The sequence below is a fragment of the Mycobacterium sp. IDUB_19 genome, assembly GCF_055419445.1.
Window position 1 is genome coordinate 1 of the sequence record NZ_JBVAXR010000030.1, and the last position, 46107, is coordinate 46107.

The following is a 46107-nucleotide window of genomic DNA, read 5'->3' on the forward strand; positions in this document are numbered from 1 at the left end:
GCCGCGGGCGCCGAGGCGATCAGCGCGCCGGCAGCCAGCCCGGTAGCCAGTCCTCCGAGGATGAATTGCTTCATGCTCAAAGGAGATTACCGCTAGTTATGGCTATTTTGGGACTTACACTTCCGCAATGTTCTCGGAGACGCGCTATGCGATGAACGGCGACTTGCGCGTCGCCTATCGCGCAACGCGTGCGGGTGAGCGCGACATCGTTTTCGTGCCGAACTGGTTCACGAACTGCGAAGTCTTTCCGGAGCTGCCTGGTGTTCAGGGGTGGGCGGAGGCGATGACTTCGCTTGGTCGGTTGATCCTGTTCGATCAGCCGGGCAGTGGAGCGTCCGATCCAGTCGAGCCGGGCGCTCTGCCGACCTTGGAGCAATGGGCCGACAGCATCACTGCGGTGCTCGACGCTCTCGAGATCCCCGAAGCCGCCCTTGTCACATACGCCGGCGCACTCCCGACAGCGGCGCTGTTCGCGGCAACGCATCCGTCCCGCACCACCGCGCTTGTCTTGCTCGAAAGCACGATAGACGAGACAGACCGCACGCATTTGATGGACGACGTCGCCAACACCGCCGCGGTGATGTGGGGAACCGGCGAGTTGGAACATCTGCTCAATCCGGACATGCCGTGGAATGAGGAGATCCGGGCCGCGTGGGCGCGACACGAGCGCCTAGCGGCAAGCCCGCGGACCGTTGAACTCGTGTTGCCGCTCGTCTCCGAGGTGAGCGCGCTTGCCATTCTTCCAACTGTCCGCGTACCTACCCTTGTTGTGCATCACCGCGACGATCCGCTCCTTCCGCCAGAGAAGGGCAAGGAAGTCGCCGATCAAATAGAGGGCGCGAAATTCGTTGAGATTCCGGGACGCAACTTTTATCACGTCGTCGAACCGTGGCGGGATTCCTTTCAGGAGATCGCCAAGTTCCTCACCGGGGAGCAAGCGGAAATCGACGATGATCGGATGCTCGCCACCGTGCTGTTCACCGACATCGTGGACTCGACACGGCGCGCCGCAGAGATGGGTGACCGTGACTGGCGCGCGCTGCTCGACGCACACGACGCCGTCGTGCGGGCGCAGCTCGCGCGCTTTCGGGGCGGCGAGGTGAACACCTCTGGCGACGGCTTCCTCGCGATGTTCGACGGTCCGCAACGAGCTATCCGCTGCGCGATGGCGATCCGCGACGCGGTGCAAGCACTCGGCATCCGGGTGCGCGCCGGGTTGCACACCGGCGAGTGCGAGGTCCGCGGCGACGACATCGGCGGTATCGGCGTGCACATCGGGGCGCGGGTGAGCGCGCTGGCCGGGCCGAACGACGTGCTCGTGTCCAGCACACTGCGCGATCTGGTGATCGGATCAGGGCTGAAATTCGAGGACCGTGGCGCTCACGAGCTCAAGGGCGTGCCCGGCGAATGGCGCCTGTTCGCCGTCGCCGCTACGTACAACTGAAACCGAGGTCGTACGGTGGAGATGCGCTGCGGAGACTGTAGAGGCCCCAAGGATCTAGGACCTGAAGGAGAATCATGTCGCGCCATCGCGTCGTCATCATCGGAAGCGGGTTCGGCGGGCTGAATGCGGCCAAGGCGCTCAAGCGCGCCGATGTCGACGTCACCCTCATCTCGAAGACGACCACCCATCTGTTCCAGCCGCTGCTGTATCAGGTGGCCACCGGCATCTTGTCCGAAGGCGAGATCGCGCCCGCCACCCGACTGGTCCTGCGCAAACAGAAGAACGTCCAGGTCCTGCTGGGCGAGGTCGACGATATCGACCTCAAGGCCAACACGGTGACGGCGAAGTTGATGGGCATGGAGACCGTGACCCCGTTCGACAGCCTGATCGTGGCCGCCGGGGCCCAGCAGTCCTACTTCGGCAACGACGAGTTCGCGACCTACGCACCCGGCATGAAAACCATCGACGACGCGCTCGAGCTGCGTGGCCGGATCCTCAGCGCGTTCGAGGCCGCCGAAGTCACCGACGATCCCACCGAGCGGCAACGCCGCCTGACCTTCGTCGTGGTCGGCGCGGGACCCACCGGCGTCGAGGTGGCCGGGCAGATCGTCGAACTGGCCCACCGCACCCTGAAGGGCGCGTTTCGGACCATCCAGCCCCATGAGTGCCAGGTGATCCTGCTCGACGCGGCGCCCGCGGTGTTGCCGCCGATGGGCGAGAAGCTGGGGCTCAAGGCGCAGCAGCGGCTGGAAAGAATGGGTGTCAAAGTCCAGCTCAACGCGATGGTCAGTGCCGTGGACTACATGGGCCTCACCGTCAAGGAGAAGGACGGCACCGAGCGCCGCATCGAATGCGCGTGCAAGGTGTGGGCGGCCGGTGTCCAGGCCAGCGCGCTGGGCAAGATCATCGCCGAGCAGTCCGACGGCACCGAAATCGACCGCGCCGGTCGGGTAGTCGTGGAGCCCGACCTGACCGTCAAGGGGCACCCGAACGTGTTCGTGATCGGTGACCTGATGTCCGCGCCCGGTGTCCCAGGGATGGCCCAGGGCGCGATTCAGGGCGCGCACTACGCCACGACGTTGATCAAACACATGATCAAAGGCACCGACGATCCGGCAAACCGCAAGCCCTTCAATTACTTTGACAAGGGCAGCATGTCGACGATCTCCCGGTTCAGCGCCGTCGCCCAGGTCGGCAAGCTGGAGTTCGGCGGCTTCATCGCCTGGCTGGCGTGGCTGGTGCTGCACCTGTTTTATCTGGTCGGCTTCAAGAACCGGTTCACCACACTGGTCGCCTGGACCATTACCTTCCTTGGTGACGGCCGGAGCCAGATGGCGATCACCAACCAGATGATGTACGCCCGGGTAGTCACGAACTGGATGGAAGCGCAAACGCAAGAATCGGTGACCGCAACCGAACAAAGAGCCGAGCAGAGAGCCGGTTAGTTCAGCGCCTGGTCGATATCGGCGATCAGATCGTCGGTGTTCTCCAGCCCGACCGAGATCCGCACCACGCCGTCACCGAGCCCGATCGCGGCGCGACCCTCCGGCCCCATTGCCCGGTGCGTCGTCGTCGCCGGGTGTGTGACGAGCGATTTGGCGTCGCCGAGGTTGTTCGAGATGTCGATCAGCTGCAGCTTGTCCAGCACCTCGAAGGCCCGCTCTTTGGCGGCACCGGCGGGCGCGTCCAGCTCGAAGGTGAGCACCGTCCCGCCGCCGGACATCTGACGCTTGGCCAAGTCGTATTGCGGGTGTGACGACAGAAAGGGGTAACGCACCCAACGCACTGCCGGGTGCTCTTCCAAGAAACCCGCGATTCGGTTCGCCGCGGAGTTGCTGTACTCCACTCGAACCGCCATTGTCTCAAGCCCTTTCAGTAACACCCAGGCGTTGAACGCGCTCAGGGCCGGGCCGGTGTGGCGCATCAACTTCTGCACCGGCCCGTCGATGTACTCCTGGTCGCCCAGGATGGCACCACCCAGCACCCGGCCCTGGCCGTCGATGTGCTTGGTGCCGGAGTACACCACCACGTCGACGCCGAGCGGAAAGCCTTGCTGCAGCAGGGGTGTGGCAAAGACGTTGTCCAGCACCACTTTTGCACCTGCGGCATGAGCCAACTCGGTCACCGCGGCGATATCCACCAGCGACTGCATCGGATTCGACGGCGTCTCGAAGAACACCGCCTGCGTGGGCACCGACAGCGCCTGCTCCCACTGGGCGAGGTCGTCGCCGTCGACGAAGACGGTCTCGATGCCCCAGCGCGGCAGGATCTCGTTGCAGACCACGAAACACGATCCGAACAGGCTGCGCGCGGCCACCAACCGATCCCCGGCCCCCAGCAGCGCGCCCAGCGAGGTGAAGACCGCGGCCATGCCGCTGGCCGTGGCGAATGCCGCCGGCGCGCCCTCGATCAGCCGCAGCCGTTCCTCGAACATGGACACCGTGGGGTTGCCGTAGCGCGAGTACACGAAGCGGTCCAGCTCGCCGGAGAACGACTGCTCCGCCGCGGCCGCCGACGGGTAGACGTAGCCGGAGGTCAAAAAGATGCCCTCGGCGGTCTCCTCGAACTCGGACCGCAGCAGTCCGCCGCGCACCCCAATGGTGGCTTGGCCGACGCCGTCGGGCAGTGCCTTCGGAGTGCGGACCGACGGCTTGTCGGTCACTGCTGCTTCCAGGGCAATCCCACTGCCCGCCAACCGTTTTCACCCCGGTGGCCGAGCGCGTCGAGTTGCCCCTCGAAACCGTCCAGCACGTTGTAGGACGGCGCGATGCCCGCCTCGGTCGCGATCTCGGCGGCACCGATGGAGCGGTTGCCCGAGCGACACAGGAAGACCACCGGGCCCGACTCCGCGGGGATCTGGTCTTTCAGCTCGGCCAGAAAGTTCGCGTTGTGCTGCCCGGCCGATGTGTTCCACTCGATGAAGACCGCATTTCGGCCAAGACTGGACAAATCGGGCACCCCGACGAACCGCCATTCGGCGTCGGTGCGCACGTCGACCAGGACTGCCTGGGGGTTGTCGCTGAGCAACTTCCATGCCTCAAGCGGCGTGATATCTCCTGCGTAGCTCATTCGCGTGAGTCTCGCATATTCAGTTCCTCCCCTGCGAACCCGACAGCTGGCGGCCCCGCGACACCGCGGCGGCCACCTCGCGCGCCCGGTCCCGCGCGGCCGCGACGTCTGGTGCGGTGGCCAGGGCGACCCCACGCCGCGGGCCCGGTCCTGGATCGAACACGCGAAGGTCGCTTTCGCCGACGGCCAACGCCGCCGTCAGCGCCTCGGCGGTGGGCGCCGGGTGAATCGTGCGGGCGGCGGCCGGTGAAATCATCAGGGCGTCCACCGGCAAACCGAGAATTGCCCGGGCCTGCAGTTCGACCGCCGAAAGCCGCTGGCTGCGCAGGGTCACCCAGGCGCTCTGCGGCAGCACGGAGCTGACGTCGGCGAAGTACACCTCGTCGCCGTTGATCATCAATTCGACGGCGAAGATGCCGCGGCCGCCGAGCGCTTTGACGATGCGCGCGGCGATCGACTTGGCGGCGTCGAGCGCGGCCGGGCTCATCTTCTGGGGCTGCCAGGATTCCAGCACGTCGGGTTCCGCGCGACGATGCCCGATGGGCGAGCAGAACTCGATCACCAGCCCGTTCGGGCCCTCGCTGCGGATTGCGAGCAGGGTGACGTAAAACTCGACCTCGACCACCGTTTCGGCCAACACCCGCTGCTGCTCGGCCTGCCCGACCGCGCGCCGCCATGCGGGCTCGACGTCGTCGGGCCCGGAAACCACCGAACGCCCCGTCGTCCCGTCCAGCGACTCCACCAACAGCGGATATCCGCCGTGCGCGGCCACCGCCTGGAGTTCGCCGACCGATCCGACGAACCAGAACGGCGCGGTGGGCAGGCCCAGCTGGTCGGCGGCCAGCCGGCGCAGGCCCTCCCGGTCGTTGGTCAGCCGGATAGTGCGGGCGTTGGGCACCAGTTCGACGGCGTCGTCCTCCGAGCGGGCGGCCAGCGCCTCGAGGGCGGCAACGGAGACCGAACCGGTGGCGGTCACCACGAAGTCCGGTTGTAGCCGATCGATCGCCCCCGACAAATTGTCGGTCGTCGTGTCGGTGTGCTCATCGACCCGGGCGCCGAGGCGCCGCAAGGCTATCGCCAGCTCCCGGCTGAGCTCGCCGGAACCCAGCAACATCACCCGGGGCCCGTGGGAGGTCTCGCGCTGTCCTTCGCTCACGCCGTCAGTCACCAGCTAAGGATAGGTGCGCCGCGAGCGCGGCCGAGCGCTGATTACGGCTGACCGGGCAATAACCGCACCATAAGGCCGGTGCCTTCGGCCAGAACCGCGTCGTCGCCGTCGACCAATTCGGCGGAGACGAACGCTTTGCGCCCCTCGGTGCTGGTGACCCGTCCACGCACCAGCAACGGAACGTCGATCGGGGTGACCTTGCGGTAGTCGACATGCAGGAACGCCGTGCGACTGATCGGGCGCCCCGCGGCGTGCGAGATCATCCCGAACATGTGATCAAACAGCAGCGGCAGCACACCGCCGTGCACCGCGTGATTACCGCCGACGTGAAACCGGGTGAAATGGCCCGTCATTTCGACACCGTCGGGTTGGTAGCGGGTCAGCGTCCATGGCGGCAGCAGCAAGCTGCCCATGCCGGGCAAATCGGGCGTGCGGCCCGCCGGCGCCGCACCCTCGTCGGCCTGGAACGGCCCCAGCAAGTCCACCAGTGCGGCGGCCCGATCGGCCGCGTCGTCCCAGACGTCGTCGGCCGGGTCGGCGGACACGGCAAGGTCCTGCAGCCGGCGCATGGCTGCGACGAAGCGCCCGAATCCCGGGCCCGGCGTGGCCGGGCCGTATTCCGGGAAGCCGCCGTGGTGTTCGTATTCGGGGTCGAGCTCTTTGGGATCTGGATCGGTCACCGGCGAGCCGCCAGGACGTCGCGGCGCACGATGGTCTGATCCCGTCCCGGCCCCACGCCGATGCACGAAACATATGCTCCGGCAAGCTCTTCCAGACGCAACACGTAATCACGCGCTTTGGCGGGCAAGTCGTCGAATTCGCGCGCCGTGGAGATGTCCTCCCACCAGCCGGGCAGCTCTTCGTAGATCGGCTCGGCCCGGTGCAGCTCGCTTTGCGTCATCGGCATGTCGTTGGTGCGCTCGCCGTCGATGCGATAACCGACGCAAATCGGGACTGTTTCCAGGCTGGACAGCACGTCGAGTTTGGTCAGGAAGTAATCGGTGATGCCGTTGACCCGGGTGGCGTAGCGGGCGATGACGGCGTCGAACCAGCCGCAGCGGCGCCGCCGCCCGGTCGTCACACCGAATTCGCCGCCGGTCTTGGATAGGTATTCGCCGTTCTCGTCGAACAACTCCGTCGGGAACGGACCCGAGCCCACCCGGGTGGTGTAGGCCTTGAGGATTCCGAGCACGGTGGTGATCCGGGTGGGGCCGATGCCGGACCCGACGGCCGCGCCGCCCGCGGTCGGATTCGACGACGTCACATAGGGATACGTGCCGTGGTCGACGTCCAGCAGCGTGCCCTGCGAGCCCTCCAGCAGCACCGTTTCGCCGGTTTCGAGCGCGGTGTTGAGTAGTCGCCGGGTGTCGCGGATGCGGTGACGAAAGCCCTCGGCCTGTTGCAGCAGGGCGTCGACCACCTGTTGCGGATCCAGCGCCTTGCGGTTGTAAATCTTGACCAGGATCTGGTTCTTGAGTTCCAGTGCGCCCTCGACCTTGTGGGTCAGCAGCTCGGGGTCGAGCACGTCGGCGACCCGGATGCCCTGGCGGGCGATCTTGTCCTGGTAGCACGGCCCGATGCCGCGGCCGGTGGTGCCGATCTTCTTGTTGCCCATGTAGCGCTCGGTGACCTTGTCGATGGCCACGTGGTAGGGCAGCAGCAGATGCGCGTCGGCGGAGATCAGCAGCTTGGTGGTGTCGACACCGCGATCCTCGAGGCCCTTCAACTCGTCCAGCAGGACGCCGGGATCGATCACCACGCCGTTGCCGATGACGTTGGTGACGCCGGGCGTCAGTACTCCCGACGGGATCAGGTGGAGTGCGAAATTCTCCCCGGTCGGCAAGACGACGGTGTGCCCGGCGTTGTTGCCGCCCTGGTAACGCACCACCCACTGCACGCGTCCACCGAGCAGGTCAGTGGCCTTACCTTTGCCCTCGTCACCCCATTGGGCGCCGATGAGGACGATTGCCGGCATGGCATGCTCCCGCCTGGTCTCGCCTGCTTATTGTGGTCCAGCCGGGGACCAACCATATCCCAGCAGTTCGCGAGGAGCCCATGAATATCGCCGCGGACACGGCCAGCGTGGCGGTGTTGCGGTTCGGCGCGCGCCGACTGCCTGGTCCGCTGGACGGCCTGCCGACACATAACGCCGAAAGTGCCGCCGACGTCGCCGCCATCGACGCCGCGATCGGGCCCTACCAACGGCTGGTCGTCCTCGGCGCCGACGCCGAGCTGGCCGCCGTGCTGAGCAGGCTGCTGCGCGCCGAGCGACTCGACGTCGAAGTGGCCTACGTGCCAGGCCGCCGCACCCGGGCGACGCGGATCTATCGCTTACCGGCGGGACGACGGGCGGCCCGGCGTGCCCGGTGCGGCACACCGCAGCGGGTCACCCTGGTGCGCGACGAGACCGGCTCGGTGATCGTGGGCCGGGCCGGCTGGCTGCCACCGCAGGACCGACAACGGATTCACGGCGAGGCCATCGTCGACGACACCCAGCTGTTCGACGGCGACGTCACCGGCGCCTACATCGAGCCGACGCTGGCCGTACCGGGCCTGCGGGCCTCGCTGCACCGTCGCTGGCGCCGGTGGGTTGCCGGCCGCGCCGTCCAGCTGGGCACCACCGGCGTCGTGGTGATCCGGGACGGCGTCACCGCGCCCCGCCCCGCCCGGCGCTCGACGTTCTACCGCCACGTCGAGGGTTGGCTGGCGGTCCGGTAGTTTCGACCGGTGGACTCCAGGTGGCACAAATCGGTGCGACCCAGCCCAATCTTCTTGGCACTGGTCGGATTGACGGCCGTCGGAGGCGTGGTGGCCTGGCTGGCCGGGACGACGGTGCGGCCGATGGCGTACGCCGGGGTGTTCATCTTCGTGATCGCCGGCTGGCTGGTTTCGTTGTGCCTGCACGAATTCGGCCATGCGGCGACCGCCTGGCGCTTCGGCGACCACGACGAGGCGGTGCGCGGCTACCTGACCCTGGATCCGCGGCGCTACGCCCATCCCGGGCTCTCGCTGCTGCTGCCGATGGTGTTCATCGCGCTGGGCGGGATCGGCCTGCCCGGCGCCGCGGTCTATGTGCGTACCTGGTTCATGACGCCGACGCGACGAACCCTGGTCAGCCTGGCCGGCCCGGCGGCCAACCTGCTGCTGGCGGTGCTGCTGCTGACGCTGACCCGGCTGTTCTTCGACCCGGAGCACTGGGTGCTCTGGGCCGGTGTGGCGTTTCTGGGTTTCCTGGAGATCATGGCGGTGGTGCTGAACCTGCTGCCCATCCCCGGCCTGGACGGTTACGACGCCCTGGAGCCGCATTTGAGCGCCGAGACGCAGCGCGCCGTGGCGCCGGCCAAGCAGTACGGCGTGTTCATTCTGCTGTTCCTGCTTTTGGCGCCGGCGATCAACCAGTGGCTGTTCGCGGTCGTGGACTGGTTCTTCGACTTCTCCGGGGTGCCGCACCTGCTGGCCAGCGCCGGCAACTCGCTGACCCGCTTCTGGAGCCAATGGTTCTGACCCTTGCCATATATGCGTCTCCATGCATATATTGATCGACTATGGGCGCCGGACACAGTCACACCCCCGCCGAGGCCGACGCGTCTCGGATGATCCCCCGCATGGTCATGGCCGCGTCGATCTTGGCGACGTTCTTCGCAATCGAGCTGACCACCTCGCTGCTGATCAATTCCCTTGCGCTGCTGGCCGATGCCGGGCACATGCTGACCGACGTCGTCGCGGTGTTCATGGGGCTGGCGGCCGTGATGCTGGCCAAACGCGGCAGCACCTCCCCGGACCGCACCTACGGCTGGCACCGTGCCGAGGTCTTCACCGCGGTGGCCAACGCGGTGTTGCTGGTCGGTGTGGCGCTGTTCATCCTCTACGAAGCGATCGAACGCCTCGGCACGGGCGAGGTGGTACCCGGCGTCCCGATGATCGTGGTGGCGCTGGCGGGGCTGGTCGCCAACTTCGTGGTCGCGATGCTGCTGCGTTCACACTCCGAGGGCAGCCTGGCCGTCAAGGGCGCCTACATGGAGGTCATCGCCGACACCGTCGGCAGCCTGGGCGTGCTGATCGCCGGGATCGTGACGGTCACGACGCACTGGCCCTACGCCGACGTCGTGGTCGCCATACTGGTGGCCATCTGGGTGCTGCCCCGCGCGTTCTCGCTGGCCCGCGCGGCGCTGCGGATCCTGTCCGAGGCGTCACCCGCCCACATCGACGTCGAGGAGCTGCGGTCGGCGCTGGGCGCCGTCGCCGGCGTGACCGAAGTACACGATCTGCATGTGTGGACGCTGTCGCCGGGCAAGGACATGTGCACCGTGCACCTGATCAGCTCCCGCGAGTCGACTGGTGTGCTCAGTGACGCGCGTGAGGTGCTGCACGTCCGCGGCCTCGAGCACGCCACCGTGCAGGTCGAGAGCCGCGACAGCGACTGCTCGGAGAACTGCTAGAGCCCGAGCGCTTTGCGTGCCGCGGGGTCGCAGTCGTCGAGCAGGTCCAGGCAGCGGTTCAGCTCGTCGGTCTCGCCGATCGTGTCGGCGGCTTTGGCCAGCGCCGCCACACAGCGCAGGAAGCCACGGTTGGGCTCGTGCGCATAGGGCACCGGGCCGAAGCCCTTCCAGCCGTTACGACGCAGCTGGTCCAGGCCGCGGTGGTAGCCGGTCCGGGCGTACGCGTAGGCCGTGATGGCCCGGTCGTCGGCCAGCGCCTCCTCGGCGAGGGCCGCCCAGGCCACCGACGCCGACGGATGCGCCGCGGCGACGATGCCCGGATTCTCGTTGGCCAGCAGTTCGGCTTCGGCGTCGATGTCGCCGGGCAGCAGGATCGGATCAGGTCCCAGGAGATCACCCATTGGTGTCATAAGTTCTATTCTGCCGTCCCCCCGCGGGTCGCTAAGCTCCAACTCATGCCTAACCCACCCGAGCCCGACCGCGAACACGGTGTCGACCCTGCCGGCGACGCGGAATCGGAGCGGGTCGACGAGGCAACCGAGGCCTACCCGCTGGTCCCTCCCGATCCCGAGACCGAGACCGTGGTGATCAACCCCGATCCGGACAACCAGCTCGAGGGCGCCCCGGAAGTACAGCAACCCGAACGTCGCTTCACCGCGCCCGGTTTCGACTCGAAAGAAACGGCGATCATCGCCACCACCCCGGAGCCCGCGACGGAGGTGTTCTCGACGTCACCGGGGCAGCCCGGCCCGCCGGGACAACCGCCAATGCCTCCGAAACCTGCTGTCCCACAAGCTATTCCGGGTCGCGACGGATCCAAGCCGCGGCTAGGCGCCAGGAATGTCAACTGGGGCTGGGTGCTGGCGATCACCGTGATCGTGTTGGCCCTCGCCGCGATCGCCATCCTGGGCACCGTGCTGCTGACCCGCGGAAAGCACTCCCACGTCTCGCAGGAAGACATGGTCCGCCAGACCATCCACTCTTTCGACAACGCGGTGCAGCGGGGCGACCTGACCCAGCTGCGCGGCATCACCTGCGGAACCACCCGTGACGGTTACGTCGATTACGACGAGCACTCGTGGACCGAGACCTACCAACGGGTTTCGGCGGCCAAGCAGTATCCGGTGATCGCCAGCATCGACCAGATCGTCGTCAACGGCCAGCACGCCGAGGCCAACATCACCACGTTCATGGCCTACGACCCGCAGGTCCGCTCGACACGCAGCCTCGACCTGCAGTACCGCGACGATCAGTGGAAGATCTGCCAGTCCCCCAGCGGCTAAGGCGTCGTCTCGTGCCGAGCGCCCGGCCAGCCGCACTTTCGGCGCCGAGTGCCCGGCTGGCCGGGCACTCGCGGCGAAATCGGCTGGGCGCTAGGCGCCGATTGACTTTCCGGCACAGTGCAGGTCGTTGCAGGCCTCGATCACGCGCTCGGTCATCGACGCTTCGGCCTTCTTGAGGTAGCTGCGCGGGTCGTAGACCTTCTTGTTGCCCACCTCGCCGTCGATCTTGAGCACGCCGTCGTAGTTGGCGAACATGTGGCCGGCCAACGGCCGGGTGAACGCGTACTGAGTGTCGGTGTCGACGTTCATCTTCACCACGCCGTAACGCAGCGCCTCCTCGATCTCCGACTTGAGTGAACCCGAGCCGCCGTGGAAGACGAAGTCGAAGGGCTTGGAACCGTCCGGCAGTCCGAGCTTGGCGGCCGCCACCTTCTGGCCCTCGTCGAGGATGTCGGGACGCAGCTTGACGTTGCCGGGCTTGTAGACGCCGTGCACGTTGCCGAACGTGGCAGCCAGCAGGTACTGGCCATGCTCGCCGTGGCCCAGCGCGTCGATCGTCTTCTCGAAGTCGTCCGGGGTGGTGTAGAGCTTGTCGTCGATCGCGCCCTCGACGCCGTCCTCCTCGCCGCCCACCACGCCGATCTCGACCTCGAGGATGATCTTGGCCGCCGCGGCCGCCTTGAGCAGCTCCTTGGCGATGGCGAGGTTCTCGTCGATCGGAACAGCCGAGCCGTCCCACATGTGCGACTGGAACAGCGGGTTCTTGCCGGCCGCCACCCGCTCGGCAGAGATAGCCAGCAGCGGGCGCACGTAGGTGTCCAGCTTGTCCTTGGGGCAGTGGTCGGTGTGCAGCGCGACGTTGATCGGGTACTTGGCCGCAATGCTGTGGGTGAACTTGGCCAGCGCGACCGCGCCACTGACCATGTCCTTGACGCCGAGGCCGGAGGCGAACTCCGCACCGCCGGTGGAGAACTGGATGATGCCGTCGCTGCCGGCATCGGCGAAACCCTTGATGGCGGCGTTGACGGTCTCCGACGAGGTGCAGTTGATGGCCGGGAAGGCGTACGCGTTCTCCTTGGCGCGTCCCAGCATGTCGGCGTAGACCTCGGGGGTGGCGATCGGCATGAATTCCTCCTGAAGACTTCAGTTGCCTCAGTATCGCAACCCGACGTTGGCGGCGGGCACCCACCTCGGGGCCGGTATGGTTGACGCACCATGAGCACCGCCGTGATGGCCCTGCCCGACATCGTCGACCCGATGTTCTGGATCGGACCCGAGGGGCTGTTCGCCTCCGCGGTGCTGCCGACCATCCTGGTCATCGTCTTTGTCGAGACCGGCCTGCTGTTTCCGCTGCTGCCCGGCGAATCGCTGCTGTTCACCGGCGGCCTGCTGGCCGCGCATGGAACCCTCGATATCTGGGTGCTGGCCCCCGCAGTCGCGCTGGTCGCGGTGCTCGGCGACCAGACCGGCTATTTCATCGGCCGCCGGATCGGGCCGGCGCTGTTCAAGAAGGAAGATTCCCGATTCTTCAAGCAGCATTACGTGAGCGAATCGCACGCCTTCTTCGAGAAGTACGGACCCGCGGCCATCATCTTGGCCCGCTTCATGCCGTTCGTGCGGACGTTCACGCCGGTGGTCGCCGGGGTGTCCTACATGCGCTATCCGGTGTTCCTGGGATTCGACATCGTCGGCGGCGTGCTGTGGGGCGGCGGCGTGACGGTGGCCGGCTACTTCCTGGGCAACGTGCCCTTCGTGCACCAGAACCTGGAAAAGATCATCCTGGTGATCCTGTTCGTCTCGCTGCTGCCGGCACTGATCGCCGCCAGCCGGAGTTACCTGGCGCGACGGCGCGACGCCAAGGGCGGTTCAGGCGACGACGAAATCGCAACCGGTCTTGGCACGGACGTCGGCGACCGTCACCCCGGGGTGTAGTTCGGTCAGGGTGAGTCCGCGTTCCGGGTCGACGTCGAAGACGCACAGGTCGGTGATGATCATGTCCACCACACCTTTTCCGGTGAGGGGCAGCGTGCATTGCTTGAGGATTTTCGGGCTGCCGTCCTTGGCGGTGTGATCCATCACGACGATCACCCGCTTGACGCCTGACACCAGATCCATCGCACCGCCCGGGCCCTTGACCATCCTGCCCGGGACCATCCAGTTGGCCAGGTCACCGTTCTCGGCTACCTCCAGGCCGCCGAGGATGGACAGGTCGATGTGGCCGCCGCGGATCATCGCGAAGGAGTCGGCGCTGCTGAAGAAGCTGGAGCCGCCGATCGTGGTGATGGTCTGTTTGCCGGCGTTGATGAGGTCGGGATCCACCTGATCCTCAACCGGATATGCCCCGATTCCGAGCAGGCCGTTCTCCGATTGCAGCGTCACGCTGATGTCGTCGGGGATGTAGTTGGCCACCAGCGTCGGAATGCCGATGCCGAGGTTCACGTAGTAGCCGTCGCGCAATTCCCGGGCGGCGCGCTTGGCCATGATCTCGCGGATGGGGCTGTCGTTCTTGGCCGCGGCGCCGCCGCTCGTGGTGCGGAATTCGATCCGCTTCTCGTAGCCCGGTCCCTGGATGATGCGGTCGACATAGATCCCGGGGGTGTGGATCTGATCGGGATCCAGCTCACCAACCTCGACCAGTTCCTCCACCTCGGCAACGGTCACCTGGCCGCAGGTGGCGATCATCGGGTTGAAGTTGCGCGCCGTCTTGCGGTAGACCAGGTTGCCTGCCTTGTCGCCCTTCCATGCCTTGACGATCGCGACGTCGGCGTGGATGCCCTCCTCCAGCACATATTCGGTGCCGTCAAACACTCGCATGTCCTTGCCTTCGGCGAGTTGGGTGCCGAAGGCGGTGCGCGTGTAGAAGCCCGGAATCCCCGCGCCGCCGGCGCGTAACTTCTCGGCCAGTGTGCCTTGCGGAGTGAGCACCAGGTCCAGCTCGCCGGCCAGCACCTGGCGCTCGAATTCCTTGTTCTCTCCTACGTAGGAGGCGACGACTTTCTTGACCTGCCGACCCTTGAGCAACAGGCCCATGCCGAAATCATCGACACCGGCGTTGTTTCCGACGATGGTCAGGTCTTTGACGCCGCTGTCCACCAGGGCCTGAATCAGATTCTCCGGAATGCCACACAGCCCGAATCCGCCAGCAGCAATGGTGATTCCGTCCTTCAGCAGGTCTCGCAGAGCCGACTCGGCGTCGGGGCGGACTTTACTCACTGCGTGCTCCTGTCCTGGTGCGACGATTCGGCGGTGACGTTACAGGCGGCCTCCATCAGCATCCACCCCGACAGCTGCACCGACAGATCCCGCTCGGAAGTTTCCGAAGCGTTCACCGCGCCCTCGACGAACTGCGCCTGCGCGCCGCCCGTCGTCGGCAGTTCCGCGTCGCGGTCCCAAAACGCACCGAACAACGGCAGCCCGTCCACCGTCTGCCGGTAGTCCCACGCCGATTTCGCGCTGGACAGCACGATCGTGCGCGCGGTGTCACGGGCCACCGCGTCGTCGGCGGAATCACCCGGCAGCGTGGTGGCGACCAGCGCGAGGTAGCGGGCGGTGATGCCGGCGAACAGCCCGCCATCGCCGCCGCCGGAACCCTTCAGCACGCCCGACGGCGCCATGTGCTCGTTCACGGCGGCGACCAGGCGGTGCACCCGCGCCGCGTGTCGCCCCCGAGCCTCCGCGCCGGTGCGCGCGGCCAGCTCGGTTTCCAGCCCGAGCACCACGCCCTGGCAGTAGGTGTACTGCGCGCGGACCAGCGAACCGGCCTTGATGCCGTCGAACACCAGGTGCGTCTCCGGGTCGATCAGGGTTTGGTCGATCCAATCGCCCATCTGCTCGGCACGCTTGAGCCGATCCCCATACCGGGCCAAAAAGATTCCGGCCGGGCCGTTGGCCGGGGCGTTGAAGAACTGGTCTTGCTTGCGCCACGGGATGCCGCCGCCGTCTTCGGGCACCCACGCCTTGATGAACTGGTCGGCAAGCTTGGGCAGGGCGCGGCTGCGTTCGACACCGGCTATCCGGGCGGCGCGTTCCAGCGCGATGGCCAGCCACGCCATGTCGTCGTAATAGCTGTTGGTCCAGCGAAAGTTGTTGCGCAGCCGGTGCGAGCGGACCTGGCGGTTGATCTCGGTGTGCCGGTGTGGCTGTGGGTCGCGCAGCTGCGCGTCGACCAGGCAATCCAGCAGATGCGCCTGCCACCAGTAGTGCCAGGTGCCGAACAGCCGGGCCCGTCGCGTCGCCGGCCAGGCCACCACTCCCAGCTGCGTTCCCGGCAATGCCCACAGCCGTTTCAGGTGTCGTTGCGCGACAGCGGCTTCGGAGCTGGCCGCCCGGTTGGCCCATAGCTGATCCATACCTGTCGATCCTGCCTCATACTGAAATATGCGCTACCGGCAAACCATTTCGGGAACCACCCATTCGTTCGCGGGCCTGGTCGACGTGATGGCGAAGGCAACACCGCTGCGCTCGGGTGACCAGCTCGCCGGTTGTGCCGCCGGCTCCGACGCCGAACGGGCCGCCGCCGCGTGGGTGCTGGCCGACATACCGCTGACGACATTTCTTGACGACGTGGTCGTCCCGTATGAGACCGACGAGGTCACCCGGCTCATCATCGACAGCCACGACCGCGAGGCGTTCGGCCCGATCGCGCACTTGACGGTCGGTGGCTTGCGCGACTGGCTGCTGGATACCGCAGCCCGCGACGACAGCGCGGCGCGCATCGCCGCCATCTCCCCCGGGCTCATCCCGGAAATGGCTGCCGCGGTGTCAAAGATCATGCGCAACCAGGACTTGATCCTGGTTGCCGCCGCCGCGACGGCCACTGCGGCCTTCCGAACCACGATCGGATTGCCCGGCACGCTGGCCACCCGGCTGCAGCCCAACCACCCCACCGATGACCCACGCGGGATCGCCGCGGCGATGCTCGACGGCCTGCTGATGGGCTGCGGCGACGCGGTGATCGGCATCAACCCGGCGACCGACTCGCCGCACGCGGCGTCGGACCTGCTGCACCTGCTCGACGACATTCGGCAGCGGTTCGCCATCCCCGTGCAGTCGTGCGTGCTGTGCCACGTCACGACCACGATGGAACTGATCGAGCGGGGCGCGCCCGTCGACCTGGTTTTCCAGTCGATCGCGGGCACCGAGGGCGCCAATGCCAGCTTCGGCACCTCGATCGCGATGTTGATGGAGGCCAACGAGGCGGCCCGATCGCTGCACCGCGGCACGCTCGGCGACAACGTCATGTACCTGGAGACGGGGCAGGGTTCGGCGCTGTCGGCCGGGGCCCACCTCGGCGTGGGAAACAAGCCGGTCGACCAGCAGACGCTGGAGGCGCGCTCCTACGCGGTGGCCCGGGCGCTGCAGCCGCTATTGATCGACACCGTGGTCGGATTCATTGGGCCCGAATACCTCTACGACGGCAAGCAGATCATCCGCGCCGGGCTCGAAGACAACTTCTGCGGGAAACTGCTAGGCCTGCCGATGGGCGTGGACGTCTGCTACACCAACCACGCCGAGGCGGACCAGGACGACATGGACACGCTGCTGACCCTGCTGGGAGTCGCGGGTACCGCGTTCGTGATCGCCGTTCCCGGCGCCGACGACATCATGCTCGGCTACCAAAGCCTGTCGTTTCACGACGTGCTGTACGTGCGAAAAGCTTTGGGGCTGCGGCCCGCACCCGAATTCGAAGCCTGGCTGGCCAGTCTGGGGATGGCCGACGCCGACGGCAGGATCCTTCCCGTCGACCTCGCAACGTCGCCGCTGCGCGCGCTGGCGGCCGGTTGATGGACACCTCGAAACTGCCTGCGGACAACGACATTTGGGCGCCGCTGCGGGCCACCACGCAGGCGCGCATCGGGCTCGGGCGCGCGGGAAACTCGCTGCCGACCCGGCGGGTGCTCGAGTTCCAGGCCGCACACGCTGCGGCGCGCGACGCCGTCCACGACCCACTCGACGTCGACGGACTCATCGAGCAGCTACACCGCATCGGCATCGACGAGCCGCTGCGGGTGCACAGCCGGGCGACCTCGCGCAGCGAATACCTGCGACGGCCCGACCTAGGCCGCAGCCCTGCCGACCTGTCGGGCTTGCCGAAGACCAAGGCGGACATCGGCTTTGTCCTCGCCGACGGGCTGTCGCCCCGTGCGCTGACCGACCACGGCGCCGGTATGGTCGACGCGTTGGTCCGCGAATTCGACGGCCGCTACCGGATAGCTCCGCTTGTCATCGCCACCCAGGCGCGCGTGGCGCTCGGGGATCACATCGGCCAAGCCCTCGGCGTCGCAACGGTATTGGTGCTCATTGGTGAACGCCCGGGGCTCTCGGTCGCCGACAGTCTGGGCATCTATTTGACGCATCGACCCGCGCCGGGGCTCACCGACGCCGACCGCAACTGCATCTCGAACATCCATCCGCCCGACGGCCTCGACTACCCGACGGCCGCGAGTATCGCCGCCGCGCTCGTCGCCGGGGCCCGCAAACTCGGCCGTTCGGGTGTCGCCCTCAAAGACGCCACGCGAGGGCCGCGGCAACTCGGTTGAGTGTGCACTCACGGCGCGAAATTCGCCGAAATCCCGCCATCAGCGCACACTCGACGCCAAGGATGCACACTCGCCGCGAGTCACAGACGCGAGTCGCCGCCCGCCGTTGGGCGTTCGATTACCAGGCGCGGCGGAGGTCCCCGTGCTGCCGGATCCAGGCATGCATCGCGATCCCGGCGGCGACGCCGGCGTTGATGCTGCGGGTCGAGCCGAACTGCGCGATCGACACCGTGATCGCCGCGCCCGATCGGGTGTCGTCGGTGATGCCCGGTCCTTCCTGACCGAACACCAACAGGCATTCGCGCGGCAGCGCGGTTTCCTCCAGGCGTGCCGCCCCCGGCACGTTGTCCACCGCGACCACGGTCAACCGGGCGGTCGTCGCGAATTCCATCAGTTCGGCGGTGCTGTCGTGATGGCACAACCGTTGATACCGATCGGTCACCATGGCGCCGCGGCGATTCCAGCGGCGCCGCCCGACGATGTGCACGGTGTCCACCGCGAAGGCGTTGGCGGTGCGCACCACCGAACCGATATTGGCGTCGTGGCCGAAGTTCTCGATCGCGATGTGCAGCGGGTGCCGGCGATGGTCGATGTCGGCGATGATCGCTTCCCGGGTCCAGTACCGGTAGGCGTCCACGACATTGCGAGTATCGCCGTCGCGCAACAGAATTGGGTCATACCGCGGGTCGTCGGGCAGATCGCCCGCCCAGGGTCCTACACCGGCGGCCGGTACTGCCCATTCGGTAGGCCCGGGTTCGCTCATCGCTGCGTCCACACACCCGCATGCGTGCCGACGATCGCCACCGTCGCATAGAGCAAGGCCTGGCTGATTTCGCCCTGCGTGCACAAGGATGCGGAGACGCGCACCGCGTCCAGCGAGGCGTCGGGCAGGATCAGCACCGACGACCCGTACGCCGCGCAGGCGGGGTTGAGGCCGCCGCCGGGAAGACTCGGCGCCGCGAGCAGCATCATCGGGCCGCCGCGTCGGGCGGAGTCGTCGCGGTACCGGGCCGCGATGGTTTCGGCCTCCAGCCCGAGCAGCATGTAGCCGTTGCCCGTGAAGGCACCCGGATCACCGAGCTCCGCTTGGGTTACCGGCTTCCCGTCGGCGTGCCAGGCCGACAAGCTGGTGGTCTTCACCACCAGCCCGGTGTCGTTGACGTTGGTCGGCATCAGCCCCACCGGAAACGCGGCCGGGTAGGCCGCGGAGGTATCGGCGATCCGGTCCCGCGTCGAGTAGCTGTACACGCCCCGGACCTGACTGCGGTCCTTCAGCGGGCCCAGGCACACGGTGCCGGTCAGCCGGTCGGGTGGCGCCGACAGCGGCGATCCGATATCGCGCACCGTGGCCATCGCGGTGTCGCAGCTGCCCAATCCGGCGGACTCCATCGGGTGGGCGAGCGCGCCGTAGAGCCCGAAGCGAATGTCCTCGGGTTTGGCATGCGGCGCCTTGGGGTCCGTCGGTGAGGCGTCGACGTTGATCAACACGTAGTCGCCGTCCCAGCGCAGGTTCGACACCGACATGTTCCAGCCCAGCAGCGCCAGCGATTCACCCAGCCGCGCGCCCTGAGCGCCGTAGGGCGCAACGGCATGATTGGACCCCGAGCAGCCCACCAGGCAGGTCGCCAAGCAGGCTGCTATCGCAAGGAAAGTGCGCACAGCGGTAACGGCCCTAGCCCAGCCCCAGATCGGCCAGGCCCAGCACACTGCGGTACAGCAGTCCCTCGGCCTGGATAGCCTCCGCGGCGCCGGTGGCGCGGTCCACCACGGTGGCCACGCCAACCACTTCGGCACCCGCGTCCTGGACGGCGTGCACCGCCGTCAGCGCCGAGCCGCCGGTGGTGCTGGTGTCCTCGACCACCAGCACCCGTTGGCCGGAAACCTCGGATCCCTCGATAAGACGTTGCAGGCCATGGGTTTTCGCGGACTTGCGGACTACAAAGGCGTCGATCGGGCGGCCGGGCGCATGCATGACGGCGGTCGCGACCGGATCGGCGCCCAGGGTCAGGCCGCCGACGACCGCGTAATCCCAGTCTGCGGTGAGTTCACGCATCAGCGTGCCGATCAGTGCCGAAGCGCGGTGGTGCAGGGTGGCACGGCGCAGGTCGACGTAGTAGTCGGCCTCCTTGCCCGAGGACAGCGTGACGCGGCCGTGTACCACCGACAGCCGCCGCACCAACTCGGCCAGTTCCGCACGGTCAGTTTCGGCCACGGCCTGGTGCACCCTTTATTCGTCTACCGTTGCAGCACAACAGGTTCAGTGATGGAAATTGCTGGCCTGCTGGCCGTTGCGCCCCGTCGACGACGGGGGGCGCCGGATGGCTTCGGTACGGCCTTCGTCGCGGTGGGCCGACTCCGGGGCACGACGGTTGGCGTCTCCCAGCAGCCCGGACACGTCCTGGGCCGAGCGCCGGGGCGGCAACTCCGCCCGGCCGGCCGGGGCCAACGGACGGCTCGGCGCCGCGTTGCGCGGTCCCGCCGGCTCGTCGCTGTCGGCGGGCATCGGCGGCAGCACCCGCAACAGGTCGTTGAACTGGCGCACCGTGCGCAGACCCTCGTCCCACTGGGTGCGCGTGCTGGAGACCGGCATGGCGACCAGCGTCCAGTTCTGCTCGTTCCACATGATCTCGGCGCTGTCCGGCGCGGTGTGCGCGAAGGTGACCATCCGACGGTCGCAGGCCCGACGGGCCGCGTCCAGGTTGGTCGAGTACACCATCCGCGGGCCGATCGCGCCCAGCAGCCAGATGTCGCTCTCGCGCGGCTCTTTAAGTCCTTTGAGTCGCAGGTCGACGACCACGTTGGTGCCCACCTTGCGGTGCAGCGCGATCACCGTGGCGACTTCCTCGAGATCGAAGATGTACACCGCCTCGCCGCGGATCTGCCCCAGCACGACGTTGTGGGCGGAAACATCGCCCACCGTCGACATCACGCCGCGCTTCCAACGCTTGAGAATGTCGGTCGATTCGCGCTCATAGTCGAATCCGTGCGAACGAGCCCAGGATTTACGCCGTCTGCTGCGCCCCCGGCGTCGATCGACGTCGACATACAGCAACACCACCGCGCCGACGAAGCACAGCGCGGAGAGCGTGAACCATAGGGGGACCATCCGAACTAGCGTATCTGCTATCGCACCCGAACCGAGAATGCGACCTGGTCACAACCCAATTAAGGTTTGCTGGGACCGCGTAGGGTGCCCCCATGGTCTACGAGGGCTACCAGCTGATTCGCGTCGCCGCGGCCAACGGTGTTTGCCGGGCGACGATCGACAACCCCCCGATCAACCTGCTCGATGTACCGCTGCTGAACGAGATCGACCGGCTGGCGCGCGAGGTCGCGGCCGACGACGAGGTACGCGTGCTGATCGTCGACTCGGCCGACCCGGAAATCTTCATTGCCCATGCCGACGTGGGGCTGATTCTGGACCTGCCCGCCGACGATGTCGCGCTGCACGACGAGCTGACGCCGTTTCACTCCACGATGGAGCTGTTCCGCACCCTGCCGAAGGCGACGATCGCCGTCATCGAGGGCGTCTGCCGCGGCGGCGGTTGCGAGTTCGCGATGGCGTTCGACATGCGGTTCGCCGCGCTCGACACCACGGTGCTGGGGCATCCGGAGTTGGCGGTGGGGATCATCCCCGGCGGCGGCGGCACGCAGCGGCTGCCCAGGCTGATCGGCCGGGCGCGAGCCCTGGAAGTCATCCTCGGCTGCATGGACGTCGACGCAGCGACGGCGGAAGCCTGGGGATATGTGAACCGCGCGCTGCCCGCCGACAAGCTACGGCGATTTGTCGACAAGCTCGCTACCCGCATCGCGTCGTCGCACGCGGCGGCGGTCGCGAACGCGAAGCGCGCGGTCGACGCCGCCGCCTCAGTCGATGTGGCGACCGGCCTGCGCATCGAGGATCAGCTCTTTCGCGAAACCCTCGCCCAGCCGGCCGCCCGCCAACTGCTCAGGGCAGTGATCGACGCCGGCGCCCAGACCCGAGATTTCGAGCTGGGCGACCGGCGCCGCTAGGACTAGCCCAGGCCGTCGCCCGGCGCCGCGGGACTAGGCCAGGATCAGGCCGTCGCCGGCCGGGTTGATGTTCACCGGAACGGTGTCGCCGTCGTGCACCTCGCCGGCCAGCAACAGCTTGGCCAACTGGTCACCGATGGCCTGCTGGACCAACCGCCGCAACGGCCGGGCGCCGTACACCGGATCGAATCCGTGCTGCGCGAGCCACTCCTTGGCCGGCAGCGACACCTCCAGCTGTAGCCGCCGCTGCGCCAGCCGCTTCTGCAGCTGGGCCAGCTGGATGTCGACGATCGAGACCAGCTCACCGGGCTCGAGGCCGTGAAAGACGATCACGTCGTCGAGCCGGTTGATGAACTCCGGCTTGAACGCTGCGCGCACCGCCGCCATCACCTGCTCCTCGTTGCCGCCCGACCCGAGGTTGGACGTCAGGATCAGGATCGTGTTGCGGAAGTCGACCGTGCGGCCCTGCCCGTCGGTGAGCCGGCCCTCGTCGAGCACCTGCAGCAGCACGTCGAACACGTCCGGGTGCGCCTTTTCGATCTCGTCGAACAGGATCACCGTGTACGGCCGGCGCCGCACCGCCTCCGTCAGCTGACCGCCCTGGTCGTAGCCGATGTAGCCGGGAGGCGCGCCGACGAGCCGGGCGACCGAGTGCTTCTCGCCGTACTCGCTCATGTCGATGCGGACCATCGCGCGTTCGTCGTCGAAGAGGAACTCCGCCAGCGCCTTGGCCAGCTCGGTCTTGCCGACACCGGTCGGCCCGAGGAACATGAACGAGCCGGTCGGCCGGTTGGGGTCGGCGACCCCGGCGCGGCTGCGGCGTACCGCGTCAGACACGGCGGTCACCGCTTTCCGTTGCCCGATGACGCGCCTGCCCAGCTCGTCTTCCATGCGCAGCAGCTTGGCGGTCTCGCCTTCGAGCATCCGCCCGGCGGGGATGCCCGTCCACGCGGACACCACGTCGGCGATGTCGTCGGGACCGACCTCTTCCTTGAGCATCACGTTGTCGCGGGCCTCGGCATGCGGCAATGCCGCGTCGAGCTTCTTCTCCACCTCGGGAATCCGCCCGTACCGCAGCTCGGCCGCCTTGGCCAGGTCGCCGTCGCGCTCGGCGCGCTCGGACTCCCCGCGCAGCGTGTCCAGCTGCTCCTTGAGCTCGCGGACGACGTCGATGGCGCTCTTCTCGTTCTGCCAGCGGGTGGTCAGCTCGGCCAGCTTCTCCTTCTGGTCGGCCAGCTCCGAGCGCAGCTTCTCCAGCCGCTCCTTGGATGCCTCGTCCTCTTCCTTGGCCAGCGCCATCTCTTCGATCTCGAGGCGTCGCACCAGCCGCTCGACCTCGTCGATCTCGACGGGCCGGGAGTCGATCTCCATCTTCAGCCGGCTGGCGGCCTCGTCGACCAGGTCGATGGCCTTGTCCGGCAGGAAGCGCGCGGTGATGTAGCGGTCGGAGAGCGTGGCGGCGGCCACCAGCGCGGAGTCGGTGATGCGCACACCGTGGTGCACCTCGTAGCGGTCCTTCAGGCCACGCAGGATGCCGACGGTGTCCTCCACCGACGGTTCGCCGACCAGCACCTGCTGGAAGCGGCGCTCCAGCGCGGCGTCCTTCTCGATGTACTTGCGGTACTCATCGAGCGTGGTGGCGCCGACCAGCCGCAGCTCGCCGCGGGCCAGCATCGGCTTGATCATGTTGCCGGCGTCCATCGCGCCCTCGCCGGTCGCGCCGGCGCCGACGATGGTGTGCAGCTCGTCGATGAACGTGATGATCTGCCCGGCGGAGTTCTTGATGTCGTCGAGCACGGCCTTGAGCCGCTCCTCGAACTCACCGCGGTACTTCGCACCGGCCACCATCGATCCCATGTCCAGGCTGACGACGGTCTTGTCGCGCAGGCTCTCCGGCACGTCGCCGGCCACGATGCGCTGGGCCAGGCCCTCGACGATCGCGGTCTTACCGACGCCGGGCTCGCCGATCAACACCGGATTGTTCTTGGTGCGACGGGAGAGCACTTGCACGACGCGGCGAATCTCGTTGTCCCGCCCGATAACCGGGTCGAGTTTGCCTTCGCGGGCCCGCTCGGTCAGGTCGGTGGAGTACTTCTCCAGCGCCTGATAGGTGGCCTCGGGGTCGGCACTGGTGACCCGGGCGCTGCCACGGACCTTGACGAACGCCTCGCGCAACGCCTGCGGGGACGCGCCGTGTCCGGTGAGCAATTTGGCGACGTCGGAGTCGCCGGTGGCCAGGCCCACCATCAGGTGTTCGGTGGAGACGTATTCGTCGTCCATCTCGGTGGCCAGCTGCTGGGCGGCGGTGATGGCGGCCAGCGATTCGCGGGACAGCTGCGGCTGCGAGCTGGAGCCGCTGGCCTGGGGCAACCGGTCAAGCAGGTGCTCCGCCTCCGTGCGGATGGTCGCGGGCTCGACGCCGACAGCCTCCAGCAGCGGCGCGGCGATCCCGTCGTTCTGCGTGAGCAGCGCCAACAGTAGATGAGCAGGCCTGATCTCGGGGTTACCGGCAGCGCTGGCCGCCTGTAACGCTGACGTCAGAGCCGCTTGCGTCTTGGTAGTCGGGTTAAAAGAGTCCACGACACCTCCGTTCGGGTATGTCTAAAAAATGCTTGTCTGGTTGTTCAACGTCGTCAAGGTTGAGTCTGTTCCGCTCAATTTTAGATTTTTTACGCCCGATCCAACAGAGGTCTTAAGTCCATGAAACAGGCGGCAAACGACCTGGCGCCGTCGCCCCGCCCGGTTCCTGCGGCTTTCTGGCTGGCCGAGCTGCTGCCGTTTCGCTGGTGGTACGTCTGGACGCTGTTCATGGTCGCGGTCGCACCGATCGCGCTGTGGATCCACCTGCCCATGGCCTTCGCCGTGGCGGCGGTGCTCACTTTGGCCGGGATCTATGCCGCGCAACTGTGGGCCGCGCGCATCCGGATCGGCTTACTCAAATGGGGCCGCGTCGCCAGGGTCACGAGTACCGAAATACTGCTGCGTGCAACGTATTACAGCGGAAACACCTGGTACAACGTCCACCTTCCGATGGCGCACGGTTGGACCGTCACACGGCAGCGCTGGAGCGGGCCCAAGACCACGACCAAGGTGTCCTACACGCTCGACGGGCACCCGGGCGAGCGCGTGGTGCGCGGGCGGGAATACGTCGACGGCGTGATCCTGGCCGACGAGCGCAATCCGGCGCGGGCCCGCTGCGTCACCGCTTTTGCCTACGACCTGGACCGCGACGAGACCGGCAACTGGGTCGGCACGCTACGGCCGAGACTGCGGGTGGGGATGGCCTGCTGGTCGATCATCGTGATCGGCTGGCTGGCCCTGGCCGGTTTGGCGGCCACCGGATTCCGCACCAATCTCGCGGGCGACAGCCCGTGGGCGCATGTCCCCGACGCCGGCACGTTGCAGGTCAGCGGTACCGGCACGACGAAAACCGTCCTCTGCCACGGCGGCTACCTCTCGGTGAGCGGGGCGAATAACACGATCACCATCACGGGCCACTGCACCAGCGTCAGCGTCGCCGGCCAGGGGAATCGAGTCACGATCGACAGCACGGATGCGATCAGCACCTCGGGCAAGGGCAACGTCGTCATCTACCACTGGGGCTCGCCGAATGTCGCCAACGCCGGAACGTCGAACACCGTCGGGCAGGGCTGACAAGGACGCTGTCCGCCTGGGCGAGCTTAGAATCGGGCCCCGTGGGCTTAGAGGACTCCGATGCGTTGCGGGTGCTGCGTGACGCCCTCGCTCCGGACGACTCGGGCGCCGGCGGCGAACTGGTCCACCGCTTCTACACCCACTGGTTCGCCCTCGACGTCTCGGTGCGTGACCTGTTTCCGCCCGAAATGGATGCTCAGCGAGCCGCTTTCGGCCATGCACTGCACTGGGTTTACGGCGAACTGGTGGAGCAGCGCGCTGCCGAGCCGGTGGCCTTTCTTGCTCAGCTCGGTCGGGATCACCGCGAATACGGTGTGCTGCCAACGCATTACGAGTCGTTGCGGCACGCGTTGCAGACGACGCTGCGCGCACACCTGGGCGATGCCTGGACCGACGCGGTCGCCCAGGCAGCTAACCAGTCGCTGAATCTGATCACCGGGGTGATGAGCGGCGCCGCCGACGCCGAGGAGGGACCCGCCTGGTGGGACGGCACCGTCGTCGAGCACCAGCGGGTATCCCGCGACCTCGCGGTCGTTCGGCTGCGACTGGACAGCCCGATGCACTACCACCCCGGTCAGTACGTCAACGCGCAAATACCGCAATGCCCGCGACGCTGGCGATTTCTCAGCCCCGCCATTCCGGCCGACCCGGACGGCGGGATCGAGTTTCACGTCCGCCAGGTTCCCGGCGGTCTGGTCAGCTCCGCGATCGTCAACGAAAGCCGACCCGGCGACCGGTGGCGGTTATCCAGCCCGCACGGGGGCCTGCAGGTCGACCGCGGCGGCGGCGACATCCTGATGGTGGCCGGCAGCACCGGCCTGGCACCGCTGCGGGCCCTGATCATGGACATGTCCCGCTACGCGGAGAACCCACGAGTGCACCTGTTCTTCGGCGCGCGCTACCGCTGCGAGCTCTACGACCTGCCGACGCTGTGGCAGGTCGCCGCGCACAATCCGTGGCTGTCGGTCTCCCCGGTGTCGGAGTACAACAGCGACCCGGCCTGGGCCACCGATTACCCGGACGTCACGCCGCCGCGTGGCCTGCACGTACACCAGATCGGTCAGCTCCCGGAGGTGGTGACGAAATACGGTGGTTGGGGCGACCGGCAGATCCTGGTCTGCGGCGGGCCGGCCATGGTCCGCGCCACCAAGGCCGCGCTGATCGCCAAAGGCGCCTCGCCGGACCGCATTCAGCACGACCCCCTGTCACGCTAGGCTGACCGCGTGCACGTGGTGACCCTGCGCGATCCGTCGTCGTCGTTGGCCGCGCAGTTCGTTCCGGACGGGGGCATGATCGGCACCTCGCTGACCGACTCGAAAGTCGAATTACTTGGTCAGCGGCGCGGACTTGACGCCTACCTCGAAGCCGGCAAGACGATGGGCATCCCGATCCTGTATCCCTGGGCAAATCGGCTGGGCAGCAACACTTATACGGCCGAGGGCGTGACGGTCGAGCTGACGCCGGGTGAAGACGGGGTGCGCGCCGACCCCAACGGGCTGCCCATCCACGGCACCCTGGCCGCCTATCCGGGCTGGCGGGTGGTGGCCGAGTCGGCCAACGAGCTGACCGCCGAAGTGGACTTCGGCGCCGAGGAGTGGCTGCTGGCCAGCTTCCCGTATCCCCATCTGCTGACGGTGTCCGTGCGGCTTGCTGAACGGACACTGACGGTGCGCACTACCGTCACCGCGACCGGCGACACCGCGGTCCCGCTGTGTTTCGGGTTCCATCCGTATCTGAGCGTGCCGGACACGGCGCGGGGCGAGTGGATCATCGAGACACCACGGCTACGGCATTTGCGCCTCGACGACCGCGGCCTGCCCACCGGCGAAGTTTCGGAGCAGGCCGCGAAGAAGGAACCCCTGGGCGACAACACCTTTGACGATGCCTACGACCAGGTAGCCGATGGCGCGGTGTTCGCGGTGTCCGGCGGCGGACGCCGCCTGGAAGTGCACTTCGAGCAGGGGTATCCGGCGGCCCAGATCTTTGCGCCACCCGGCGAGGATGTGGTGTGCTTCGAGCCGATGACGGCTCCGACAAATGCGCTAAGCCGCGGCGGCTACCGCAGCGCACGCCCGGGTGAGCCGGCGGTCGCGGTGTTCTCGATTCGCGCCTAGCGACCCTTACGCGGCTGCCACACCACCAGCGCCGTGCTCTTCGGTACCACCGCGACATCGCGGCGCTGGTTGGCGCGCAACACTGCTATCTCGTCGGCCATTTCCTTCAGCCGCGATTGCAGCGCCTCGACCTGGTTGGTCAGCTCAATGATCCGCTTGATGCCGGCGAGGTTGACTCCCTCGTCCTGCGACAGTCGCTGCACCTCGCGCAGCAAATCCACGTCGTGCTGTGAATAACGCCGCCCGCCACCGGAAGTGCGGCGCGGGATGACCAGCCCGAGGCGATCGTAGGTGCGCAAGGTCTGCGCGTGCATGCCGGCCAGTTCGGCCGCCACCGAGATCAAAAACGTCCGAGCTTCTTCTCGCTTGGGGTTTTTCGCCATCAGCGATTACCCGCCCATCCTGCCCGGGGGTTGAAACCACTGGACTGCTCGGCCTCCGCATACGCCTCCAGCGCCTCCTGCGCGGCGCCCTCCAAGTTCGGCGGCACAGCGACTTTCACGGTGACCAGCAAGTCTCCGCTGCCACCGCTGCGCTTGGGCACGCCGCGTCCACGCACCCGCAGGATGCGGCCGTCGGCGGTACCTTTGGGCACCCGCACGCCGACCTTTCCGTCCAGCGTGGGCACTGAAAGCGTTGAGCCCAAAGCTAATTCGCTGAAGCTGACCGGAACCGTCACGGTAAGGTCGTCGCCTTCGCGGGCGAATACCTTGTCCGGCCGCACATGCACCGTCACGTAGAGGTCGCCCGACGGCGCGCCTCGCAACCCGGCCTCGCCCTGCCCGGGCAGCCGGATCCGCTGTCCGTCTTCAACCCCGGGAGGGATCCGCACATTGATGGTGCGGGTGCGGGTGGTGACGCCGGTGCCTTTGCACTCGTCGCAGGGGTGCTCGATGATCGAGCCGCTGCCCCGGCAGTCGGTGCAGGGCTCTGAGAACCCGAACGCGCCCTGGTTGCTGCTGACCACGCCCGCGCCATTACAGGTGGCACACACCTTCGGGCTGGTGCCCGGACGTGCGCCGCTGCCATGGCAATTGGTGCATGGCGCAGGGCTGGTCAACCGCAGCGGCATCGCGACGCCTTGGGCGGCCTCGACGAAATCCAGCTCGGTCTCGGTTTCCAGATCGTTGCCGCGCCGGGGCCGGCTGGGACGAGCGCCCGCGCCGCGTCCGAACAAGCCGCCGAAGAGGTCACCGATGTTGGTGCCCCCGCTGCGGCCCGCGGCGTCGAACAAATCGTTGAGATTGAACTCGGCGCCGTCGCCGCCTACGTTGAAGCCGCCGAAGCCGCCGGTGTCGAACCTTCGACCACCGGGGCCACCGCCGGCGAAGAGCCGACGGGTTTCGTCGTACTCCTTGCGCTTAGCGGCATCCGACAACACGTTGTGTGCTTCCGACACCGCTTTGAACCGTTCACCGGCCGCCGGGTTGTCGGGATTCGCATCCGGGTGCAAATCACGCGCCAACTTTCGATAGGCGCGCTTTATCTCTTCGGGGCTGGCGTCGGGGGAGACGCCAAGCTCCTTATAGAAGTCTTTTTCGACCCATTCACGCTGGGCCATGTCGCGTCACCCCCTCTCACCTTTCGCTATTTCCGTTGTCCTGATTCTGTGCCTTATTCACCGGAGGTGTCGGCGTTATCATCCGTGTCGACCGGTTCGGTTTGGGCCGTGCTTGCGCCCTGGTCCGTGGGGACGGCATCTGCGCTGTCGCCCGCGACCGTGTCGACGACGCCAACCAGGGCGTGGCGCAGAACCTGATCGCCCAGTTTGTAGCCCTGCCGCATTACGGTGCCGATCACCGGCCGGGAGCCGTCACCCTCGTGCTGCACCGCTTCGTGCAGGACGGGGTCGAAGTCTTCGCCCTCCGCGCCGAACGACGTCAGACCGAGCCCGGTCAAGGCGTTCATCAGCGTGTCGGCAACCGACTTCAGCGGGCCGGCTTCCAGATCGCCGTGTTTGCGCGCGCGATCGAGATCGTCCAGCACGCCCAGCAATTGGCTGACGACACCGGCTTTGGCCCGGTCCGCCGCCGCCTGCTGGTCGCGCAGCGCCCGCTTGCGGTAATTGGCGAAATCGGCCTGCACCCGTTGCAGATCACCCAGCAATTCGGCGGCCTTGCCGGCCTCCTCGGGAGTTTCACCTGCGAACGCCGACGCACTCCCTCCCGGCTCGGAGCCGGGAGGGGTGTGCCGTACTTCGCCGGTCTCGGGATCAATCCGCCGCTTGTCGGTGACCGTCACCGGTTCCTGAGTGCCGTCGGTCTTTTGGTTTCCGTCGGTCACTTGGACTCCCGGTCGTCGTCGTCAACCACCTCCGCGTCCACGACATCGTCAGCCGAGCCGGCCTGCGGGCCGCCAGCGGCGTCACCGCCGGCCGCTTGAGTCGCCTCGTAGATCGCCTGACCCAGCGCCTGGGACTCCTCGCCCAGCTTTTCCATCGCCGACTTGATCGCGGCGATATCGGTGCCACCCAGCGCGGACTTGGCTTCCGCCACCGCGGCATCGACCTTGTTCAAGGTGTCTTCGGGAACCTTGGAACCGCCCTCGGCTTCGCGCTGTTCCTTGACGAACTTCTCCGTCTGGTAGACCAGCGTCTCGGCCTGGTTACGGACGTCGGCTTCTTCGCGACGCGTGCGATCTTCATCGGCGTGCGCTTCGGCGTCCTTGATCATCCGGTCGATCTCCTCCTTGGAAAGGCCGGAGCCCTCCTGGATTTTGATCGTGTTCTCCTTGCCGGTGCCCTTGTCCTTGGCCGTGACGTGCACGATGCCGTTGGCGTCGATGTCGAAGGTGACCTCGACCTGGGGCACGCCGCGCGGGGCCGGCGGCAGGCCGGTCAGCTCGAAGGAGCCGAGCAGCTTGTTGTGCGAAGCGATTTCGCGCTCACCCTGGTAGACCTGGATCTGTACCGACGGCTGGTTGTCGTCGGCCGTGGTGAAGGTCTCCGACCGCTTGGTCGGGATTGTGGTGTTGCGCTCGATGAGCTTCGTCATCACGCCGCCCTTGGTCTCGATACCGAGACTCAGTGGTGTGACATCAAGCAGCAGAACGTCTTTCACCTCGCCCTTGAGGACGCCGGCCTGAAGAGCCGCCCCCACCGCTACAACTTCATCGGGGTTGACGCCCTTGTTGGGCTCCTGGCCACCGGTCATCTCCTTGACCAGCTCGGTCACGGCGGGCATGCGGGTGGAACCACCCACCAGCACGACGTGGTCGATGTCGGAGACCGGAATACCGGCGTCCTTGATCACCGACTGGAACGGAGCACGGGTGCGGTCCAGCAGATCCTGAGTGATCTTCTGGAATTCGGCGCGGGTCAGCTGCTCGTCGAGGAACAGCGGGTTCTTGTCCGCGTCGACGGTGATGTAGGGCAGGTTGATCGAGGTGCTCTGGCTGGAGCTGAGCTCGATCTTGGCCTTCTCGGCGGCCTCACGCAGCCGCTGCATCGCCATCTTGTCCTTGGTCAGGTCAATCCCGCTGGTGCCCTTGAACTTTTCCACCAGCCAGTCGACCACGCGCTGGTCCCAGTCGTCGCCGCCCAGGTGGTTGTCACCACTGGTGGCGCGGACCTCGACCACGCCCTCGCCGATCTCGAGCAGCGAGACGTCGAAGGTGCCGCCACCGAGGTCGAAGACCAGGATGGTCTGTTCCTTCTCGCCCTTGTCCAGCCCATAGGCCAGCGCCGCCGCGGTCGGCTCGTTGACGATGCGCAGCACGTTGAGGCCGGCGATCTGGCCGGCTTCCTTGGTCGCCTGACGCTGAGCGTCGTTGAAGTAGGCGGGCACCGTGATCACCGCGTCGGTGATGTCCTCACCGAGGTAGCTTTCCGCGTCGCGCTTCAGCTTCTGCAGAACGCGGGCGCTGATCTCCTGCGCGGTGTACTTCTTGTCGTCGATCTCGACGGACCAGTCGGTGCCCATGTGCCGCTTCACCGAGCGGATGGTGCGATCGACGTTGGTCACCGCCTGGTTCTTGGCGGGCTGCCCGACGAGCACTTCGCCGTTGCGAGCGAACGCGACGACGGACGGAGTCGTGCGCGAGCCCTCGGAGTTCGCGACAACGACGGGGTCGCCACCCTCAAGAACTGCGACGACAGAGTTGGTGGTCCCGAGGTCGATACCGACCGCACGAGCCATAGTGATTCCTCCTGAATATGTAGAGCGTCTTTTGGTGCCACTATGCTGAGTGAACCCCGCTCAAGCCTGCCCCTGGGGGAATCGGCTTGTCAACCCATTATTGAGTCTGGGTCACTCAACTTGTCGATCAGTCTAACGATTGGTGTCGGGAGCTTGTTCCCGGGGGCCTTAGAATTTTTCCTGACGGCTTTGGTTGGCCCGTCTAACAGGCGAGACGGCGCGAATCTCCAACTCGCCGTGTCGTGAAAATGACGTTCTTGTTAATTAGGCATGCGTAGGACAACTAAGCAGTACCGTCAGCACTGTCTTGTACATCTGTCCCAGTCCTCCACGAGAAGGGCGAAGCGTCATGACTGCTCCGCGGGTCGTCGTTGCGCGCCGCGCAACCCCACAGTGTTGGTCCCACCTGCGATGAAGGCGGGTCGCTCGGCATCGCGATTCGCGTGGTGGAGTGAGTGGGCCGCGCCGTTGTGGATCGGTTGCAACTTCACCGCCTGGACCCGCTTGCTGATCCGCAACCGCTTCGCCGTGCACTGGAGCCGCTGGCATTACGCGGTGCTCTACACAGCTCTCAGCGTCGTCAACTCTTTCCTGGGGATCTGGCAGAGGATCGTGTTCGGCAAGCGAGTCGCCAACACCGCGATCGGCGATGCACCGATCTTCATCGTCGGGCACTGGCGTACCGGCACGACCATGCTGCACGAGATGTTGGTCCTCGACGATCGCCACACCGGTCCGACGACCTACGAATGCATTGCGCCGCACCACTTTCTGCTGACCCAGCGGTTTGCCCGATTCGCGGAAATCCTGACGTCGAAGCATCGCGCGATGGACAACATGGATTTGAGCATGGCGCATCCACAGGAAGACGAATTCGCATGGTGCATGTTGGGTCTGCCCTCCCCCTACCTGACCATCGCGTTCCCGAACCGCCCGACCCAGGACGAGCAGTATCTGGACATGGACAAGCTGACCGCGCGAGAACTGGACACGTGGAAAAAGACCCTCTTCCGTTTTGTTCAGCAGGTGTACTTCCGTCGCCGCAAGGCCGTGATCCTGAAAAGTCCGACGCATAGTTTCCGGATCAAGGTGTTGCTGGACATATTTCCGCAGGCGAAGTTCATCCACATCGTCCGCGATCCGTACGTCGTATATCCCTCGACCGTCAACCTTTTCAAGGCGTTCTCCCTTGTCCACGGCCTGCAGCGGCCGACGTTCCAGGGATTGAACGAAAACGTGCTGTCCACCTACGTCGATCTGTATCGAAAGCTGGACGAAGGCCGCGAACTCGTTGACCCATCAAGGTTTTACGAATTGCGCTACGAGGATCTGATCGCCGATCCCGAGGGACACCTGCGCGAAATGTACGAACACCTGGACCTGGGCGACTTCGAGCGGTACGCGCCGCGGCTTCGGCGGTACCTTGCCGACAAGGCGGCCTACCGGACGAACACGTACGAAATCACGACCGAACAGCGCGCGATCGTCACGGAGCGCTGGGCCGAGGTCATCGATCGTTACGGCTACGGGGCGGTGGCCGAGGGTGCGACATTCGAATGCGAGAAGGCAGCCGTCGCAGGGTAATTCAGCGGGCCGCGATCTCGTCGATCAACGCGAGCACAGCGCGGGTGGCCGCGCTGGTCGACCGGGCCGCGGACGTGGTGACGAACAAACGCCATTCCAGGTCGTAGTCGCTCACGCGGAGCGTGGCCAGGCCGAAATCGTCGATCTCGTCGAGGATGGTCCAGCTCAGGAAGCCGATCCCCAGACCGTTCCGGATGTAGGTCGCCGCCGTGCCGAGGTCGGCGACCTCCACGGCGACAGTCCGTTCGACGCCGGCGGCGGTGAATGCGTTGTCGATCACGGTTCTGGTGCCGTATCCCGGTGGGCTGTCGACGAACGACATTCCCGCCAGCTCGGCCAATGACACCGAATCACGTTGGGCGAGTGGATGATCAGCGGGGACAACCAGGAGCAGCGGGACGGCGGCAACGAGCCGGGCGTTCAGGTCGGCCGGCGGCGGCCCGGTAAAGACCAGAAAGGCGACGTCGAGGTCACCGTCGCGAAGCTGGCGGGCCAGTCCTGCCGATCCGGCGCTGGCGGCGCGCAAGTGCACCGTCACCCCGGGATGACGGGTATGCAGTTCGGCCAGCACCGCGGGCATGTCGATCACGCTGATGGACGTCAGAATTCCCACCGCGACGGTGCCGCGAACGGAACCTCGGGTGGCGTTGACAGCGTCCTTGGCCGCGCGGGCGGCGTCCAGGGTTTCGCGGGCGCGGGGTCGCAGCTCCTCTCCCGCCGGCGTCAGCTCCACTCCCGCCGAACCCCGAACGAATAGCTCCGCGCCGAGTTCGCGTTCCAGGGCCTTGATCGTCGCCGACACACCCGATTGGACGACATGCAATTTCTTCGCGGCCTCGGTGAAGCTCCGGTTGTCCGAAACGGCCAGAAAGTACTCGAGATGCCGAAGCTCCATCCAGCCATTATCACTGACTGTGCTGAGAGCCATCAGAACATGTCGTTGGCCCTGATGCAGCGGGCAAACGTAGCGTCGACTTCGTCGAGCGTGCCTTACCGCCCGTCGGCCATCCCATCCCCAACCTTGCTGGACGTGCCAATGACTCTGCAAGCTCCCGACCTCACCAGAACCCGAACGCGTTGGTCGTCGCCCTCCACCGACGACCAATTCGTCGTCGAGAACCCCGCCACCGGCCGAACCATCACCGTGGTCCAGGGAGCCGGGCCCAACGAGGTAGACCAGGCGGTACGCAAAGCCCATGCCGCACACCTGCGTTGGAAGCAGCGGCCGGCCCGGGAGCGCGGTGCCTACCTGCGTGAGATCGCCAAAATCATCCGCGCGCACGCGGACGAACTCGCGATCCTCGAGTCACGGGAAATGGGCAAGCCGATCGTCCAGGCACGCCAGTTCGACCTCGAAGCGGCGATCTCCATCTTCGAATACTTCGGCAGCATCGTGGAGTCCATCCCGAACAAGTCACGCGATCACGACACGGTCCTCGACGTCACCACGCTCGAGCCGTACGGGGTGATCGCCGCCATCGTGCCGTTCAACTGGCCACCCATCCACACCGCCGGAAAGATCGCTCCAGCACTCGCTGTCGGCAACGCCGTCGTGCTGAAGCCACCGGAGCAGACGCCCTCGGTGGTGCTGCGCATGGTGGAACTGATCCAGTCGGTGCTTCCTGACCGCGTGGTGCACGCCGTGCCCGGCAGGGGCGAGGTGGGTGCCGCCCTCGCCGGACACCGGCTGGTGGGCAAGGTCTCTTTCACCGGATCGCCGAGAACGGGTTCGGCAGTGATGCGAAATGCCGCCTGCAACCTCACCCCGACGCTGATGGAGCTGGGCGGAAAGAACCCGTTGATCGTGTTCGACGACGCCAACGAGCACGAGGCGCTGCTGGCCGCCATCGACGGCGGCTTCTTCAACCAAGGTGAAGCGTGCACCGCGTCCTCGCGGATCCTGGTGCAGGACACGATCTATAACCAGTTCGCCGCGAAGCTGTGCAAGGCGGTGACCCGGCTGCGGGTGGGCGACGGCGCCGACCCTACGACCGACGTCGGTCCATTGGTCACCCGCGCGCAGCAAAAACAGGTGCTGGACTACCTCAGGCTCGGCGTTTCCGAGGGCGCGCGCATCGCCGCCCAGGCGCCGCTGCCCGAGGATCCTCGTCTGGCCGACGGCTTCTACGTATCACCGACCGTGCTGACCGACGTGACTCCGCGAATGCGGATCGCGCGAGAAGAGATCTTCGGTCCGGTGGTCACCCTGATCCCGTTCGCCGACGAAGCTGAGGCGGTGCGGATCGCCAACAGCACGCCGTTCGGATTGGTTGCGGCGGTGTTCACCCAGGACGGCGATCGCGCGCTGCGGGTGAGCCGGCAGATCCGGGCGGGCGCTGTGTTCGTCAACAACTACGTCCGGATCGCGATCGGCACCGGATTCGGCGGGGTCGGCCACAGCGGATTCGGGCGCGAACATGCCGAGGAGACGCTGACCGAATACGGGTACACCAAAACGATCCGGTGGGCAGCCAAGCGCGACGAGCTGCCCTACTGGACCGCAGCCAGCCGGGTGCTGGAGACCTAAGGACAACCACGTGCGAACCATCGCACTCGAAGAGCATTACGCCACAGCGGGATTCCTGCGCGGGCCGGGCAGCTGGCTCGCGTCGCGGGCGGGCATGATCGACCCCATTTCCGACCTCGGCGACGGCCGCATTGCGGCGATGGACGAGGCGGGGGTCGATCTGGCGGTGCTGTCGCTGGCCGCGCCCGGCGTCGAGCAGTTGGACGGCCCGAAAGCCGTGGAGATGGCCCGCGAATGCAACGACGAACTCGCGACGGCGGTCGGTCGGTATCCCGATCGGCTGGCGGGCTTCGCGACCGTGCCGATCAGTGCGCCCGACGCGGCTGCCGACGAGCTGGAGCGGGCGATGCGCACGCTCGGCTTCCTTGGCGCGGTGATCAACGGGCACAGTCAAGGCCGCTACCTGGACGACCCCTTCTTCGAGCCGGTTCTCGATCGCGCGGCGGCGCTGAATGCTCCGATCTACCTGCACCCGACGATCCCGCCGGCGGCCGTCATCGAGTCCAGCTACGCGGGGTTCTCCCCCGAGGTCACGTTCGCGCTGGCGACAGTGGGGTGGGGCTGGCATATCAACACCGCCACACACGTGCTGCGGCTGATCCTCGGCGGCGTGTTCGACCGCTACCCACAGTTGCAGGTCGTCATCGGGCACATGGGCGAGGCGACGTCGTTCATGCTGCCGCGATTCGACGCCACGCTGAAGCCGGAGCTGACCGGGCTCAAACACCCCGTCAGCACCTACCTGCGGCAGCACCTGCACTACACCTTCGCCAACTTCAACGACGAAGCAACGTACGCGAACCTGGTCGCACAGGTCGGCATCGACCGGCTGGCGTTTTCCGCCGACTACCCGTTCGGGTCGATGAAGGCCGCCCGTACCTTCCTGGACAACCTCCCCCTGACCGACGACGAGCGGGCAGGCATCAGCCACCGCAACGCCGAGAAGCTACTGGGGCTGTGACCTCCTGACGCATGTTGGCCAATGCCCTGCTCTCACCGAATCCGATTGTGTCGCTCCGGCATTGGAAGCCGAGTCGGTATTCCAGGTAACCGGCAGGACAACGAATCTGGCGCCCACTCTTGAGCCCCTGGCGCAATTGCAGCCGACCACGCTGGCATTGATGCATGGCGCATCCTTTAGCGGCGACGGTGCCGCGCAATTGCGGGAGCTGTCCCACGGTCTCGCCGCGCCGCTGCCCGCGGCCCAGCGATAACACTTTGTCATCGGCGACATTTCAAATGCGCGTCGCCACAACAACTTGCCCCAGCTGGTGCGTAATCTACGTCTGATATCTCCGAGCTTCGGGAGTGACGCGTGCGGTTATCGCAGAGGACGCGGTGGAGTCTTGCCGGTGGATCCCTGCTGCTATCGCCCGTTTTGGTGGTTAGCCCGATGCTGATCAACGGCTGTTCCTCCGTCATCGAGGGCAGACCGGTCGCCGCGCCAGGCGCCGGACCGACCGAACCGGCGTTCCCGACACAAAGGCCGAGCGCCGCGCCGTCGAACCCGACTGGGATCCCACCGACGACGCCGGCCAACCCCACCGCGCCGGCCGGCGCCATTCCGCTGCCGCCCGACCAGAACGGCTACGTGTTCATCGAGACCAAGTCCGGCGTGACCCGCTGCCAGATCAACAAGGACAGCGTCGGGTGCGAGGCACCGTTCACCAACTCACCCCTGCAGGACGGTGAGCACGCCAACGGCGTCAACATCACCTCCGGCGGCTCTGTCCAGTGGATATTGGGCAACCTGGGCGCCATTCCCACCGTCACGATCGACTACAAGACCTACGACGCGCAGGGCTGGACGATCGACGCGTCGGAAGCCGGCACCAGGTTCACCAACGGCCACACCGGCCACGGCATGTACGTCAGCGTCGAGAAGGTCAACACGTTCTAAGCGCGGGTCAGTACGATCAGTCCCGTGGCAGGCCCACCGGACGACTTCGACAACCAGCCCACCCGGCACAGGGACGTCAACATGGGCGATCGCCCGCACGCCGGTGAACCGCCGCCGCCCGCTCCCGACGAGTTCGAGGCCGAAGAATCGCTGGACCCTCTCGACGACGCGGAAACCGAGGCCGCCGCCTGGTACCGCCGGCCCGTGGTGCTCATCGGCTGGGGCTTGATGGTTCTGATCCTGATCGCGCTGATCGTCTACGGCATCATCGAGCTGATCGGAGACCAGGGCACCGGCAGCACCCCGAGTACCACCACGACGCCGTCGCATACCACCCCAGTGACGACCACGACCAGCACGACGCCACCGGCGACCACCACGACCACCACCACCACGGAGCCGCCCACCAGCAGTGCCGTCCAGCCGCCCGCACACGAACCCACTCAGCAGCAGCCCACACATCGGCATCGCTGGCCGTCGTGGCTGCCCACGACCATCCCCGCGTTGCCCTAACGAGTTGATTGCAATTAGGTCAACGTTTGACGGCCGATCAGAAGCTGCGGGTGTGGGAGCCGCGTCCTCCCAACCTGCGCCAGTAGTGTCGGCAACCATGGCAAGGCACGCGCCGGCGGACTATGGCGTCGATGAGCCGACCGTCTATATCCATTACGGCGACGACGTGTACAGCCCCGTGCAGACCGAACCCGACGACCCGATCCCGGGTTGGCGCAAACCAATTGCGTTGACCGGGTGGGGCATCCTCATCGCGGTTCTGATCGCGCTGATCGTCTGGGGCATCATCCAGCTCGCGCACGGCGCCCCGCCGAAGGAACCGTTCACCCGCACCACCCCCGTGCCCACCACCACGATGTCGAGCCGGCCGTCGAGCAGCGCGAGCGTGGCGCCCCCGCAATCGAGCGGGCAGGTGACCACATCCACCGACGTTCCGACCGCGTCCACCGAGGACACGCTCACGTCGGCCCCGACGACGACGCCGACCACCCCGTCGGGCGACGCGTACCCGTTGCCGCAACTGCCGTCGGTGATCACGCTGCCGCAGCTGCCCGGGCTCCCCACCGAGATCACGTTGCCGCCCGGCCTGTGAAAAGGGCTTCCACTTAGACTCGCGGGAACCCACAGCCACATGTACGACAAAACACAGGGGTACGCCAGATGAGCGAGTCGCTCGGGTTGTCGATCGGGGTGGCCAACCTGGTCGCGGCCCGCGCCGACCGCGATGCGGTGACTCGCAGATCCGTGCTGACGTTGTTTGACCAGCGGGCCTCCGAAGTCGGTCTGCCGGAGGAAAATCCGGACCCGGCCGACTCCGGTCTGGTGATGCGGGGATTCGTCGAACGAGTCGGGGACCGGACTCCGTTGGTGGCGGCCGACGGAACGAAGTACCTCGGGGACGCGCTGACGGTCGAAGCGCTCGAGGCGATGGCACGCGCTGTCGACTACGGAACGCCGGTCACCATCGCGGTCCCCGCGTATTGGTCGCCGGAGCAGTGCGACGCGTTGCGCGAGGAATTCTTCGCCCAGCCCGGACTGGCGCCCAACGGCGTACCGCCGGCTCTGGTCTCCGATGCCACCGCCGCGCTCACCGCGCTGCGCGCCGAACCGGACTTCCCGACCGAAGGCATCGTCGCGTTGTGCGACTTCGGCGCCAGTGGCACCACCGTGACACTGACCGACGCGGGGTCGGACTTCGCACAGATCGGCCCGTCGGTTCGCTACCGCGAGTTCTCCGGCGACGCGATCGACCAGCTCATCCTCGACCGGGTGCGCGACAGCGCTCCGAGCGACAGCTCCGGCGGCCTGGCCAGCACGACCCGGATGGGGTCGCTGGCCCGTCTGCTCGACCGATGCCGGACCGCGAAGGAAAGTTTGTCGACGGCGACGGTCACCACGGTCCCGACGGTTACCGGCGAGGATGTCGAGCTGTCCCGCAACGAATTCGAGGAGCTGATCTCCGGGCCGCTGGACGAATTCGTCGCAAGCGTCGAAGACATCTTGCGGCGCAACGAGATTCCGAAGGCGAACCTGGCCGCGGTGGCCACCGTCGGCGGCGGTGCCGTCATCCCGCTGCTCGGCGCCCGCCTTGCCGAACGCCTCGAGGCGCCGGTCCGCACCCCCGCGCAACCCGGTTTGAGCGCCGCGATCGGCGCGGCCGCCTTCGGCCAGCAGCACCCCCCGGCCCGCGCGGTGGCGGCGAGTCCTCCCGTCGAGAACCCGACGCAGTTGGCCAGCGTCGCGCCGGCGGACATGACGCAGGTCTTGCCGGGCGCCCGGATCGAAGAAGAAGGCCCCCTGGCCTGGTCGGAGGACGAAGACGAGGACGATCCGGTCCCCTACACGGGCCCCGAGCACAGCGGCCAATACGTCCGGGACGCAATGGGATTCGACGACGCGGACGACGATGCCTACGCTGCCGCGGCCGCGCCCTGGTACAAGCGCACCGCCGTGGTCTTGAGCTTGGCCGGTGCCGGCGTCGCAGTGCTGGTGGCCGCGGTACTGGCGCTGACCCTGGGCAACGTCGAGACCGGCCCGGTCCAGCGCCCGCCGACCCAGCCAACGGCCCCACCGCCCGAGCAGACCGTGACCGTCACCGAGTCGAACCCCAGCCCCACCGCGACGACGACGCCACCACCGCCGCCCCCGTCGACGACCACCACCGAGGCGCCCGTGACGACGACCACGACCGAGGCGCCCACCACGACCTATCAGCCGCCGACCACCACGACGACGGTTCCGCCGACCACGACTACGTTCACGCCGCCTCTGCCGACCGAACGAGAGAGACCGCACTGGCCGTGGCGGCGCTACTAGCGCGGTTGGATGTCGTAGCCGTGCGCGGCGAAATCGGCCACCATCGCTTCGGCGCTGCGCACCGCCGCGCGGCACGCCCTGGTGGTGAACGGGTCGTTGAGCGGATGCTCGGCCCGGCGGCGCCAGCGTTGTGCCGCGGCGAATGCGGCGCGCGGTCCCTCCTGGGGGTCGGCGTTTTCGGGCTTCAGCCCCAGCCTGCTGGCCGGCCGAGTGCCCGATCCACCGATGATACGGCGCAGTGACGCCGTCTCTTCCTCATTCAATGCCGTAGGGCGAGAGGCTAATTGGCTGAGCAGCCGAAGCTCTTCGAAGGCATGGGTGTCGGCTAGCAGCGGGTCGATATCGGCGATGACGTACGGAGTCGCGACGATCGGGAACACCTCCACAAACCGTCGCAATGACACCAGCGCGGTGTGCGCCTTGAGCATGTCGGAGCGCTGCGCGAACTGCTGATCGATGACCTCACGCAACGCCACCAGTCCACTGCGCTCCAGCAATTCGTCGGCCAGCCCTGCAGCGTCGGCGACTCCGGCGGCCAGCACGGCGAGCGAAATCCGCAGGCCGAACATGCCGAACCGCTCCAGCAGCTGGGCGCGGGTCGCCGCGTCGACGGGCAGCGGGCTATCGGCCCGGACGAAACGGTCCACGCTCAGCATCGCCTTGCCGAGTTCGGCCTTATCGGCTCCGGCGAGCTTCTGCAGTGCGATGAACTCACTTTGGCGCAGCGTGCGCGCGGTCAGCGCGAGCAGCCCCGACACCGGCACCACGGCCTGACAGATGCCGGTCTCATTCATCTCCCTGGTGAATCGCTGCGCGACGTCGGCCGCCGAGAGCATCGCGTCGATCCGGCCCGCGCCGATCTCGTCGGCCCGTGACGCCACCCCGATGATGCCCAGCGCACCCGCGGACCCACCGACGAGTTGCCCAATCTGCCTGAGCAGGGCGATATCTGCGGCGTTGAGGGTGCGCAACAGGAACACCACGGCGTCCACCCGCGGCACCCCGTCAGGCGGAACGAGCAGCCGCAGCGTGCGCTCGGAGGCCTCACGCGTCAGCGACGACGTTCCCGGGGTGTCGATGATGGTGGTATCGACCAGCTCTTCGGCGGGCCATTCGACGCCCAGGTCGGCCACGTCGGCAGGGTTGAGCGCCCGGAAGTCGAACGTCAGCCCGCCGCTGTGGCTGATCGGCACGTTGGAATGCCTTCCGCCCCAATGGTTTGCGGTGACCTTCGGGGTTGGGCCGTGCCGGAACCACGTCACGATGCGGGTGGCCTCGGTGGCGTCGGTCGGCGCGATGTCCTGCCCGACCAACGCGTTGAGCAGGGTGGACTTCCCGGCTTTCAGCGTGCCGGCCAGGGCGATGCGGATCGGTTCGTTCAGCCGCGCGCCGATACGGTCCAGTTCGTAGAAAACCTCGGGCCGGTTCCGGAACGCCGGCTCACCACGGTAGGCCTGGATGGTCCCGCCCAGAATCGCACGCACTCGATCGCTAGTGCTCACACCTGTCCTACGGTCACCTGTGGCCTCAGTTTGTCCACATTCTCGGTGACCTGGTTCAGGATATTCAACTGCCGCTCGAGTTCGCGGACTTTGTTGTCACGCTCGGCTTCTTCGACGTGTGCCGCGGCGATGGTGGACTGCAGCGATTCGTTGAGCGAACGGCTGATCTCGTTGGCGATGTCGCGGTAGTGGTCGCGCAGCGTGCGGTGGATGATCTTGAGCCGGTCGCGAGATTCCTTGCCGACCACGAACGAGATGTCGTCGACAAAGCGCCGCACATTCGTCTTGGCCTCGGCGCGCGCCCGCAGCAGCCGGTTCTCCTTGTCCTCCTTGTAGGCCATGCGGCCGAGGATCAGCCCGGCGCCCACGGACAGCGGGTTGAACAGGCCCAGCCCCGCTACCGAGGACAACATGCCGATCATCACCACGCCGCCGTACGAACCACGCAGCCCGGTCACCACTTTCTGGCCCTTGCCGGCCGGCTTGGACTCCAGCTCGGACAGCGACTTGAGCCGACCGAAATCCTCGCCCATCGCGCGTTGGCTCAGTTCCGGGGTCAGCACCGAATCCAGTCCCGCCGCGGCGAATGAACGGGCCACGTCGTCGGCAAGCTCCTCGGCGCGTTGGTAGGCCCACACGAAGTTGTCCCCGACGGCGGTGGCGACCGCTTCCTCGACGTCGGCGCCGATCTCGGCCCAATGCTGAGTCGGGTCACACGAATCGATCTGGCGTTCGATGTCCTCGGTGAGCGAGCGGAACCGGGCCCGCATGTCGTGGTCGACATCGGTGCTCAGGTCGGTGAATCCGTCGTTGAGCACTTGCTGCCACAGGGCGGTCTGTTCGAGTGCGTCCAGCGCATCGCGCTTGCGCCGCTCCATGTCCTCGGCAAGTCGGTCACGAAGCCCCGGATCGTTGACGACCGCTAGCTCCGAGCCCGCAGACATCGTCAATTGCTCTGCAGCAGAACGTATATCGCGTAGGACCTGGTCGCGCACCCGGTCGGTCTCGCGGGAGAGCACCTTCTCGCTGAGGAATTTGACGATCGCCGGAAAGTTGGACTCCTCGTTGAGTTCGGCGTCGTTCTGCGTGACGGCGTGGCTGCGCAGCAGCGACGAGACCGGCAGGATCGGCATCGGTACCCCGGCGCGCTGCAGGTGCGCGGTGTTGGCGCCGACGATGTCGCGCCAATGCGGGTAGAGATCAGTCTTGGTGGCTGCCAGCACCCCGACGGGGCAAATCCGGTGTGCCTGCCGGATGAACCACATCTCGGGTTCGGTGAGTTCCTGGCTGGTGTCGCTGACCATGATCAGCGCGTCCGCGGTCGGCAGCAGTCCAAGCGTCGCCGACAAGTGCGGCTGCCCGTGGCCACCCACGCCGGGGGTGTCGATGAACGCCAGCCCGCCTTGCAGCAGTGGGCTGGGCGCGCCGATTTCGACGCGCAGCACCTCGCGGCCGCCGGCTTGCGGCGCTCGGCGCAGGTCGGTGTTGATGTCGTCGATCGGGATGTCGACAGGCGCGGGTTCGCCGTTGGGTCCTGCGGCCACGATCAACCGCGCCGACGGCGGGTCGCCGTGGCGGACAACGGTGATGACCACGGTGGCCTCGTCGTCGCCGACCCGCGCCACCGGCAGGTTGAGCAGCGAGTTGAGCAGCTGACTCTTGCCCTGCTTGAGCTGCCCGGCGATCACTACCCGGATCTGCGGGTCGGTGATGCGGTCGCGGGCGCGGGCTAGTCGGTCTGCGAGGTCATTGCGTTCGTTGAGTTCGGCGATGGCAACGGTGTGGTCGATCAGCTCGACGATCACGCCGACCCGTCGAGGGTCACTGGGTTGAGTCACCGCGCTTCCCCACTTTCTCGCATCTGCGATTACCGTATTCGCGCGAAACGGCGGGGATCAAAAGGTCCCCGCCGTTTCGGTGTGTCGGCCCGTTACCCGTGCGGGCCGACAACGTGTGCGGACGCGGGATGGGGCGCCGGCGCGGGCTCGTGCACTGGGGCCGGCGCGTGCGGTGTGCCTTCGAACACCGACGGGCTGTGCGGTGCCGGAGCAGGCGCGTGCTCGACTGGAGCAGGCGAATGCTGAACCGGGGCAGGCGAGTGCTGAACCGGAGCCGGCGAATGCTGAACCGGAGCCGGCGCGTGCTGAACCGGGGCCTGTTGCGCCGGTTCGTGGATCACCGGTCCGCCCGCCGCGCCGTGGCCGGCAGCGCCACCGGAGCCCCCACCCTGGATGACCGGGCCCTGGTTCGACGGCGGCGTCACGTGACCGCCAGCCGCGCCTCCGGCACCGCCGCCGCCCTGAACAACCGGGCCCTGTCCAGCCGCGCCGGTCGAGCCGGTCGGGCCGTGCTGAGCCGCGATGCCGCCGTTGCCGGCGACACCGCCGCCGCCTCCGAGCGTCGCGCCTTCCTGGCCGAGGATGCCGCCGTGAGCTCCACCGCCGGCACCTGCATTGACGCCGCCGCCTGCTGTTCCACCGGCCGGGAAGTCACCGCCGACGCCGAAACCACCACCGGCTTGGCCACCGGCTGCGGCGTGGCCGCCCAAACCTGCGCCGCCCGCAACGGCCGGGGTTGCAGCTTGCGGTGTCGCGTGGCCGCCGCCCAGGCCGGTGCCCTCGCCACTCAACATGCTGGTGCTGCGTGCGCCGCCGATGCCAAGGCCGGCGCCACCGGCTGCGGCGACACCGCCTTGACCACCGACGCCGACACCGCCGAGTGGACCCGCCACGTGAGGAGTGGCGGCACCGTTCAGCGCGGCGCCTTCGCTAGCGATCAACCCCGCCTGACCGCTGGCACCGGCACCCAGCGCTGCACTGCCCCCCGCGCCGGCGATCGCGCCGACATTGCCGGCACCGGCAAGCTGGCTGCTGGCGCCGAAACTGGCCTGGCTCGCCAGAGCGGCCTGACCACCAAAGGCACCCGCGGCCTGGCCCCCCAAACCAGCCTGACCACCAGCACCAAACCCACCGCCGAGGTTGCTGCCGCCGGCCAATCCACCGCCCGCACCGAACGCGCCCCCAGCCTGACCACCAGCTCCGAATCCCGCCTGGCTCGCCAGAGCGGCTTGGCCGCCCAGACCCGCCTGACCCCCGAGCCCTGCCTGACCGCCGGCACCAAGGCCACCACCGATCTGGCTACCAACGCCGACCTGGCTACCAACGCCAACTCCGCCGCCCAAGCCACCACCGGCTTGGCCACCAAAGCCACCTGCCGCCTGACCGCCCAAGCCAGCTTGGCCGCCGGCGCGGAAACCGCCGCCGATCTGGCTACCAACGCCGGCGTCGGCACCGAAGCCACCACCGGCTTCACCCCTCAAACCAACACCGGCGTGGCCACCCAGGCCCACCCCTCCGCCAACGCCGGCGTCGCCGTTGAATCCAGCACCTGCGCCGACTCCAGCCCGACCACCGAGTCCAGCCTCGCCACCAAGACCCGCGCCGCCACCGAACCCAGCGCCGCCTTCAACACCACCACCAGCCCGCAGCCCAACACCCTCACCGAAACCAGCGCGGCCACCGAGACCAGCCTCGCCACCAAGAGCCGCGCCGCCACCGAACCCAGCGCCGCCTTCAACACCACCACCAGCCCGCAGCCCAACACCCTCATTGAAACCAGCGCGGCCACCAAAGCCGCTCTCACCACCGAGACCGATACCGGCGCGACCGCCCAGGCCAACTTCACTGGCCAGACCGAAGCCGGTGTGTCCACCGAAACCACCACCAAAGCCGGTGCCGTGGCCGAATTCACCTGCCCCAGGCCGGTCGTCCCACCCGTGTCCCTCACCAGGCCGTCCGTCGCCCCACCCGTGTCCCTCACCAGGCCGTCCGTCGTCCCACCCGTGTCCCTCACCAGGCCGTCCGTCGTCCCACCCGTGTCCCTCACCAGGCCGTCCGTCGTCCCAC

Annotated in this window: 42 protein-coding genes; 21 read left to right on the forward strand and 21 right to left on the reverse strand. The window is 67.1% G+C overall.

The genetic code is table 11. The features are described 5' to 3' along the window. Window positions 1–127: 127 nt before the first annotated feature. Window positions 128–1444, forward strand: a complete 1317-nt coding sequence (locus ACZY0B_RS20465; RefSeq protein WP_463766038.1) for an adenylate/guanylate cyclase domain-containing protein — start codon at window positions 128–130, stop codon at window positions 1442–1444. 74 nt (window positions 1445–1518) lie between these two features. Beyond that, window positions 1519–2889, forward strand: a complete 1371-nt coding sequence (locus tag ACZY0B_RS20470) for an NAD(P)/FAD-dependent oxidoreductase (RefSeq protein ID WP_463766039.1) — start codon at window positions 1519–1521, stop codon at window positions 2887–2889. Here ACZY0B_RS20470 and ACZY0B_RS20475 read toward each other — a convergent pair. The 5 genes from ACZY0B_RS20475 to ACZY0B_RS20495 are packed head-to-tail and all read right to left on the reverse strand — an operon-like array spanning window position 2886 to window position 7656. After that, window positions 2886–4106, reverse strand: a complete 1221-nt coding sequence (locus ACZY0B_RS20475) for an O-succinylhomoserine sulfhydrylase (protein WP_463766040.1) — start codon at window positions 4104–4106, stop codon at window positions 2886–2888. The genes ACZY0B_RS20470 and ACZY0B_RS20475 overlap by 4 nt on opposite strands. Further along, window positions 4103–4513, reverse strand: a complete 411-nt coding sequence (locus ACZY0B_RS20480; protein WP_463766041.1) for a rhodanese-like domain-containing protein — start codon at window positions 4511–4513, stop codon at window positions 4103–4105. The genes ACZY0B_RS20475 and ACZY0B_RS20480 overlap by 4 nt, the downstream gene beginning before the upstream one ends. 19 nt (window positions 4514–4532) lie before the next feature. Further along, window positions 4533–5681, reverse strand: a complete 1149-nt coding sequence (purT, locus tag ACZY0B_RS20485; protein WP_463766042.1) for a formate-dependent phosphoribosylglycinamide formyltransferase — start codon at window positions 5679–5681, stop codon at window positions 4533–4535. A gap of 41 nt (window positions 5682–5722) precedes the next feature. Next, entirely contained in the window at window positions 5723–6361 is a 639-nt protein-coding gene (locus ACZY0B_RS20490; RefSeq protein ID WP_463766043.1) for a PaaI family thioesterase, read from the reverse strand. Further along, window positions 6358–7656 carry an adenylosuccinate synthase gene (locus ACZY0B_RS20495; protein WP_463766044.1) on the reverse strand — a complete coding sequence of 433 codons (1299 nt, stop codon included), beginning with the start codon at window positions 7654–7656 and terminating at the stop codon, window positions 6358–6360. The genes ACZY0B_RS20490 and ACZY0B_RS20495 overlap by 4 nt, the downstream gene beginning before the upstream one ends. 80 nt (window positions 7657–7736) lie before the next feature. On the opposite strand from ACZY0B_RS20495, the gene ACZY0B_RS20500 reads away from it, so the two are divergent. The 3 genes from ACZY0B_RS20500 to ACZY0B_RS20510 are packed head-to-tail and all read left to right on the forward strand — an operon-like array spanning window position 7737 to window position 10120. Then, complete coding sequence (locus tag ACZY0B_RS20500) at window positions 7737–8399, forward strand: peptidase M50 (RefSeq protein ID WP_463766045.1); 663 nt, start codon at window positions 7737–7739, stop codon at window positions 8397–8399. 9 nt (window positions 8400–8408) lie between these two features. Next, complete coding sequence (locus tag ACZY0B_RS20505) at window positions 8409–9185, forward strand: site-2 protease family protein (protein WP_463766046.1); 777 nt, start codon at window positions 8409–8411, stop codon at window positions 9183–9185. A gap of 41 nt (window positions 9186–9226) precedes the next feature. Next, a complete protein-coding gene (locus ACZY0B_RS20510; protein ID WP_463766047.1) occupies window positions 9227–10120 on the forward strand; it encodes a cation diffusion facilitator family transporter in 894 nt (297 codons plus the stop codon). On the opposite strand, the gene ACZY0B_RS20515 is transcribed toward ACZY0B_RS20510, so the two are convergent. Next, entirely contained in the window at window positions 10117–10530 is a 414-nt protein-coding gene (locus ACZY0B_RS20515) for a DUF3151 domain-containing protein (RefSeq protein WP_463766048.1), read from the reverse strand. The two genes, ACZY0B_RS20510 and ACZY0B_RS20515, sit on opposite strands and share 4 nt — an antisense overlap. A 45-nt stretch (window positions 10531–10575) precedes the next feature. Here ACZY0B_RS20515 and ACZY0B_RS20520 point away from each other — a divergent pair, with 45 nt between their 5' ends. Beyond that, window positions 10576–11403: an Rv0361 family membrane protein gene (locus ACZY0B_RS20520; RefSeq protein ID WP_463766049.1), complete on the forward strand. Its 828-nt coding sequence runs from the start codon at window positions 10576–10578 to the stop codon at window positions 11401–11403. Window positions 11404–11493: 90 nt separating this feature from the next. Here ACZY0B_RS20520 and fbaA read toward each other — a convergent pair whose 3' ends face one another. Beyond that, entirely contained in the window at window positions 11494–12528 is a 1035-nt protein-coding gene (gene fbaA / locus ACZY0B_RS20525) for a class II fructose-bisphosphate aldolase (protein ID WP_463766050.1), read from the reverse strand. 90 nt (window positions 12529–12618) lie between these two features. On the opposite strand from fbaA, the gene ACZY0B_RS20530 reads away from it, so the two are divergent. Continuing rightward, window positions 12619–13335: a DedA family protein gene (locus tag ACZY0B_RS20530; protein ID WP_463766051.1), complete on the forward strand. Its 717-nt coding sequence runs from the start codon at window positions 12619–12621 to the stop codon at window positions 13333–13335. On the opposite strand, the gene ACZY0B_RS20535 is transcribed toward ACZY0B_RS20530, so the two are convergent. Next, window positions 13270–14616: a 3-oxoacid CoA-transferase gene (locus tag ACZY0B_RS20535; protein WP_463766052.1), complete on the reverse strand. Its 1347-nt coding sequence runs from the start codon at window positions 14614–14616 to the stop codon at window positions 13270–13272. The two genes, ACZY0B_RS20530 and ACZY0B_RS20535, sit on opposite strands and share 66 nt — an antisense overlap. Then, window positions 14613–15752, reverse strand: a complete 1140-nt coding sequence (locus ACZY0B_RS20540; protein WP_463766053.1) for a glycoside hydrolase family 76 protein — start codon at window positions 15750–15752, stop codon at window positions 14613–14615. The genes ACZY0B_RS20535 and ACZY0B_RS20540 overlap by 4 nt, the downstream gene beginning before the upstream one ends. Before the next feature lie 28 nt (window positions 15753–15780). Between ACZY0B_RS20540 and ACZY0B_RS20545 the strand changes: the two genes are divergently transcribed. Both ACZY0B_RS20545 and eutC read left to right on the forward strand, forming a co-directional pair. After that, window positions 15781–17187 (forward strand): ethanolamine ammonia-lyase subunit EutB, encoded by a 1407-nt coding sequence (locus tag ACZY0B_RS20545; protein WP_463766054.1) that lies wholly within the window; start codon window positions 15781–15783, stop codon window positions 17185–17187. After that, window positions 17187–17942, forward strand: coding sequence for an ethanolamine ammonia-lyase subunit EutC (gene eutC, locus ACZY0B_RS20550; protein WP_463766055.1), 756 nt, complete (start codon window positions 17187–17189; stop codon window positions 17940–17942). The genes ACZY0B_RS20545 and eutC overlap by 1 nt, the downstream gene beginning before the upstream one ends. A 118-nt stretch (window positions 17943–18060) precedes the next feature. On the opposite strand, the gene ACZY0B_RS20555 is transcribed toward eutC, so the two are convergent. From ACZY0B_RS20555 to ttfA, 4 genes are read right to left on the reverse strand one after another with little or no spacing between them, the layout of a single operon-like run. After that, window positions 18061–18705 carry a TrmH family RNA methyltransferase gene (locus tag ACZY0B_RS20555; protein ID WP_463766056.1) on the reverse strand — a complete coding sequence of 215 codons (645 nt, stop codon included), beginning with the start codon at window positions 18703–18705 and terminating at the stop codon, window positions 18061–18063. Further along, window positions 18702–19601, reverse strand: a complete 900-nt coding sequence (locus ACZY0B_RS20560; RefSeq protein ID WP_463766057.1) for a hypothetical protein — start codon at window positions 19599–19601, stop codon at window positions 18702–18704. Before ACZY0B_RS20560 ends, ACZY0B_RS20555 begins: the two co-directional genes overlap by 4 nt. A gap of 13 nt (window positions 19602–19614) precedes the next feature. Continuing rightward, a complete protein-coding gene (gene pyrE, locus ACZY0B_RS20565) occupies window positions 19615–20154 on the reverse strand; it encodes an orotate phosphoribosyltransferase (RefSeq protein WP_463766058.1) in 540 nt (179 codons plus the stop codon). Window positions 20155–20199: 45 nt separating this feature from the next. Then, window positions 20200–21048 (reverse strand): trehalose monomycolate transport factor TtfA, encoded by an 849-nt coding sequence (gene ttfA / locus ACZY0B_RS20570; RefSeq protein WP_463766059.1) that lies wholly within the window; start codon window positions 21046–21048, stop codon window positions 20200–20202. 92 nt (window positions 21049–21140) lie between these two features. Between ttfA and ACZY0B_RS20575 the strand changes: the two genes are divergently transcribed. Then, entirely contained in the window at window positions 21141–21956 is an 816-nt protein-coding gene (locus ACZY0B_RS20575) for an enoyl-CoA hydratase/isomerase family protein (RefSeq protein WP_463766060.1), read from the forward strand. Between the two features lie 33 nt (window positions 21957–21989). Here the strand turns inward: ACZY0B_RS20575 and clpB are convergent, their stop codons facing one another. After that, window positions 21990–24536 carry an ATP-dependent chaperone ClpB gene (gene clpB / locus ACZY0B_RS20580; protein ID WP_463766061.1) on the reverse strand — a complete coding sequence of 849 codons (2547 nt, stop codon included), beginning with the start codon at window positions 24534–24536 and terminating at the stop codon, window positions 21990–21992. Window positions 24537–24656: 120 nt separating this feature from the next. Between clpB and ACZY0B_RS20585 the strand changes: the two genes are divergently transcribed. Genes ACZY0B_RS20585 through ACZY0B_RS20595 form a run of 3 tightly spaced genes read left to right on the forward strand, consistent with a single transcriptional unit; the run spans window position 24657 to window position 27724 of the window. Continuing rightward, a complete protein-coding gene (locus ACZY0B_RS20585) occupies window positions 24657–25610 on the forward strand; it encodes a DUF3060 domain-containing protein (protein ID WP_463766062.1) in 954 nt (317 codons plus the stop codon). Between the two features lie 41 nt (window positions 25611–25651). Continuing rightward, window positions 25652–26824, forward strand: a complete 1173-nt coding sequence (locus tag ACZY0B_RS20590) for an FAD-binding oxidoreductase (protein WP_463766063.1) — start codon at window positions 25652–25654, stop codon at window positions 26822–26824. A 9-nt stretch (window positions 26825–26833) separates the two neighbouring features. Beyond that, the gene (locus ACZY0B_RS20595) at window positions 26834–27724 is read left to right on the forward strand and encodes an aldose 1-epimerase (protein WP_463766064.1); all 891 of its coding nucleotides are present in this window, start codon (window positions 26834–26836) and stop codon (window positions 27722–27724) included. Here ACZY0B_RS20595 and ACZY0B_RS20600 read toward each other — a convergent pair. Genes ACZY0B_RS20600 through dnaK form a run of 4 tightly spaced genes read right to left on the reverse strand, consistent with a single transcriptional unit; the run spans window position 27721 to window position 31860 of the window. Next, the gene (locus ACZY0B_RS20600; RefSeq protein ID WP_463766065.1) at window positions 27721–28107 is read right to left on the reverse strand and encodes a heat shock protein transcriptional repressor HspR; all 387 of its coding nucleotides are present in this window, start codon (window positions 28105–28107) and stop codon (window positions 27721–27723) included. The genes ACZY0B_RS20595 and ACZY0B_RS20600 overlap by 4 nt on opposite strands. Continuing rightward, the gene (dnaJ, locus tag ACZY0B_RS20605; protein WP_463766066.1) at window positions 28107–29285 is read right to left on the reverse strand and encodes a molecular chaperone DnaJ; all 1179 of its coding nucleotides are present in this window, start codon (window positions 29283–29285) and stop codon (window positions 28107–28109) included. The genes ACZY0B_RS20600 and dnaJ overlap by 1 nt, the downstream gene beginning before the upstream one ends. Before the next feature lie 53 nt (window positions 29286–29338). Next, complete coding sequence (gene grpE / locus ACZY0B_RS20610; protein ID WP_463766067.1) at window positions 29339–30007, reverse strand: nucleotide exchange factor GrpE; 669 nt, start codon at window positions 30005–30007, stop codon at window positions 29339–29341. After that, a complete protein-coding gene (gene dnaK, locus ACZY0B_RS20615; protein ID WP_463766068.1) occupies window positions 30004–31860 on the reverse strand; it encodes a molecular chaperone DnaK in 1857 nt (618 codons plus the stop codon). The genes grpE and dnaK overlap by 4 nt, the downstream gene beginning before the upstream one ends. A 411-nt stretch (window positions 31861–32271) precedes the next feature. Here dnaK and ACZY0B_RS20620 point away from each other — a divergent pair, with 411 nt between their 5' ends. Beyond that, entirely contained in the window at window positions 32272–33444 is a 1173-nt protein-coding gene (locus ACZY0B_RS20620) for a sulfotransferase family protein (protein ID WP_463766069.1), read from the forward strand. 1 nt (window position 33445) lies between these two features. Here the strand turns inward: ACZY0B_RS20620 and ACZY0B_RS20625 are convergent, their stop codons facing one another. Then, on the reverse strand, window positions 33446–34339 hold the full coding sequence (locus ACZY0B_RS20625; RefSeq protein ID WP_463766070.1) for a LysR family transcriptional regulator: 894 nt from the start codon (window positions 34337–34339) through the stop codon (window positions 33446–33448). 141 nt (window positions 34340–34480) lie between these two features. Between ACZY0B_RS20625 and ACZY0B_RS20630 the strand changes: the two genes are divergently transcribed. The 6 genes from ACZY0B_RS20630 (at window position 34481) to ACZY0B_RS20655 (ending at window position 40700) form a co-directional block, all read left to right on the forward strand. Beyond that, on the forward strand, window positions 34481–35971 hold the full coding sequence (locus ACZY0B_RS20630; protein WP_463766071.1) for an aldehyde dehydrogenase family protein: 1491 nt from the start codon (window positions 34481–34483) through the stop codon (window positions 35969–35971). 10 nt (window positions 35972–35981) lie between these two features. Beyond that, a complete protein-coding gene (locus tag ACZY0B_RS20635; protein WP_463766072.1) occupies window positions 35982–36932 on the forward strand; it encodes an amidohydrolase family protein in 951 nt (316 codons plus the stop codon). A gap of 432 nt (window positions 36933–37364) precedes the next feature. After that, window positions 37365–37871, forward strand: a complete 507-nt coding sequence (locus tag ACZY0B_RS20640; RefSeq protein ID WP_463766073.1) for a hypothetical protein — start codon at window positions 37365–37367, stop codon at window positions 37869–37871. Between the two features lie 81 nt (window positions 37872–37952). After that, the gene (locus ACZY0B_RS20645) at window positions 37953–38384 is read left to right on the forward strand and encodes a hypothetical protein (protein WP_463766093.1); all 432 of its coding nucleotides are present in this window, start codon (window positions 37953–37955) and stop codon (window positions 38382–38384) included. Between the two features lie 97 nt (window positions 38385–38481). After that, window positions 38482–38976 (forward strand): oligopeptide transporter substrate-binding protein, encoded by a 495-nt coding sequence (locus tag ACZY0B_RS20650; protein ID WP_463766074.1) that lies wholly within the window; start codon window positions 38482–38484, stop codon window positions 38974–38976. A 68-nt stretch (window positions 38977–39044) separates the two neighbouring features. Then, complete coding sequence (locus ACZY0B_RS20655; protein WP_463766075.1) at window positions 39045–40700, forward strand: Hsp70 family protein; 1656 nt, start codon at window positions 39045–39047, stop codon at window positions 40698–40700. Here ACZY0B_RS20655 and iniC read toward each other — a convergent pair. Together iniC and ACZY0B_RS20665 are read right to left on the reverse strand one after the other, a co-directional pair. After that, window positions 40697–42202 (reverse strand): isoniazid-induced dynamin-like GTPase IniC, encoded by a 1506-nt coding sequence (gene iniC, locus ACZY0B_RS20660; protein WP_463766076.1) that lies wholly within the window; start codon window positions 42200–42202, stop codon window positions 40697–40699. The genes ACZY0B_RS20655 and iniC overlap by 4 nt on opposite strands. Then, complete coding sequence (locus tag ACZY0B_RS20665; RefSeq protein WP_463766077.1) at window positions 42199–44040, reverse strand: dynamin family protein; 1842 nt, start codon at window positions 44038–44040, stop codon at window positions 42199–42201. Before ACZY0B_RS20665 ends, iniC begins: the two co-directional genes overlap by 4 nt. 281 nt (window positions 44041–44321) lie before the next feature. Between ACZY0B_RS20665 and ACZY0B_RS20670 the strand changes: the two genes are divergently transcribed. Then, window positions 44322–46107: hypothetical protein (locus tag ACZY0B_RS20670; RefSeq protein WP_463766078.1), on the forward strand; the 1786-nt coding region annotated here is incomplete at its 3' end.

Coding starts and splice junctions, on each gene's coding strand:
- ACZY0B_RS20630 (WP_463766071.1), top strand. CDS start 34,481: ATGACTCTGCAAGCTCCCGACCTCACCAGAACCCGAACGCGTTGGTCG.
- ACZY0B_RS20620 (WP_463766069.1), top strand. CDS start 32,272: ATGAAGGCGGGTCGCTCGGCATCGCGATTCGCGTGGTGGAGTGAGTGG.
- ACZY0B_RS20540 (WP_463766053.1), bottom strand. CDS start 15,752: ATGGATCAGCTATGGGCCAACCGGGCGGCCAGCTCCGAAGCCGCTGTC.
- ACZY0B_RS20470 (WP_463766039.1), top strand. CDS start 1,519: ATGTCGCGCCATCGCGTCGTCATCATCGGAAGCGGGTTCGGCGGGCTG.
- ACZY0B_RS20495 (WP_463766044.1), bottom strand. CDS start 7,656: ATGCCGGCAATCGTCCTCATCGGCGCCCAATGGGGTGACGAGGGCAAA.
- ACZY0B_RS20575 (WP_463766060.1), top strand. CDS start 21,141: ATGGTCTACGAGGGCTACCAGCTGATTCGCGTCGCCGCGGCCAACGGT.
- ACZY0B_RS20645 (WP_463766093.1), top strand. CDS start 37,953: ATGGGCGATCGCCCGCACGCCGGTGAACCGCCGCCGCCCGCTCCCGAC.
- dnaJ (WP_463766066.1), bottom strand. CDS start 29,285: ATGGCCCAGCGTGAATGGGTCGAAAAAGACTTCTATAAGGAGCTTGGC.
- dnaK (WP_463766068.1), bottom strand. CDS start 31,860: ATGGCTCGTGCGGTCGGTATCGACCTCGGGACCACCAACTCTGTCGTC.
- ACZY0B_RS20530 (WP_463766051.1), top strand. CDS start 12,619: ATGAGCACCGCCGTGATGGCCCTGCCCGACATCGTCGACCCGATGTTC.
- ACZY0B_RS20600 (WP_463766065.1), bottom strand. CDS start 28,107: ATGGCGAAAAACCCCAAGCGAGAAGAAGCTCGGACGTTTTTGATCTCG.
- ACZY0B_RS20555 (WP_463766056.1), bottom strand. CDS start 18,705: ATGAGCGAACCCGGGCCTACCGAATGGGCAGTACCGGCCGCCGGTGTA.
- ACZY0B_RS20650 (WP_463766074.1), top strand. CDS start 38,482: ATGGCAAGGCACGCGCCGGCGGACTATGGCGTCGATGAGCCGACCGTC.
- ttfA (WP_463766059.1), bottom strand. CDS start 21,048: ATGGTCCCCCTATGGTTCACGCTCTCCGCGCTGTGCTTCGTCGGCGCG.
- ACZY0B_RS20465 (WP_463766038.1), top strand. CDS start 128: ATGTTCTCGGAGACGCGCTATGCGATGAACGGCGACTTGCGCGTCGCC.
- ACZY0B_RS20655 (WP_463766075.1), top strand. CDS start 39,045: ATGAGCGAGTCGCTCGGGTTGTCGATCGGGGTGGCCAACCTGGTCGCG.
- eutC (WP_463766055.1), top strand. CDS start 17,187: ATGGACACCTCGAAACTGCCTGCGGACAACGACATTTGGGCGCCGCTG.
- ACZY0B_RS20520 (WP_463766049.1), top strand. CDS start 10,576: ATGCCTAACCCACCCGAGCCCGACCGCGAACACGGTGTCGACCCTGCC.
- ACZY0B_RS20500 (WP_463766045.1), top strand. CDS start 7,737: ATGAATATCGCCGCGGACACGGCCAGCGTGGCGGTGTTGCGGTTCGGC.
- ACZY0B_RS20585 (WP_463766062.1), top strand. CDS start 24,657: ATGAAACAGGCGGCAAACGACCTGGCGCCGTCGCCCCGCCCGGTTCCT.
- fbaA (WP_463766050.1), bottom strand. CDS start 12,528: ATGCCGATCGCCACCCCCGAGGTCTACGCCGACATGCTGGGACGCGCC.
- ACZY0B_RS20515 (WP_463766048.1), bottom strand. CDS start 10,530: ATGACACCAATGGGTGATCTCCTGGGACCTGATCCGATCCTGCTGCCC.
- ACZY0B_RS20510 (WP_463766047.1), top strand. CDS start 9,227: ATGGGCGCCGGACACAGTCACACCCCCGCCGAGGCCGACGCGTCTCGG.
- ACZY0B_RS20640 (WP_463766073.1), top strand. CDS start 37,365: ATGCTGATCAACGGCTGTTCCTCCGTCATCGAGGGCAGACCGGTCGCC.
- ACZY0B_RS20545 (WP_463766054.1), top strand. CDS start 15,781: ATGCGCTACCGGCAAACCATTTCGGGAACCACCCATTCGTTCGCGGGC.
- ACZY0B_RS20480 (WP_463766041.1), bottom strand. CDS start 4,513: ATGAGCTACGCAGGAGATATCACGCCGCTTGAGGCATGGAAGTTGCTC.
- ACZY0B_RS20625 (WP_463766070.1), bottom strand. CDS start 34,339: ATGGAGCTTCGGCATCTCGAGTACTTTCTGGCCGTTTCGGACAACCGG.